The sequence below is a fragment of the Streptomyces sp. NPDC002125 genome, from assembly GCF_053593715.1.
In genome coordinates this window covers 112,978-155,868 of sequence record NZ_JBSFDD010000019.1, presented here as the reverse complement: position 1 = coordinate 155,868, position 42,891 = coordinate 112,978, and the positions used below count along the sequence as shown (strand labels likewise).

Annotated in this window: 47 protein-coding genes and 3 pseudogenes (1 of these 50 only partly in view); 24 read left to right on the top strand and 26 right to left on the bottom strand. The window is 69.8% G+C overall.

Features of this window, described 5'->3' with window-relative positions; genetic code table 11:
• The coding region (locus tag ACWCQM_RS28245) for a MerR family transcriptional regulator (RefSeq protein WP_450917923.1) at positions 1-297 on the top strand (297 nt) is incomplete at its 5' end.
• Between the two features lie 218 nt (positions 298-515).
• Here ACWCQM_RS28245 and ACWCQM_RS28240 read toward each other — a convergent pair.
• The 3 genes from ACWCQM_RS28240 to ACWCQM_RS28230 all read right to left on the bottom strand — a co-directional run bounded on the left by ACWCQM_RS28240 (position 516) and on the right by ACWCQM_RS28230 (position 1,921).
• Positions 516-959: a DUF2267 domain-containing protein gene (locus ACWCQM_RS28240; RefSeq protein WP_450917922.1), complete on the bottom strand. Its 444-nt coding sequence runs from the start codon at positions 957-959 to the stop codon at positions 516-518.
• 29 nt (positions 960-988) lie between these two features.
• Entirely contained in the window at positions 989-1,384 is a 396-nt protein-coding gene (locus ACWCQM_RS28235; protein ID WP_450917921.1) for a DUF2267 domain-containing protein, read from the bottom strand.
• Positions 1,385-1,489: 105 nt separating this feature from the next.
• Entirely contained in the window at positions 1,490-1,921 is a 432-nt protein-coding gene (locus ACWCQM_RS28230; RefSeq protein ID WP_450917920.1) for an Hsp20/alpha crystallin family protein, read from the bottom strand.
• Positions 1,922-2,047: 126 nt separating this feature from the next.
• On the opposite strand from ACWCQM_RS28230, the gene ACWCQM_RS28225 reads away from it, so the two are divergent.
• Positions 2,048-2,671: a type III effector protein gene (locus ACWCQM_RS28225; RefSeq protein WP_450917919.1), complete on the top strand. Its 624-nt coding sequence runs from the start codon at positions 2,048-2,050 to the stop codon at positions 2,669-2,671.
• Between the two features lie 48 nt (positions 2,672-2,719).
• Here ACWCQM_RS28225 and ACWCQM_RS28220 read toward each other — a convergent pair whose 3' ends face one another.
• Both ACWCQM_RS28220 and ACWCQM_RS28215 read right to left on the bottom strand, forming a co-directional pair.
• The gene (locus ACWCQM_RS28220) at positions 2,720-2,899 is read right to left on the bottom strand and encodes a hypothetical protein (protein ID WP_450917918.1); all 180 of its coding nucleotides are present in this window, start codon (positions 2,897-2,899) and stop codon (positions 2,720-2,722) included.
• A gap of 375 nt (positions 2,900-3,274) precedes the next feature.
• Entirely contained in the window at positions 3,275-3,865 is a 591-nt protein-coding gene (locus ACWCQM_RS28215) for a TetR/AcrR family transcriptional regulator (protein ID WP_450917917.1), read from the bottom strand.
• Between the two features lie 162 nt (positions 3,866-4,027).
• Between ACWCQM_RS28215 and ACWCQM_RS28210 the strand changes: the two genes are divergently transcribed.
• Both ACWCQM_RS28210 and ACWCQM_RS28205 read left to right on the top strand, forming a co-directional pair.
• A complete protein-coding gene (locus ACWCQM_RS28210; RefSeq protein WP_450917916.1) occupies positions 4,028-4,480 on the top strand; it encodes an iron chaperone in 453 nt (150 codons plus the stop codon).
• 427 nt (positions 4,481-4,907) lie between these two features.
• Positions 4,908-5,150: a Tn3 family transposase gene (locus ACWCQM_RS28205; RefSeq protein ID WP_450917915.1), complete on the top strand. Its 243-nt coding sequence runs from the start codon at positions 4,908-4,910 to the stop codon at positions 5,148-5,150.
• Positions 5,151-5,159: 9 nt separating this feature from the next.
• On the opposite strand, the gene ACWCQM_RS28200 is transcribed toward ACWCQM_RS28205, so the two are convergent.
• The 3 genes from ACWCQM_RS28200 to ACWCQM_RS28190 form a co-directional block, all read right to left on the bottom strand.
• Positions 5,160-5,546 carry a CPCC family cysteine-rich protein gene (locus tag ACWCQM_RS28200; protein ID WP_450917914.1) on the bottom strand — a complete coding sequence of 129 codons (387 nt, stop codon included), beginning with the start codon at positions 5,544-5,546 and terminating at the stop codon, positions 5,160-5,162.
• A gap of 3 nt (positions 5,547-5,549) precedes the next feature.
• Positions 5,550-6,634 (bottom strand): IS630 family transposase gene (locus ACWCQM_RS28195; protein ID WP_450917913.1). Its coding sequence is split into 2 segments (ribosomal slippage): positions 5,550-6,124 and positions 6,124-6,634, totalling 1,086 coding nucleotides; the frame shifts between segments, so codons are not numbered across the junction.
• A gap of 131 nt (positions 6,635-6,765) precedes the next feature.
• Positions 6,766-7,122, bottom strand: a complete 357-nt coding sequence (locus tag ACWCQM_RS28190; protein WP_450917912.1) for a DUF6223 family protein — start codon at positions 7,120-7,122, stop codon at positions 6,766-6,768.
• 229 nt (positions 7,123-7,351) lie between these two features.
• Between ACWCQM_RS28190 and ACWCQM_RS28185 the strand changes: the two genes are divergently transcribed.
• Both ACWCQM_RS28185 and ACWCQM_RS28180 read left to right on the top strand, forming a co-directional pair.
• The gene (locus tag ACWCQM_RS28185) at positions 7,352-8,479 is read left to right on the top strand and encodes a sensor histidine kinase (protein WP_450917911.1); all 1,128 of its coding nucleotides are present in this window, start codon (positions 7,352-7,354) and stop codon (positions 8,477-8,479) included.
• The gene (locus ACWCQM_RS28180; protein WP_450917910.1) at positions 8,476-9,138 is read left to right on the top strand and encodes a response regulator; all 663 of its coding nucleotides are present in this window, start codon (positions 8,476-8,478) and stop codon (positions 9,136-9,138) included. The genes ACWCQM_RS28185 and ACWCQM_RS28180 overlap by 4 nt, the downstream gene beginning before the upstream one ends.
• Before the next feature lie 25 nt (positions 9,139-9,163).
• Here the strand turns inward: ACWCQM_RS28180 and ACWCQM_RS28175 are convergent, their stop codons facing one another.
• Complete coding sequence (locus ACWCQM_RS28175) at positions 9,164-9,376, bottom strand: PadR family transcriptional regulator (RefSeq protein WP_450917909.1); 213 nt, start codon at positions 9,374-9,376, stop codon at positions 9,164-9,166.
• A 189-nt stretch (positions 9,377-9,565) separates the two neighbouring features.
• Between ACWCQM_RS28175 and ACWCQM_RS28170 the strand changes: the two genes are divergently transcribed.
• Positions 9,566-10,189 (top strand): hypothetical protein, encoded by a 624-nt coding sequence (locus ACWCQM_RS28170; RefSeq protein WP_450917908.1) that lies wholly within the window; start codon positions 9,566-9,568, stop codon positions 10,187-10,189.
• A 30-nt stretch (positions 10,190-10,219) separates the two neighbouring features.
• On the opposite strand, the gene ACWCQM_RS28165 is transcribed toward ACWCQM_RS28170, so the two are convergent.
• The 5 genes from ACWCQM_RS28165 to ACWCQM_RS28145 form a co-directional block, all read right to left on the bottom strand.
• Entirely contained in the window at positions 10,220-11,815 is a 1,596-nt protein-coding gene (locus ACWCQM_RS28165) for an ISL3 family transposase (protein ID WP_450917928.1), read from the bottom strand.
• Positions 11,816-12,146: 331 nt separating this feature from the next.
• On the bottom strand, positions 12,147-13,001 hold the full coding sequence (locus ACWCQM_RS28160; protein WP_450917907.1) for a hypothetical protein: 855 nt from the start codon (positions 12,999-13,001) through the stop codon (positions 12,147-12,149).
• Positions 13,002-13,297: 296 nt separating this feature from the next.
• The gene (locus tag ACWCQM_RS28155; RefSeq protein ID WP_450917906.1) at positions 13,298-14,221 is read right to left on the bottom strand and encodes an RNA polymerase sigma-70 factor; all 924 of its coding nucleotides are present in this window, start codon (positions 14,219-14,221) and stop codon (positions 13,298-13,300) included.
• Positions 14,222-14,382: 161 nt separating this feature from the next.
• Positions 14,383-15,150, bottom strand: a complete 768-nt coding sequence (locus ACWCQM_RS28150; protein WP_450917905.1) for an SDR family NAD(P)-dependent oxidoreductase — start codon at positions 15,148-15,150, stop codon at positions 14,383-14,385.
• A 415-nt stretch (positions 15,151-15,565) separates the two neighbouring features.
• Positions 15,566-15,886 carry a hypothetical protein gene (locus ACWCQM_RS28145; protein WP_450917904.1) on the bottom strand — a complete coding sequence of 107 codons (321 nt, stop codon included), beginning with the start codon at positions 15,884-15,886 and terminating at the stop codon, positions 15,566-15,568.
• Positions 15,887-16,210: 324 nt separating this feature from the next.
• Between ACWCQM_RS28145 and ACWCQM_RS28140 the strand changes: the two genes are divergently transcribed.
• The 5 genes and pseudogenes from ACWCQM_RS28140 to ACWCQM_RS28120 all read left to right on the top strand — a co-directional run bounded on the left by ACWCQM_RS28140 (position 16,211) and on the right by ACWCQM_RS28120 (position 20,656).
• Complete coding sequence (locus ACWCQM_RS28140) at positions 16,211-16,495, top strand: hypothetical protein (protein ID WP_450917903.1); 285 nt, start codon at positions 16,211-16,213, stop codon at positions 16,493-16,495.
• Positions 16,496-16,557: 62 nt separating this feature from the next.
• Positions 16,558-16,719: pseudogene (locus tag ACWCQM_RS28135) on the top strand (DUF4158 domain-containing protein); the annotation flags it as partial.
• A 113-nt stretch (positions 16,720-16,832) separates the two neighbouring features.
• The gene (locus tag ACWCQM_RS28130) at positions 16,833-17,948 is read left to right on the top strand and encodes a tyrosine-type recombinase/integrase (protein WP_450917902.1); all 1,116 of its coding nucleotides are present in this window, start codon (positions 16,833-16,835) and stop codon (positions 17,946-17,948) included.
• A gap of 349 nt (positions 17,949-18,297) precedes the next feature.
• Complete coding sequence (locus tag ACWCQM_RS28125; RefSeq protein WP_450917901.1) at positions 18,298-20,220, top strand: tyrosine-type recombinase/integrase; 1,923 nt, start codon at positions 18,298-18,300, stop codon at positions 20,218-20,220.
• Positions 20,210-20,656, top strand: coding sequence for a DUF6262 family protein (locus ACWCQM_RS28120; protein ID WP_450917900.1), 447 nt, complete (start codon positions 20,210-20,212; stop codon positions 20,654-20,656). Before ACWCQM_RS28125 ends, ACWCQM_RS28120 begins: the two co-directional genes overlap by 11 nt.
• Positions 20,657-20,694: 38 nt before the next feature.
• Here the strand turns inward: ACWCQM_RS28120 and ACWCQM_RS28115 are convergent, their stop codons facing one another.
• Positions 20,695-21,324 carry a hypothetical protein gene (locus ACWCQM_RS28115; RefSeq protein ID WP_450917899.1) on the bottom strand — a complete coding sequence of 210 codons (630 nt, stop codon included), beginning with the start codon at positions 21,322-21,324 and terminating at the stop codon, positions 20,695-20,697.
• Between the two features lie 280 nt (positions 21,325-21,604).
• On the opposite strand from ACWCQM_RS28115, the pseudogene ACWCQM_RS28110 reads away from it, so the two are divergent.
• Together ACWCQM_RS28110 and ACWCQM_RS28105 are read left to right on the top strand one after the other, a co-directional pair.
• Positions 21,605-21,811, top strand: a pseudogene (locus tag ACWCQM_RS28110) (DUF4158 domain-containing protein); the annotation flags it as partial.
• A 20-nt stretch (positions 21,812-21,831) separates the two neighbouring features.
• Positions 21,832-22,380, top strand: coding sequence for a Tn3 family transposase (locus ACWCQM_RS28105; protein WP_450917898.1), 549 nt, complete (start codon positions 21,832-21,834; stop codon positions 22,378-22,380).
• A gap of 71 nt (positions 22,381-22,451) precedes the next feature.
• On the opposite strand, the gene ACWCQM_RS28100 is transcribed toward ACWCQM_RS28105, so the two are convergent.
• Positions 22,452-23,369, bottom strand: a complete 918-nt coding sequence (locus tag ACWCQM_RS28100; RefSeq protein WP_351730962.1) for a recombinase family protein — start codon at positions 23,367-23,369, stop codon at positions 22,452-22,454.
• A 202-nt stretch (positions 23,370-23,571) separates the two neighbouring features.
• Positions 23,572-24,462 carry a helix-turn-helix transcriptional regulator gene (locus ACWCQM_RS28095; RefSeq protein WP_450917897.1) on the bottom strand — a complete coding sequence of 297 codons (891 nt, stop codon included), beginning with the start codon at positions 24,460-24,462 and terminating at the stop codon, positions 23,572-23,574.
• Between the two features lie 213 nt (positions 24,463-24,675).
• On the opposite strand from ACWCQM_RS28095, the gene ACWCQM_RS28090 reads away from it, so the two are divergent.
• From ACWCQM_RS28090 to ACWCQM_RS28075, 4 genes are all read left to right on the top strand, one after another.
• Positions 24,676-25,692 carry a zinc-dependent alcohol dehydrogenase family protein gene (locus ACWCQM_RS28090; RefSeq protein WP_450917896.1) on the top strand — a complete coding sequence of 339 codons (1,017 nt, stop codon included), beginning with the start codon at positions 24,676-24,678 and terminating at the stop codon, positions 25,690-25,692.
• 33 nt (positions 25,693-25,725) lie between these two features.
• Positions 25,726-26,133, top strand: a complete 408-nt coding sequence (locus ACWCQM_RS28085; protein WP_351730953.1) for a (R)-mandelonitrile lyase — start codon at positions 25,726-25,728, stop codon at positions 26,131-26,133.
• Between the two features lie 67 nt (positions 26,134-26,200).
• Positions 26,201-26,719 (top strand): cyclophilin-like fold protein, encoded by a 519-nt coding sequence (locus ACWCQM_RS28080; protein ID WP_351730950.1) that lies wholly within the window; start codon positions 26,201-26,203, stop codon positions 26,717-26,719.
• Between the two features lie 37 nt (positions 26,720-26,756).
• Complete coding sequence (locus ACWCQM_RS28075) at positions 26,757-27,524, top strand: SDR family NAD(P)-dependent oxidoreductase (protein ID WP_351730947.1); 768 nt, start codon at positions 26,757-26,759, stop codon at positions 27,522-27,524.
• A gap of 55 nt (positions 27,525-27,579) precedes the next feature.
• Here ACWCQM_RS28075 and ACWCQM_RS28070 read toward each other — a convergent pair whose 3' ends face one another.
• The 5 genes from ACWCQM_RS28070 to ACWCQM_RS28050 all read right to left on the bottom strand — a co-directional run bounded on the left by ACWCQM_RS28070 (position 27,580) and on the right by ACWCQM_RS28050 (position 32,471).
• A complete protein-coding gene (locus ACWCQM_RS28070; RefSeq protein ID WP_376250057.1) occupies positions 27,580-28,695 on the bottom strand; it encodes an MBL fold metallo-hydrolase in 1,116 nt (371 codons plus the stop codon).
• Between the two features lie 60 nt (positions 28,696-28,755).
• Positions 28,756-29,772 carry an alpha/beta hydrolase gene (locus ACWCQM_RS28065; protein ID WP_450917895.1) on the bottom strand — a complete coding sequence of 339 codons (1,017 nt, stop codon included), beginning with the start codon at positions 29,770-29,772 and terminating at the stop codon, positions 28,756-28,758.
• A gap of 108 nt (positions 29,773-29,880) precedes the next feature.
• Complete coding sequence (locus ACWCQM_RS28060; protein ID WP_376250058.1) at positions 29,881-30,558, bottom strand: NAD-dependent epimerase/dehydratase family protein; 678 nt, start codon at positions 30,556-30,558, stop codon at positions 29,881-29,883.
• A 62-nt stretch (positions 30,559-30,620) separates the two neighbouring features.
• Positions 30,621-31,547 carry an SDR family NAD(P)-dependent oxidoreductase gene (locus ACWCQM_RS28055; RefSeq protein WP_376250059.1) on the bottom strand — a complete coding sequence of 309 codons (927 nt, stop codon included), beginning with the start codon at positions 31,545-31,547 and terminating at the stop codon, positions 30,621-30,623.
• A 108-nt stretch (positions 31,548-31,655) separates the two neighbouring features.
• The gene (locus ACWCQM_RS28050) at positions 31,656-32,471 is read right to left on the bottom strand and encodes an SDR family oxidoreductase (RefSeq protein WP_351730932.1); all 816 of its coding nucleotides are present in this window, start codon (positions 32,469-32,471) and stop codon (positions 31,656-31,658) included.
• Between the two features lie 122 nt (positions 32,472-32,593).
• On the opposite strand from ACWCQM_RS28050, the gene ACWCQM_RS28045 reads away from it, so the two are divergent.
• Entirely contained in the window at positions 32,594-33,172 is a 579-nt protein-coding gene (locus ACWCQM_RS28045; RefSeq protein ID WP_376250061.1) for a TetR/AcrR family transcriptional regulator, read from the top strand.
• Between the two features lie 42 nt (positions 33,173-33,214).
• On the opposite strand, the gene ACWCQM_RS28040 is transcribed toward ACWCQM_RS28045, so the two are convergent.
• The 3 genes from ACWCQM_RS28040 to ACWCQM_RS28030 all read right to left on the bottom strand — a co-directional run bounded on the left by ACWCQM_RS28040 (position 33,215) and on the right by ACWCQM_RS28030 (position 38,059).
• Positions 33,215-36,352, bottom strand: coding sequence for a Tn3 family transposase (locus ACWCQM_RS28040; protein ID WP_450917894.1), 3,138 nt, complete (start codon positions 36,350-36,352; stop codon positions 33,215-33,217).
• 256 nt (positions 36,353-36,608) lie between these two features.
• On the bottom strand, positions 36,609-37,208 hold the full coding sequence (locus tag ACWCQM_RS28035) for a dihydrofolate reductase family protein (RefSeq protein WP_450917893.1): 600 nt from the start codon (positions 37,206-37,208) through the stop codon (positions 36,609-36,611).
• Positions 37,205-38,059 (bottom strand): metalloregulator ArsR/SmtB family transcription factor, encoded by an 855-nt coding sequence (locus tag ACWCQM_RS28030; RefSeq protein ID WP_450917892.1) that lies wholly within the window; start codon positions 38,057-38,059, stop codon positions 37,205-37,207. Before ACWCQM_RS28030 ends, ACWCQM_RS28035 begins: the two co-directional genes overlap by 4 nt.
• A gap of 262 nt (positions 38,060-38,321) precedes the next feature.
• Here ACWCQM_RS28030 and ACWCQM_RS28025 point away from each other — a divergent pair, with 262 nt between their 5' ends.
• The 5 genes and pseudogenes from ACWCQM_RS28025 to ACWCQM_RS28005 form a co-directional block, all read left to right on the top strand.
• A complete protein-coding gene (locus ACWCQM_RS28025) occupies positions 38,322-39,392 on the top strand; it encodes a DNA polymerase III subunit beta family protein (protein ID WP_450917891.1) in 1,071 nt (356 codons plus the stop codon).
• A gap of 21 nt (positions 39,393-39,413) precedes the next feature.
• Positions 39,414-39,923 (top strand): hypothetical protein, encoded by a 510-nt coding sequence (locus ACWCQM_RS28020; protein ID WP_450917890.1) that lies wholly within the window; start codon positions 39,414-39,416, stop codon positions 39,921-39,923.
• A complete protein-coding gene (locus ACWCQM_RS28015) occupies positions 39,920-40,924 on the top strand; it encodes an IS481 family transposase (RefSeq protein WP_450917889.1) in 1,005 nt (334 codons plus the stop codon). Before ACWCQM_RS28020 ends, ACWCQM_RS28015 begins: the two co-directional genes overlap by 4 nt.
• A 140-nt stretch (positions 40,925-41,064) precedes the next feature.
• Positions 41,065-41,934, top strand: a complete 870-nt coding sequence (locus tag ACWCQM_RS28010) for a recombinase family protein (protein ID WP_450917888.1) — start codon at positions 41,065-41,067, stop codon at positions 41,932-41,934.
• A gap of 84 nt (positions 41,935-42,018) precedes the next feature.
• Positions 42,019-42,852 (top strand): annotated as a pseudogene (locus ACWCQM_RS28005) (Tn3 family transposase); the annotation flags it as partial.
• Here ACWCQM_RS28005 and ACWCQM_RS28000 read toward each other — a convergent pair.
• Positions 42,853-42,891: the end of a hypothetical protein gene (locus ACWCQM_RS28000; protein WP_450917887.1), read on the bottom strand. The gene runs 363 nt beyond the window's last position; only the last 39 of its 402 coding nucleotides appear in the window; its start codon lies off the right edge, out of view; its stop codon occupies positions 42,853-42,855.

Sequence of the window (42,891 nt, the reverse complement as noted above, 5' to 3'; positions counted from 1 at the left end):
TACCCCGCCTACACCATGGGCCGGGCCGCCGAGATGCTCGGCACCACCCAGGGCTTCCTCCGCGCCATCGGCGAAGCCCGCCTGATCACCCCGCTGCGCTCCGCGGGCGGGCACCGCCGCTACTCCCGCTACCAACTGCGCATCGCCGCCCGGGCCCGGGAACTCGTCGACCACGGGACCCCGATCGAGGCCGCCTGCCGCATCGTCATCCTCGAAGACCAGCTCGAAGAAGCCCAGCGCATCAACGCCGAATACCGCCGCGCCGCCGAATCATCCGCTCCGCCGGCCTCGGCCTGAGCCGGCGAAGACCTGCACCTGCCAAGGGGCTTCGCGGCCGGCGTCCGCACCTGCTGCCCGGGACGCTTCGGCGTCCCGGGCAAGGTCGTCTTCATCATGGCTCCGGCCCCGCCCGGAGCCCGGCTGTCACGCCGGGGCTGCGGCGGCCTCTCCCTGCGGGGTGCGCGGGCCGTGCACCGTCGTCCAACCCTCCCTGGCGCTGGAAGGGCACCGGCCGTCTACGCGGCCGGGGTGAGTTCGGCGCGGCCGAACAGCAGGGCGTAGCCGGTGGGGAGCTGGTGCAGGATACGGGTGATGAGGTCGGGGCCGGTGTGGGCGGTGACGGCGGCGAAGACGGAGCCGGTGTCCCAGCGGGTGGTGGCCAGGGAGGCGCCGGAGCGGGCGGCGAGGTCCTTGACGAAGGCCCATCCGGTCAGCGGCTGAGGGTCGGGGATCTGCGCGGTCAGCACACGAGCGGCCTCCCGGGGCAGGCAGCGCGCCAGGTCGACGCGTTCGTCGCCGGTCAGCTGGCGTCCCAGCCCCGAAAGGACCAGGCGGACGGCTTCCTCAGCTCGCTCGCGGGTGGGGTAGGCGCCTTCGTAGCGGACCTTCTCCAGCATCTGCTCGTACGCCGTCGAGTACGGCTGCTGGCGCTCAAGCGGTACGCGTACGTCGGTGATCACTGCGGGATGCCTTTCATAGGAGCGGGTGGTCAGGTGGGCTGGGGGCGGCCGAAGAGGAGGTCGTAGCCGGTGGGGAGCTGGAGCAGGATCTCGCCCAGCAGGTCATCGCCGGCAGTGTCGGCGACCGTTGAGAGGACGGCGCTGACGTCCCAGGTCGCGGTGTGCTCGGTGGCGCCCTCGATCCAGGCCGCAGTGGCCCGCAGGAACCGTTCCGGTGGCAGCGGTTCGGCGCTCTGGAGCGGGTTGAGCAGGATCAGGGCGAATTCCTCCGGCAGGCGTGCCGCGAGCTGGGCGCGGACTTCGCCGACCAGGTGCGCGCCGAGCAGGGCGAGGATTACGCGGGCCGCGCGCTCGGCTTCCTCCGCAGTGTCGTATTCGCCGCGTTCCTTGACGTGGTCGAGGAACGTTTCGCGTCGCAGAGTCATTTCGGCCGCCACCCCTTCTTGTTTCATTCGGACGGGCCGCGGGGTGCGGAGGGCGGGGCGAGGGGGAGATCAGGAATTTTTCCCTCCGCACCTGTCCGGCCGGTGTCAGACGGAGATCTCCTTGTGGCCGGATCCGACGCCGATGGAGATCTTGCGGGGCTTGGCGCGCTCGGCGATCGGGATGCGCAGGGTGAGCACGCCCGCGTCGTAGTCGGCCTTGATGTGCTCGGTGTCGAGGGTGTCGGCGAGCACGATCTGGCGGGAGAAGGCGCCCAGCGGCCGCTCGGACAGTTCCATCTGCACGTCGTCGGCCTTCGCCACCGGCCGACGCTCGGCCTTGACGGTGAGCATGTTGCGCTCGACGTCGATATCGATCGCGTCCGCGGTGACACCGGGAAGGTCGAAGGCGACCACGTACTCGTCGCCCTCTCGGTAGGCGTCCATCGGCATCGCCGACGGCTTCGACCAGGTACCCGGCCCCATCAGCTGCTGCGCCAGCCGGTCCAGCTCACGGAAGGGGTCAGTGCGCATCAACATCGTGAAACACCTCCAGCAGGTTCAGGCAGTTGCTGCCAATGCGCTGCACTGACACTGTTGTAACATGTCATCCAATGGATGACAAACATGATGTCGTCTGCCTGATGACAACCTGAGGGAGGTTCCGTGACCCCGGCCGACCAGCCGTCCCCGACCCGCGCCGACGCCCACAGCCCGGTGTCGTTCCTTGCCGCCGCGGCGGCCCTTGACGCCGTGAACGACGCCCTGCGTGAAGCCCGGCACGAGACCGCAGCCGCCCCCGCCCCCGGTCCGGAACAGGCCCTGGCCTCCTTGTCGCTGCTGCGGCAGGTCCGCGAGCAGCTCGCCGGATGGGAGACCGGCCTGATCGAAACCGCCCGCGAGGCGGGCGCCAGCTGGGCCGACCTCGCCCACCCCCTCGGCGTCGCCAGCCGCCAGGCCGCCGAACGCCGCTACCTGCGCGGCCGCCCCGGCCCGGACGGGACCACCGGCGAGCAGCGTGTGACGGCCACCCGCCGGGCCCGGGCCGCCGACCGCACCACCGCCGCCTGGGCCCGCCGCAACGCGGCCGACCTGCGCCGCCTCGCCGGCCAGATCACAGCCCTCACCGACCTGCCTGCCGCCGCCCACCGCCCGCTCGGCGAGCTCCACGCGGCCCTCGCCCACGACGATCCCGCCGACCTCATCGCCCCCCTGACCGCCGCCCGCCCCCACCTGGCCGCCGCCCACCCCGACCTCGCCGCCCGGCTCGACACCCTCACAGCCCCGTAGTACGAGCCAACGCCAGCCGCCCCGCCGACGACGCCGGGCCTGTGGTCTTCAGGTTGCCGACCCGGCCGCACTCGGCGTTCTCCGGGAACCGGGCGTCCACCTCGAAGAACTCAGCAGCAGCGCGAACCCCAACCGGTTCGCCCCCCACTTGTTCCGCAGCCGCTCCTGGTCCTCCTCCAGCAGCGTCCAGGCCTCGATCAGGGCCTCCGGCTCCCACTCCTGCCGCACCCCGGGCTCCTTCCGGTCGTCATGACCGGACCAACGTCGCCGAGCACGGCCCCCCCGATGAACCCAGAAGATCGAAAACGCTGACAAGCGCACCCCAGGGAGCCCTACCCCTCGCACATCGAGCTCGCCGCAACCGCTGATTCCGGAGCGCCGTCTTCATCGTCATGACATTTGATCGAGGGCCACGATCGCTTTCCATGAGTGGCTCCCTCGCCTGGTGATCGCCGCGGTCGACTCGGGTCGACAGCCTCCTGCGGCGACAAGTGGGCCGGACCGCAGATCGGTCGGACAGCCGGGCAACGCTGCAGAAGCCCTGAAGATGAGCCACAAGACGGCAAACCACCTGAACGCGGGAAAACCCAAGGAGGCGGGGCCCTAATTGCTGGTTCCGTAGGCGGCCATGAACATGTCCAGCAGCCCGTCGACCACGCCCTCGTCGATGGGGCGGGTCGACAGCAGGCTGCGGTAGTACAGGGTGCCGCACAGTACCTCGGCGGCGATTTCCAGATTCGCTTCCGCGGTCAGTTCACCTGTGTGCTGGGCGCGGGTGATTCGGTCGAGGGTGCTCTGCTCGACGGTGACCAGGAACCGTTCGTGCAGGGTCGCCCGCAGAGTTGAATCGGCCTGCGCCTCGGCGATGACCGCGCGGTAGACGGGGCCGATCGGCGGGCTGGAGAGGGCGAGGCCCGAGCGTAGGAACTGTTCGCGCAAGTCCGCGCGGACGTCCCCTGTGTCGCGGTAATCCAGGTCGCTGGTCCACACACGGCTGAGCGCGTCCAGCAGCAGTGCCGACATGGACGGCCAGCGCCGGTAGATCGTGTGCTTTCCGACCCCGGCCCTTCGGCCGACCGCTTCGATGCTCAGGCCCGCGTATCCGACTTCCGCGGCCAGATCGAGGGTCACCTGCAGCAGCGCTTCGGTGCGAGCGGCGCCTCGGCGTCTCGGCGTGGCGGGCGTCTGGGTCATGCCGCCATCCTAACGGCACATGGCGTGCCGTTGACAATGTCGAGGCTTGTGCGCAGTATTCAGACTCGATCGGCACGTCGCGTGCCGATGTGGCATGTGGTGGCACGTCGGCACCCACGCGCCCAAGATCCAGCACGTCAGACCCTCAGAGGGAGATCTGCCATGAGCAGCACCGAAAGCAGCACACACGCGGGATTCACGGCCGAGGAGCGGGCCGCGATGAAGGACCACGCCCAAGAGCTGAAGACGGCAGCCCGCCGTACCTCGCGCGCGGACAAGGCGGCGGAGGCAAAGCGAGACGTGCTCGCGAAGATCGCCGAGATGCAGGACTCGGACCGGATCATGGCTGAGCGGGTCCACGCCGTCATCACGGCCAGCGCCCCGGCCCTCGCACCGAAGCTCTGGTACGGGATGCCCGCCTACGCGCTGGACGGCAAGGTCGTCTGCTTCTTCCAGAGCGCGGAGAAGTTCAAGGCGCGCTACGCGACGCTCGGGTTCAGCGACCAGGCGAAGCTGGACGAGGGCACGATGTGGGCGGCCAGTTTCGCCCTGACCGAGGTAACGGACGAGGTGGAGACGCGGATCGGTGCGCTCGTGAAGCAGGCGGTGAGTTAGGGGTTCGACCGCTGGCGCTGGATAACCGACAGGCGCGGGGATTCGATGTCGCCGCTGCTGGCGCGCCCGGAACGTAGGGTCGCTGACCAGTGCAGATGGCCCGCTTCACCGAACCGGAACCAAGATCGGCCCGATGCCGCTACTGGCCGTTCCGATCCTCCTCAGAAGCCCCACTCACAAGCTCGGCATCCAGCCGGACGCGTACGACCCGAAGCTCGACGTCGACTTCACCGCACTGCGAGAGGGGGCCTGAGAGCGAAGGCTTCAGCCAGGACGCCTGAACGGTACGCATACGCCGATCTCCCGCCGGCTGGGGGCACGGTCCTGCGCACCAAGACTCTCCTTCGGATGCAGCGGGTGGAAGTCCGGCCGCATCCGGGCATGAGACGAGACCAACCACCGAGACCAACCACCGGGGCCGGTCGCCGTGGGCGACGTCGTCGCGGTGTACTCCGACATCGTCTTCGGCCTGTTCGCGATCTGCGGCTACCAGTTCTCGCCGAGGATCGCCGACATCTCCGACGCCCGGCTGTGGCGGACGAACACCGCGGCCGGCTACGGGCCGCTCCAGCCGGTTTCCAACCACGAACGCCGCGCCGACCTACACCAGGGCCTCCTGGAACTCGCCTGCAGCATCATCTGCCTCCGACGGCTCCGCACGTCATCCTGAAACGATCAGTCAGCGGTGACGACGGTTCGGGCGTGAACGCCACCTGCCTGGGCCGCCATTGGCTGCCGATCTCGGATCTGTTGCCCTCGTTGTGGCGACGTACTGCGCGTAGCGACGACGTGCGTCGGTCAGGCTATCCGCCCCGTTGGGGCCGCCCCAGACCTCGTCGGCGTTCGGGTCGTCCTGGCCATCGTCTTCCCAGCTGCACTCGTCACAGATCTGGAATTGTCCGCGAGCTTCCAGCGTCAAGAGCTTGCAGCAGGGACAGGCATACGAACCGCCGCTGGGCAGGCTTGCTTCGGACGGTTCTTCGGGTGCTGTCACGCGCCGAGTGTTGCATGATCTGCGAGGACGCTCTGGGCTGGCCGCGTCATTCAAACCCCATTCTGAAACCATCAGTTACTGAGGTTTTCGAGGTGGGGTCGGTGGGTTGATGGCGAGTCTTGTGGCGGTGAGACAGCCGTCGATGAGACGGGGTCGGAGTTGGATCCTGCGTAACTTGATGCGGAGCTTGCGGTCGAGGTCGTCGGGTGTGGTGAAAGCGGTGTTGGCCATTGCTCTGCGCACGAGTGACCAGACGGCTTCGACGGGATTGAGGTCGGGTGCGTACGGCGGAATCCGGACGGTGGTGAGCCAGTCGTGTTCGGCCTCGTACTGCTTCAGTCCTGCGGCCAGGTGGGTGTTGAGGTTGTCCCAGACGACGACGATCGGTCCGTCGAGCTGGATGTGTGCCCGCACCAGGAGGTCGCGATAGTCCTGCCAGGAGAAGCTTTTGCGGGCACCCTTGAGCAGGAGGTGTGTGCGGGGCCGGTGGATGAGACGGCTCTTCTCGCCGGCCTTGTAGCAGCACAGCGCGGCAACCGAGGTCCGGCGGCGGGACCTGCCACGCACACGGATGACGGGGGTGTGCCCGCGCCGGCCCCAGGTGCGGGCACGGGGCGGCGTCATCGAGAAGCCGGCCTCGTCCTCGAAGACGATCCAGGCCCCGGAGGCCGCCGCGAGCCTTTTACCCGGGGCCACACCTCCTTCTTCCACAGCTCCACCGCGTGCTCGTCACGCTCCAGTGCTCTGCGTGCGGGCGCCTGCCAGGACCAGCCGTGTCGTTTCAGCAGCCGCCACACCGTCGCCACCGACAGGGTCACTCGCAGCCGACGGCAGATCACCACCTGGACCCGGACCAGGGTCCAGCGTTCGTCCTCGAAGCCGTGTGTCGCCGGGCCTTTGCCGAGTTCCTCTTCCAGCACGGCGAACTGGGCATCGGTGATGGTCGGTGAGTTCGCTGGACCCGCGGAACGCAGGCCCTCCATGTCGCCCTCGCGCCAGGCACGGCGCCAGCGTTCCACCGACCGCACGCTCACTCGCAAGTCCTTCGCGATCACAGCGGTCTTCTCACCCGCCACGAACCGTCGCCCGGCCTGAAGCCGGATCTCCTCACGTAACGCCCGACGCTCAGCGGTCAGGCCCCCACCCTCCGAATACCTCACCCCACCGGCATACCGCAGGGATCATGAACCGTCACCACCCGACGACAACACGAAAACCTCAGTAGGCGCCGCCGCCTACGCGGTCCGGCGCGCGGTGGCCGCCCGCACGCCATGACCCGGCGGTCAGCCGGTCATCCGACGGGCTGGCCGGCGCGGCGGAAACGGGTCAGCGCCCGGCGGCCGAGGAACACGCCGCCCAGCCCCAGCGGGACGGCCGCGACGGCGCCGACGAGCCCGTTTCCGGTACCGGGGCCCCCGCTGGAAGTGGCCAGGTGCAGCACCGCGAGGACCGTGCCGACCGCCCCTACCGCGACAGCCGACCTACCGCCGGTGCGCGCGTTGCCGGTCCGGTTGCCGGCGCGGGCCAGGGCCAGCCAGCCGATCACCACGCCGAGCAGCCCTACCCCGAGGGCCAGGTTGGCCCCCGTCCGTCCGTCGCCGATGATCCCGCCCTCGGCCGCCGCTATCAGTACTGCCGAAGCACTCATACCGCTCTCCTCCTTCTCCGTCGCTGAATCCGAGCTGTGACGCACCTTGAGAATGCGCCCCGTCCCCCCTGCCGGTCGTCCCGCAGGCGCAGGCACTTTCCCCTGCCGCACGTGCGGCAGCCGGGTACTGCGGATACGGCAGGCGGCACACGAATACCGCGCCCGCAGTAGTCGGCCGCTCGTCCGTGAGCCGGACTCGCCCGCTGCCGCGTCCGGCTACGGTGCCCCCATGAACAAGGGGCGGTTCACTGTTCCGGCCAAGGTCAGCGACTGGTCGATCACTGTGGGGGTGGCGGCACTTCTACTGGGCACCGGGCTGTCCGGGCCCCACCCGTCCGGGGACCGCGAGGTGCTCGGCCTAACGCTGTTGGCGGTCGGCGCGCTGGCGCTGGCCGCGCGCCGCCGGGCACCGCTCGTGGTGCTGGCCGTCGCCGGGCTGTCCGCAGTGGGTTACCAGGCGGCCGGGTTCGAGGTGCTCGCCGTCTCCTACTTGGTCGCGGTCTACAGCGCTGTACGGGCCGGGCACCGCGCCATCACCCTGACCGCGTCCACGGGCCTGCTGGCCGCACTCCTCCTCACCTCCCTGGCTTTCCCGGGCGGTCCTGCGCGCGAGGTCGTGACACAGGCCCGGACCACCCTGGAGATCGCCTGGCTGATCGCCGCCTTCGCGGCGGGGGAGGCCGTACGGCAGGCCGAACGGCGGGCGGACGAAGCCGAACGTACCCGCGAGGAGACCGCCAGGCGCCGGGCCGACGAGGAGCGGCTGCGCATCGCGCGGGAGCTGCACGACTCGCTCACCCACCAGATCTCGGTCATCAAGGTGCAGTCCGAGGTCGCCGTCCACGTGGCCCGGAGGCGGGGTGAGCAGGTGTCGGAGGCCCTGCTGGCGATCCAGGAAGCGGGCCGGGAGGCGAGCCGGGAGCTGCGCGCGACCCTGGAGGCGCTGCGCGACGACGACATCACCCCGCCGCACGGACTCGACCACATACCGGACCTGGTGAAACGGTTCCGGACGACCGGCCTGGAGACGGCGCTGAGAGTCGAAGGGCATCCGTACGCTGTGCCGGCTGCGGTGGGCCGCACCGCTTACCGGATCGTTCAGGAGTCGCTCACCAACGTCTCCCGGCACGCCGCCGCCACCACCGCCTCGGTCCTGATCGACCACCGGCCGGGCGCCCTCGCCATCCGCGTCGACGACGACGGAAAGGCCACGCCGGACACCGCGCCGGCGCCTGGCCTCGGGCTGCTCGGCATGCACGAACGCGTCACCGCCCTGGGCGGCAGCCTGCGCACAGAGCCGCGCAGCAGGGGTGGCTTCACCGTCCAGGCCGAACTCCCCTTGGGCGGAGCGTCGTGATCCGGGTCCTGCTGGTCGACGACCAGCCGCTCCTGCGCAGCGGCTTCCGCGCGCTGCTCAACCTGGAGGACGACATCGAGGTGGTGGCCGAGGCCGCCGACGGAGAAGAGGGCCTGGCGTTCGTCAGGAAGCATGTGCCCGACGTCGCCCTCATCGACATCCAGATGCCCGTCATGGACGGCATCGAAGCAACCCGGCGCATCGCCGCAGACCCGGCCCTGGCCGGCGTACACGTCGTCATGCTCACCAACTACGGCATGGACGAGTACGTCTTCGAGGCGCTGCGCGCCGGTGCCGCAGGGTTCCTCGTCAAGGACATCGTCCCGGAGGACTTCCTGCACGCCGTACGCGTCGCCGCCCGCGGTGATGCCCTGCTCGCGCCCGCGATCACTCGCAAACTCATCGACCGGTACGTCACCCAGTCATGCCCCATCCGCGCCGGCGGCGGCCTGGAAGAGCTGACCGGTCGTGAACGCGAGGCGGTCGCCCTCACCGCACAGGGCCTGTCCAACGACGAGATCGCCTCCCGCATGGTCATCACTCCGCTGACCGCCAAGACCCACATCAACCGGGCCATGACCAAGCTCCACGCCCGGGACCGCGCCCAGCTCGTGGTCCTCGCCTACGAATCCGGCCTGGTGACCCCGCGCACCACCTGACCCCGCGCCGCTGACCGGCCAGGCGCTACGGCACCTCGTCGCCCGGCACCTCGCGGGCCGGCTCCCGGAGTGCCCGACGGTCCTCGGCCAGAGCCTTCTTCCCAGCCTCGGTCGCCCAGTAGACGCGCCGGGCGCGGCCGTCGACCTCCAGCCGGTGCAGCGTCGGGTCCAGGGTGCCGGGGCTGATCCGGTAGCGGCAGGGTCGACCAGGGCCGCCTTCTGCTGGTCGTCGGTGCACCCCCGTGTCAGGGTGGTGACTTCTTGACGGGCGAATTGGCTTTGTTCACGAGAACCGGTTCTGGTCCAACTTTTGTGGAGCGGTGACGCTCAGTGTTGTTGAACAGCTCTGCGATGGTGATGTGCCACCACGACCGACGGAGTTTCGGTGGGACAGTCGATAATGCCGGGCATGGCAGATCGCAGTCCGGTGCTCCGGATCATCACCTCGGCGGCGCGGGAGTCCCTGAAGCCGCTCGGCCTGGCCCAGCGCGGGCGGTCGCGGCTGTGGATTGATGATCACGGGTGGTGGCTCGGGGTTGTGGAATTCACCCCGCCGCGGGTTGCCGGCAGCGGTCTGTACGTCGGCGCGATGTGGCTGTGGCACGACGTGGACCACGTGGCCTTCCATGTAGACGCAGTCCGGGTCGGCTCCGAACTGTTTCGCACGGAGGACCAGTTCACACCGCTGGCACTCGAACTCAGTCGGCAGGCGGCTGCGAACGTGGCCGCGCTGAGGGCGAAGTTCCCGGCTTTGCCGGACGTCGCCCGGTACCTGACGTCCAGGCCCGTGCGGTGGGGATTCTTCTGGGACAGCTTCGACTCCGGGATCGCAGCCGCTCTGGCCGGGGACCCGGACAAGGCCCGCGATCACTTCGAGCGAGTCCTTCGAGAGGACGCGCTGGCCCCGTGGATGGTCGAAGCCCAGGAGAAGGTGCGTGAGCTTCACGCGATCGCGGCAGATCGCGACGCAGTGACCGTCTGGGTCGCGCGGGCCGTCGACTCATGCCGGAGAAAGCTGGGCCTGGATCCCGCGCCGTTTGCGATCAGCTGAGCGGACTCGTTCGTCGTGACAGAGTCGCGGTCAGGCAAGGAGGACTCGCTTCCGCAGCAGGCTGAAGCTGGCCCGGCCGTACATCTGGCGTTTGATCATTTTGATCCGGTTTACGTGTCCTTCGACGATGCCGGAGCTCCACGGCAGTGTCAGGCCGGCGGTGACAGCGGCGAGATCCCGTTCGAGGCCGTTGACGAAGGTGTGAAGGCTGGGCAGGTCGTCGGCGCGAACCTCTTTGATCCATTGCGGGAGCTGGTCGCCCTGGAGTTGGGTGAGTATCTTCCCGAACGCGCGGACGTGCCCGGTGAGGGCATCGAGTTCGGGGCAGCCGGCGAGAACGGATTTGAGCTTCAGACGCTCGCTCTCCGGCAGGGTGTCGGGGTGAGTCAGGATCCAGGCGGTGACCGTGCGTGGGGACGGCGGACGGGCCGCAGGTGCGGTCGGGGATGTGCGGAACGGCTGGAGGTGGGCGCGGACGCCGCCGTAGCCGCCGGTGTAGCCGTGCGTCTTGATCTCTTCCCAGAGGGTCCAGGCGTTCGTGCAGCCCTCGGCCCATCGCCCGTGCAGGAAGGGCTTGAAGTCGTCGAGCTTTGTCCTGCGGTTCTGCCACTGTCCGTGGAACAGGTCTTCCGGCCTGGCGGCGTCGGCCAGCCGTTGGACGGTGCGGTAGGTCATGCCGAGCTGTCGTTGGATCGAGCGTCGGCTGTGGCCGGCGGCCAGCAGCGCGTGGACGGTGGCGTGCTTGGCGCGGGTGCGGTCGGCGAATCGGTGTCCGGTGGGCCATGGCGACCCGTTCTCGGCCCGTTCCGGAGCCGGAGTCTTCTCCGGCGCCGGCTCGGCGGAGGTCGCACGGAGGCACGGACGGTGGAGGGAGACGCACCGCTCGGCCGCTTCGCCGAGGTTGCGCCAGAGGTGGAATCGGTCGGCGACCTGTACCGCGGTGGGTGCCCCGATCCTGGCACCCTCGGCGAAGTACGGCGCGCGGTCGCGGCAGACGACCTCAATGCTCGGGTGCTCGGCCAGCCAGGCCGCGACAGTGCCTGCCTCGCGATCCGGCAGGAGGTCCACCGGTCTGCGGGTCTCGACGTCGACCAGCACGGTCCCGTAGATGCGGCCCTTGCGCATCGCGTATTCGTCGACGCCGACCACACGCGGGACCTGTGGCTGGGGCTCCGGGAGGGCGTTGACCAGCCGCAGGACCGTGTTCCGGCTGACCCTCGCCCCGAAGACATCGGCCAGCCTGGCACCGGCGCGACCGGCCAGCGCGAGGCCGACCTCAGCCAATAGCGACCGCATTCGATCGGTCCTCTGGCTGTACCGCCGGGTCAGGCCGGCAACCTGCTCGACGAAGGTCCGCCGTCCGCAGGAGATGTCTTTGCACGTGAAGCGCCGGACACGAAGCCGCAGAACCACCCGCCGTCCTGCCACAGGCAGGTCAGCGGGAAACCGCAGGTAAGAGCCGTGCACCCGCCTCGACCAGCTTCCGCAGCCTGGGCACCGAGCCCCGGCCGTCCGGCATCTGGCACCGACTCGGATTACCTCGCCATCGTCCTCAACCGACTCCACCCTAACCCCCGGATCCGCCAGGAAGAGCAGCTCTTCCAGCTTGAGCAGTACCTCGCGCACAGTCAGAACCATCAGGCCGAACGCGATCGGCACCGGCAGTTTCTAGACGATCTCGCGAGACCTATCAGCAAGGCCAACGATCACAGTGAGTAGGCAGACCACAGAAGTTGGACCAGAACCAATTTTCGGTTGTAATCGAACATCGGGGTAACGCTGCGCGACGGCTCCCAAAGATCTGTGCCAGAACCCGGTTCTCGTGAACAAAGCCAGCGAATCGAGCTTCCTGTTCGCCGAACAGCGTGTCGCCGTACGGATCCACCCAGCCGAAGGCCGGGCAGCGATCGGCGTCGGTTCTCGTTCCGACGTTCCGCGAGCTCCCTGAGGCGTTCCGTCACGGGCGGGACAGCAGCAGTGCCCCAGGACGCAGCGGCGCGCCGAAGACCTGGAGGACGAGGTTGCGGTGGGCGGAGTGCAGGGTGCGGACGGCGGCCCGGGTCAGTCCGGGCTTGGGGGGTTCCTCGCCGCCGCGGGGGCGGCCGGGTTTCGTGGGGATCCAGAGGTAGCCGGGGTCGCTGCCTTCGAGCTGCTGGGTGATGCCGGCGCGGACGTCGAGCCAGCGGCGCAGGATGCCGGCGGTGTCCTTGTCGAGGGGGTGTGGCCCGGTGTCCAGCAGTACCTGGGGGAACGGGCGGTGCTCCAGGTCGACGTGTGCGACGTCCAGGCGGTGGAGGTCGGGTACGGAGCGGCCGGTGGCGGCGACGAGCGCGGCCACCGCGGCGGTGCGGATCGCTGTGGCCGCGTTGGAGCCGGCTGGGCGCTTCACCGCGAGGGTGCGCAGCAGCTTGTGGGACTCCTCGGGTTCCAGCCAGTCGCCGTGTACGGCAGGAGGCGTTTCCAGGCGCACGGGTAGGCCGAGGTATTCGGCGAACGAGTTCCACGTCTGAATGCGGACGCGCTGGCTGTTGCCGGCGGCGACGGCGTCGGGTCCGGTGAGGGTGTTACGTCTGCGGGTCCGGCCGGCGGCCGCCGCCGCGATCCAGGACTCGGCGCGGGTGAGGTCCATGAGCTCGTCGACGGGGAGCGCGGTGGCCTGCTCCTCGCCCAGCACGTAGTCCAGGTACTCGTTGAGGAAGTGCGCGCGCAGCCGCCGGGTCTCGTACACGTACCCACGGGCTTCGAGCGCGTCGAGGAAGCGGCTGATCGCGCCGGAGGTGTCGGCCGGGAGGGAGCGGCTGGGCTGCGGCATGGCTTCAGCGTACGGATCGAGCCCCGGGAATTCGATATAACAGCAAGAAGCAGGAGGATGAACCACTCCCCTTCTGCTGCGGCTCTCGTTTCGGTCCGTGTCGAACCGATTCGCAACGTCCCGGTTCGGTACGTTCAATGCGCCCCACTCCGCTCCCCGGGACAGACCGGCAGCTGTCGCATGGAAGTCCCGCTTCTTGCTGTTATTCAGCCCGGACAGAACGGATCACCTGCTGTTCTGTTGCTTCGCGCCCGGGGCCCGGCATCCCAGGCCCTGGAGGGCGGCCGGCTCTGCGGTCAGCCTGTGGGCCGGTGTGCCCGGTGCGCCTCGCGGAGGGCCTCCCAGGCGTCCGCCACAGGACCGACGTGCCCGAGCTTGTCGGGGTTGTTCACCGTGCGGATCGTCTGGATCTGCCCGTCGAGCACGTCGAGCGCCCAGGTGCTGAGGACCTGGCCGTTCCGGTCGCGGAAGACCGAGCCCGGCTGGCCGTTCACCTGGCACGGCTCCACAAGGCCACCGCTGCTGATCACCAGAGGGGCGAACGTCGCCAGCGCCCGGAGCACGTTCTCGGCGCCAAGGACGACGGGCTTGAACTGCGGGGCCTTGCCGCCGCTGTCGCCGATCATCTGGACGTCGGCGGCCAGCAGCCCGGCCAGCCCGTCGACGTTTCCTTCCCGGAAGGCGTCGAAGAACCGTTCGGCGAGTTCCTCGCGTTCCTTCCGGTCGGCCTTGAACCGGACCCGGCCCGCTTCCATGTGCCGGCGTGCCCGCACCGCGAGCTGGTGGCACGCGGCCTCCGACCGTCCCACGGCCGACGCGATATCCGCGAAGCCGAAGGCGAACACCTCCCTCAGCACGAAGACCGCGCGCTCGAGCGGGGTGAGCTGCTCCAGCAGGAGCAGAGCCACCATCGACAGCGAGTCCGCCAGCTCCGCCGACCGCGCCGGATCCTCGTACGGGTCGGTCAGCAGCGGTTCGGGGAGCCACGGCCCGACGTACTCCTCCCGCCGGACGCGGGCCGAGCGCAGCACGTCGATCGAGATGCGGGTGACCACGCTCGACAGGAACGCCTTGGCCGACCCGGGCCGAGTGGAGGTGGCCTGGTAGCGCAGCCATGTCTCCTGGACCGCGTCCTCCGCCTCGCTCACACTGCCCAGGATCCGGTAGGCGATCGAGAACAGCAGCGGCCGCAGTTCCTGGAACGCTTCGGTCTTCGTCATTGCCGGATCCTCCTTGAATCCACGCTGCCATGAGGGACCGCAGGGCTCCTGTCTGGAGGAGCCGTGACCTCCGGCGGTTGATTGCCACTGCCTGTCGTCCGACCGGCATCAGGGCCGAGCCATGTCGCCGGCCGGTACGACGCAGTCGTCCAGGGCCGCCGTCACCAGGGCAGCGGGCCCTCCTCACCGAAGAATCCGGCAGTCGGTCCGTCCGCACCGAGCGTGGCCAGGCGCACCACGACCGTGGCGCCCTGCGCGACCGTGAGGAACCCGGTGTGGTTGTTGCTGTCCGTGGCGACGAAGCCGGGGGCGACCGCGTTGACCAGGATGCCGTCCTTCCGCAGCTCCTTGGCGTACTGCACGGTCAGAGCGGTCAGGGCGGTCTTGGACGGCGCGTACGCGGCCGACGGCAGCAGTGCCGCGAAGGGGCCGTCCGGATCGCTGGTGAGCGTCAGCGACGCGGCGTGACTGCTCACGTTGACGACGCGTGGCGCCGGTGACCGCCGCAACAGCGGCAGCATGGCGTTGGTCACCGCGATCACCCCGAGGACGTTGGTGTCGAACACCGCCCGGACCATGTCCAGGTCGACGGAGCTGGGGACCTGGTCGTGGGCGTCTTCGGGCGACACCTGTCCGGAGCCGGTGATGCCGGCGTTGTTGATCAGTACGTCGAGCCGGCCGAAGCGCTCCTCGACCTGCCTCGCGGCCTCTTGGACGGTGGCCCGGTCGGTGACGTCCAAGGTGACCGCGTGCGCGTCGCCGCCGGCCGCGCGCACCGCCGCAGCGGCCTCCTCGCCGCGCAGTGGGTCTCTGGCCCCGATCACGACCGTCATGCCCAGCGCGGCGAGCTGCTCGGCAACGCCACGACCGATCCCCTTGTTCGCCCCTGTCACCAGCGCGACCTTCCGCTGCGTACTCTCCTCGCCCATGATCTGCTCCTCGTCGTCGAGGCGGGTTCCCGTCGGAACTTGCCTTCACAGCCTGAGACGAGACAGCCCGGCCGTCTCTGACATGCAGACACAAGGAACTCTTCCAAGGAGATGGTCCAGCCGAGGTCGGGCAGGGAGGTCTACGCGTTTTCGGGGTTCGCAAAGCGGTGCAACTAACCGGTGTGACCGCTTCACGGTCGGCGCTCTGTCCGGAAGGGGCGGTGACAGCAGGCCTGCCTTGGTGACAACTGTCGCGGGACGGCGGGTGGTGCTGCGGCTTCGTGTCCGGCGCTTCACGTGCGAGGACGTCTCCCGCGGGCGACGGACGTTCGTCGAGCAGGTCGTGGGCCTGACCCGGCGATACAGCCAGCGGACCGAACGCATGCGGTCAGTCCTGGCCGAGGTCGGCCTCGCATCAGCCGGCCGTGCCGGTGCCAGGCTGGCCGACGTCTTCGGGGCGAGGATCAGCCGGAATACGGTCCTGCGGCTGGTCGACGCCCTCCCGGAACCCCAGCCACAGGTCCTGCGGGTGGTCGGTGTCGACGAGTACGCGATGCGCAAGGGCCGTGTCGACGGGACTGTACTGGTCGACGGCGAGACTCGCAGGCCGATTGACCTGCTGCCGGATCGTGAGGCGGGCACTGTCGTGGCCTGGCTGGCCGAACGCCCGGGGATCGAGGTCGTCTGCCGTGACCGTGCTCCGTTCTTCCGAAGGGGCCAGGATCGGGGCGCCCACTGCGGTCCAGGTCGCCGACCGGTTCCACCTGTGGCGCAACCTCGGCGAAGCGGCCGAGCGGTGTGTCTCCCACCACCGCCCGTGCCTGCGTGCGACCTTCGCAGAGTCGGTGCCGGAGAAGACGCCCGCCCCGACCGAGAGCGGGTCGCCATGGCCGACCGGGCACCGTTTCGCCGATCGCACCCGGGCCAAGCACTCCACCGTCCACGCGCTGCTGACTGCCGGCCACAGCCGACGCTCGATCCAGCGCCAGCTCGGCATGACCTACCGAACCGTCCAACGGCTGGCCGACGCCGCCAGGCCGGAAGACCTGTTCCAGGGGCAGTGGCAGAACCGCCCACCAAGCTCGACGACTTCAAGCCCTACCTGCACGAGCGATGGGCCGAAGGCTGCACGAACGCCTGGACCCTCTGGGAAGAGATCAAGACGCACGGCTACACCGGCGGCTACGGAGCCGTCCGCGCCCACCTCCAGCCGTTCCGCACATCCCCGACCGCACCAGCAGCCCGCCCGCCGTCCCCACGCACGGTCACCAGCTGGATCCGGGGCCTGAGGAACATCCGTGTCAGATCGTGCGCTAAGGGTTCGCCGGGCTGGTTGGTGCTTTGACCTGGGATGATTGAGCGTCGGAGCCTTCGTGGGTCGTTGTTGTCGATCTTCGGAGAGCTGTTGTGGCGGTCGAGTTCCTGACGGATGAGCAGGCGGCCCGGTACGGGTCGTTCTACGAGGTGCCCTCGCGAGCGGAGCTGGAGCGGTACTTCTTCCTGGACGACGCGGACCGGGAGGCGGTGCAGGCCAAGCGGCGTGCGCACAACCGGCTTGGGTTCGTTATCTGGAGTCCGTGAGGCTGTGTCCATCACGTCCAGCACGTACGGGTGAAGGCCCCTTCGTCCCGTCCTGGATGGGATTACCTTCCGTCATCCACCACGGATGAACGGGAGGTTCCATGCGGGTACAGCGCGTGCTGATGCCGGACTCGGAGACCGAGTCGTGGACCGTGCTCGGAGACGACCATGTGCCGGTCGCGCCGATCGAGCGGTACCTGGCCTACCTGGCCTGGGGCGAGAAGTCACCGAACACGGTCAAGGCGTACGCCCACGATCTGAAGGACTGGTTCGTCTACCTGGCCGGCCGCGGGCTGGACTGGCGGTCGGTGACGCTGGAGGACGTCGCCGGGTTCGTGGGCTGGCTGCGGCTGCCGCCGCAGGCCCGGGACGGGAAGGTCGCGGTGCTGCCCACGGCGGACCACCACTGCGCGGAGTCCAGCGTGAACCGCAAGCTCGCCGCCCTGTCGTCGTTCTGCGAGTTCCACGCCCGCCACGGGGTGCCTCTCGGCGACCTGATGGTGACGATGCAGCCCGCCGGTCGCCGTGGTCGCGGCAGTTCCTACAAGCCGTTCCTGGAGCACATCGCCAAGGGCCGTCCGCAAAAGACCCGCACGATCCGGCTGCGTCAGCCGCGTCGGCGACCGGTCGTGCTGTCCGCTGGGGACGCCCAGGCGGTGTTGGATGGGTGCGAGCATCTGCGGGACCGGCTGCTGTTCGCGCTGCTGCTGGACACGGGGCTACGGATCGGCGAGGCCCTGGGCCTGCGGCACGAGGACATCGCGCTCGCCGAGCGGCAGGTGAGCGTTATCCCGCGGCCGAACGCGAATCGGGCGCGGGCGAAGGCGGGCCGCTCACGGGAGGTCCCGGCCAGCGCGGAGCTGATGCGGCTGTATGCCGACTACCTCAACCGCGAGTACGGCGTCCTCGACTCGGACTACGTGTTCGTCAACCTCTGGGGCCGCCCGCACGGCCGCCCGCTCACCTACTCCGCGGTCTATGACTTGGTGGAACGGCTGCGCCCCCGCACCCGCATCGACTTCGAGCCGCACCAGTTCCGGCACACCTACGCGACCTGGCTGCTGCGCAAGGGCGCCGGCATGGAGAGCGTGAAGGAACTCCTCGGACGCGCTTCGATCACCACCACAATGGATACGTACGGGCACCTCACCGTCGAAGACGCCCGCCGGACGCTGGAGGCAGCGGGCTGGTTCACAGGCCGGGAGGTGCGGCTGTGACCGTCACACCCATGCCCACGGGCCCGCTCGGCCGGGCCGGGCTGCTGGAGAAACTGCTGGCCGCCGTCCGTCCGGAGTTCCGCGTCGATGTTCTGGTCCCCGACGCCGACGACCCGGTGTTGGGCTGGAAGCGCTGCCCGGTGGTGGGCTGCAACCGCGCCGCGCACGAGCAGGGCATGTGCACCGGCCATGCCCAGCGCTGGCGCCGGGACGGACGCCCTGACCTCGTGGTGTTCCTCGCCGATCCTGGTCCTCCGCTCCGGGGCCTGGGCGAGCTCACGCACTGCACCGTTCCGGGCTGCCGCTTCGGCGCCGCCGGCAAGGGCTTGTGCTCGCGGCACCGCGACAAGTGGTCTCGCTCCGAAGCACCGATCCCGCCGCCTGGGCGGCCTCCGCGCCGCCGCTGCCAGGCACCGACCGCACCGAGTGCGCTTTACCCAACTGCACCCTGTGGGTGGAGAACGCGGCGAACGCGTTCTGCAAGAGCCACCACGTTCGCTGGCGCCAGGACGGTGCCCCGCCGGTCGAGGACTTCATCGTCGAGTGCCAGTCCTTCGGCCTGCCCCGAGTGGACTTCCGCGGCCTGGCACCGCAGCTCAGGCTGGAGTTCCAGTACGCCGTCCAGACCCGCCGCGACGAGCAGACCGTCACCGCCCCGGCCCGCATGATCGCCGCCGCCATCCGCTGGGCCCGCGAGGAGAACGTCGCGTCCCTGCTGGACTACTCCGCCGAGCGGTGGCAGCGGGTCGCCGACCCCTACCAGCGCCGCGGATCCGGCGGCTACGACAAACGGGTCGCGGTGTTCCTGCTCTACGCCCGGGACGCGGTCGAGACCCTGCGCGACGGCACCGGCTGGGAGGTCGAGTACGCCCGGGACGTGTGGCGGCTGGGGAAGCTGACCGGGCTCAACCGCAGCGCCAGCCGACCCCGTCCCCGCAGCGAGCTGCGGTTCGACCGCATCACCCAGCCCTGGCTGCGGGTGTTGGCGAAGCGGTGGATCCGGTTGCGGCTGTCGTCCGGCCTGAACGTCAGCACGGTCACCGGCTACATGCAGGCCCTGACCCGCTTCAGCGAGTTCCTCGACGCCGTTGGCCCCACCGTCGTCCGCGGCCTGGGCGACGTCGACAGGGCCCTCCTGGAGCGCTACCTGACCTGGCTGACCGACCTCCCCGGCGGGCTCAGCTCAAACGAAAGCCGCGTCAACGGCCTGCACCTGTTCTTCCAGGCCATCCGCCAGCACGGCTGGGACAACTCCCTGCCGACCAGCGCCGCGTTCTTCACCGGCGACTGCCCGCGGCGCCGCACCCGGCTCGCCCGCCACCTCGCCGAGCACATCATGACCCAGGTCGAACAGTCGGCGAACCTTGACCGGTGGACCGATCCCGCAGCCCGGCTGATCACGCTCATCCTGATCCGCTGCGGCCTGCGGGTCTCCGACGCCTGCACCATCCAGTTCGACTGCCTGCTCCACGACGGCCAGGGCGCCTCCTACCTGTGCTACTTCAACAACAAAATGAGCCGGGAGGCCGCCGTCCCCATCGACGAGGAGATCGAGGCCGAAGTCCGGGCCCAGCAGCAGCGAGTCCTTCAACGCTGGCCGGACGGCAATCCGCACCTCTTCCCCCGGCTGAAGGGCAACGCCGACGGCACCCGGCACTTCTCCCCGGACACCTACCGGCAGATGCTCAAGCGCTGGCTCGCCCAGTGCGACATCCGCGACGAGAACGAACAGCCGGTCCACCTCACTCCGCACCAGTGGCAGCACACCTTCGCCACCAGGCTGATCAACCGCGACGTCCCGCAGGAAGTCGTCCGCGTCCTCTTCGACCACGACTCCCACCAGATGACGGCCCACTACGCGCGAATCACCGACCAGACCGTCCGGCGCCGCTGGGAAGCCGCCACCAAAGTCAACATCCGGGGCGAGCGCGTCACCCTCGACCCCGAGGGACCGCTGGCCCAAGCCGAGTGGGCCAAAACCCGCTACGGCCTCGCCACCCAGACCCTCCCCAACGGCTACTGCGGGCTCCCCGTCCAGAAGAGCTGCCCGCACGCCAACGCCTGCCTGACCTGCCCGGTCTTCCTCACTGGCCCGGAGTTCCTGCCCGAGCTCAAGGCCCAGCACCGGCGGACGCTGACGCTCATCGACAACGCCAAGGGCTGCAGCCACCAGCGGGAGGCCGAGATGAACGAGCAGGTCGTGGCCAACCTCGACCGAATGATCACCGAACTCGAAGTCGACGGGCCGCAGGAGGCCGCCGATGCGGGCTGACAACTCCCCTCACCTCGTTGCCGCGGCCCGCGAGCGGGCCGCGGCAACGAGGGAACGGGCTATCGCCGCTCTGCGGCGCATGGACGCCGCCGGACAGCCTGTCTCCTTCGACGCCGTCGCCCGCGAGGCCGGCGTCTCGCGGTCCTGGCTCTACACCCAGCCCGACCTGCGGGCCGAGATCAACCGCCTGCGCGAGCGACACAGGCCAGCATCCTCGGCACCACAAGTCCCCGACCAGCAGCGCGCGTCGGAAGCCTCCCTGCTGCGGCGGCTGGAGGTCGCGACGGCCCGAAACCGCCAGTTGGAGGCCGAAGTACGCGAACTAAGGGAGCAACTCGCCCGCGCACTCGGCCAGCAGCGGGCCGCCGCTGTCACATCTTCAGCTGGAACCAGCACCACCGGCCACGGGTCGGCGAGGACGCCTACCACCTACTGAACCGGTCTGCTGGCGGAGAAGAGTCGGCCGGGCAATGCCTACGCCGACGCTCCGGAAAAGGGACGCTGCGCTGGGAGCGGCGGCTTCGCCGGCACTTCGTGGCACTTGCAGTGGCACTTCTCGGTGTTATTGGTGTGCGCCCCGAGACGTGCCTTCCTTTCCGGGTCATCGAAGCTGGCCGCCAGGGACTTGCGGAGCTGATCGAAGGTCTTGAGGTAGGCGCCGTCAAATACTGGGTCATCCTCGTTTGATTTGACCAATTTGTCCTTGATTACGGGGAAAGTGCACACGTATTCGGCTACATGCGTGTACACCTGCTCGTCCAACATCTTGAGGGCGACGTCCCGGCGGTCGTCTGCCTCCTCAAGGAGTACCTTCCGGCCGGTATGCAGCCGCTCGAAGCGCCACAGCATTGCGAAGTACGCAGACATGACCTCGCCGCGCTCTACACCATCAGGATTGATCGCGCGGTTCTGCCAGTGCAGCGATCCCAAGGTGTGCCTGTCTTTGGCCGCCGAGTCGCTGATGAGTTCCGCATGAAGACTGCGAACGATCTCAAACCGGGCGGTCAGGCGTGACTTGCGCCAGACGAGAAGAGTCACGGTCAAAGCCGCAAAAGCTGCGATACAAGACCCGACTGTCGCCGCGATCCGAAGCAGTTCACCCATTCGCTTCTCCCTTCCCGCATCTTGTGTGCTGCATCACACATAACGGTGAGGGGGGGCGGTCGGTTCCGCCCGCACTCAGACCAGTCGGCCCGCCATGAACGCCGCTCACTTCCTCCGCAACCATCAGACAGTTGCGGGCCACCGCCGTCATCTCTTCGGGTGAAAGCGCAGCGCTGGCGACCGGTTAACAACGGCTGTCGGCCCCTGCTGACCCGCTCCGTCACCGACACCACCCAACACGCAACGACCCAGGTCAGAGCCACGTCCAGTTCTGCGGCTGAAGATAAGGTTCGCGGTCCAGTTGACGAGCGTGCGGTTCCTGGGCAGGTTCATGGTGGACCCGCGGCAGGTGCCGGCAGAGGTGGCGGAGTACCTGGCCGGGCAGTTGGACATCGAGGACGCCTCGTGCCTGAAGCTGTACGGCGAGCGGGACGGTACGGCCCGTACGCACGCCGGTGAGATCCAGGAGGCCGGGGGCTGGCGGGACTCGAGCAGCAGTACGACCAGATGGTGAAGTATGCGACCGCGCTCCGGCTCGGGACGGCGGAGACCGAGCAGGTGCTGCGGCGCTTCACCCGTGGTGGCCCCAAGCACCCGACCTACCAGGCACTCGAAGAACTCGGCCGGGCCGTGCGCACGATCTTTGCCTGCGACTACCTGGCCAGCCCCGGCCTGCGCCGCGAGATCCACGGTGGGCTCCAGGTCGTGGAGAACTGGAACAGCGCGAACACCGTGCTCCACTACGGCAAGGACGGTGCCCTGACCGGCCCGGACAAGGAGCACGCCGAGACGTCGATGCTCGCCCTGCACCTGCTGCAGTCCGCGCTCGTCCACGTCAACACCCTGCTGGTTCAACAAGTTCTGGCCGAACCGGCCTGGGCGAAGAAGCTGAGCGACGAGGACCGGCGCGGCCTGACCGCGCTGTTCTGGTCCAACGTCAACCCGTACGGCACCTTCCGCCTGGACATGGACAAGCACCTCGACCTGGGGCTCGCCGCCGTGCCTCGCCGCCGCACTCCGGCGGACGTCGCTGACCGATCGCGTACAGAGACATGATGAAGGACTTCCAGGACATCACCGGCCTCGGGGAACATCGGTACAGCGGTTGGCGCTGAGAACGATCATGGTCAGGGTGTGAGTGCGCTGACCCGGTTCTCGTACTCGCGGCGGGCCTTGCGCTGAGCCGGTACCGCTGGGATGCCCTGGGCGCCGTCGAGCGGCTGACAGCGGGCGAGGAGCTGGTGGTGCACCGCAGGGACGGCGGTCACACGCAGGGTGTAGCCCTGGCCGCGCCGTACGATCGCCCCCTGGTCGAGCGCCGCGCGCTCGGCGGGCTCCAGCTCGGTGGTGCGGAGGTAGTCGGCGACCTTGCCTGGCATGTCGAGGGTGACCGGCAGCTCCGGTGCGGGGGCGTCCTCCTCGATTGCGGTGTGGTCAGGCAGGAGGTCGGCGACGGCGGTGCGGATGGCGCCGCGGCTGACCCGGTGGTCGCGGGCGAGGGCGGCGATCGAGCGGCCTTCCAGATATGCGGTGCGCACGTCGGCGGTCTTCGCGGCCGCCACGGCGGGGCGGCGTCCGCCCTTGCTGCCCTTGGCCTCGGCGGCGCGGAGCCCGTCGTACGTCAGCTCGCGCTGGAGGTCGCGCTGGAGTTCGCCGGCGGCGGCGAGGGTCTGCACCATGAACTTCACGGTGGACAGCAGTTCTCCGGTGCGAGGGTGGCGGGCGGTGAGGTCCATCGCGGAGAACGCGCCGTCGTGGATGCGCAGGGCGACTTGGTCGCGGTGGAGGACGTCGAGCACGTCGAGGATGTGCCCGGTGCCGCGCACGAGGCGAAACATCTCGGAGATGTGCACGGTGTCGCCCGGCCGCGCGTACGTGAGCAGCTCGCTGAACTTCGGCCGCTGAAGGGGGTGGAGGCGGCTGGAGGTGCCCGGGTCCTCTTCGAAGACGACCGGGTCCTCGATCCCGGCCTCGTCCAGGACGAGGTTCTGCCGGGCGGTCGACTGCTGGTCGGTCGAGACCCGCTTGTAGACCAGGTTCGCCACCGTGGGGCCCCTTCCGTACGGAGGATCGGACCCTATCTGTCGTCAAACCCTGTCAGCAATCACCATCGGATCTGATTGGATTCGAGCCGCCGCGGCCCCCCGGATTTCACGGGTTCATTGGGCGCATCGCCTGCCTGTCGTCAAACGATCGTTTGGCGACAGAATCGGCGTGATGACTCCGCCCTCCTTCGCTCGCAAATCCTCAGTCGCTGGTGTGTGGTGCGGGTTCGGGGGGCTGGGGCGTGGCGGCCCAGGAGGCGAGCAGACGCAGGCTCTGTTCGGAGGGGGAGGCGGGTTCGGCGGTGTAGATGGTGAGGGTGAGGCCGGGTTCGGCGGCCATCTCCAGCCCTTCGTAGGCGAGGGTGAGGTCGCCGACGGCCGGGTGGTGGTAGCGCTTGGAGCCGGTGCCGTGGTGACGGACGTCGTGGGCGCCCCAGCGGGTGCGGAAGGCGTCGCTGCGGGTGGACAGCTCGCCGACGAGGTCGTGAAGTTCCTTGTCGTGGGGGTTGCGGCCGGCTTCGGTGCGCAGGATGGCGACGGAGATGTCGGCGGCCTGGTCCCAGTCGGGGTAGAAGCGGCGGGCGTCGGGGCTGAGGAAGGTGAAGCGGGCGAGGTTCTCCTGGTTGTGGGGGTCGGCGTAGACGTCGGCGTAGAAGGCGCGGGCGAGCCGGTTGACGGCCAGGAGATCCATGCGGCCGTTGCGGACGAACGCCGGGCCTTCGGTGACCGCGTCCAGGGTCCACTGCAGGCTGGGGTGCGGCTTCCACCGCCGTGTGGTGGCGCGGCGGCGGGGGCGGGCGAGGGCGTCGGAGCCGTCGGCGGCCTGGGCCAGGTGGAGCAGGTGGGCGCGTTCGGCGTCGTCGAGCCGCAGTGAGCGGGCGACGGCCTCCAGGACGGCCGGTGAGACGCCGGCGAGGTTGCCGCGCTCCAGCTTGGCGTAGTACTCGACGCTCACGTCGGCCAGGGCCGCGACCTCGCTGCGGCGCAGTCCGGGGACCCGGCGCCGCGTGCCTGCGGGGAGCCCGGCCTGCTCGGGGGTGATCTTCGCTCGCCGCGAGGTCAGGAACTCGCGGACCTCTGCCTGGTTGTCCACACCATCGACGGTACGTCCCGCGCACGGCCATAGGGATGTACTGGCAGTACACCTCTCGATGGTGCCTCGCTCCGGGCGTCGGGAGCGGGTTACCTGGATGACGTGGTGCTTTCCGCCCGTCGTCACGACGGGCAGGCACCCGGCCCAGCACATCGCGACGGCCCCCGGGATCCCGGGGGACCGCCTGCCACGGCACGTAAAGGAACCTTTCCCATGCGCGGAGCAGTGATCCACGCCCCCGGCGACGTCCGCTTCGAGACCCTGGACGAGCCGAAGATCCTTCACCCCACCGACGCGATCATCCGCACGGCTGTGACGTGCGTGTGCGGCTCGGACCTGTGGCCCTACCGAGGTGCGGAGCCGATCGGCGACCCGCACCCGATGGGACACGAGTACGTCGGCTTCGTCGAGGAGGTCGGAAGCGAGGTCACCTCGGTCCGGCCCGGACAGTTCGTCGTCGGCTCGTTCGCGACCTCGGACAACACCTGCGCGAACTGCCGCAACGGGTTCCCGTCGAACTGTCTGAACCGCGAGTTCATGTCGACCTGCCAGGCGGAGTACGTCCGCATCCCGAACGCTCAGGGCACCCTGGTCGCGACCGACGAGGTGCCGGGCGAGGAGTTCTGGCCTGGCCTGCTGGCCGTGTCCGACGTGATGGGCACCGGCTGGTGGGCCGCGGACGCCGCCGAGGTGCGCCCCGGCTCCACCGCCGTGGTCGTCGGCGACGGCGCGGTCGGGCTGTGCGGCGTGATCGCTGCGAAGGAGATGGGCGCGGAGCGCATCATCGCCATGTCCCGCCACGAGTCCCGCCAGAAGCTCGCCCTGGCCTTCGGTGCCACCGACATCGTCACCGAGCGCGGCGAGGAAGGTGTCGAACAGATCAAGGAGATGACCGGCGGCATCGGTGCCGACAGCGTGCTGGAGTGCGTCGGCACCGCCCAGGCCATGAGCCAGGCGCTGCACTCGGCCCGCCCCGGCGGGAACGTCGGCTTCGTCGGCGTCCCCCACGACGTCGCGGTCGACGGGCAGGAGCTTTTCTTCTCCCACGTCGGCCTGCGCGGCGGGCCCGCCCCCGTACGCCGCTACCTCCCCGACCTCATCGACCGCGTCCTGACCCGCCGCATCGACCCGGGCAAGGTCTTCGACCTCACCCTGCCCCTGGAGCAGGTCGCCGAGGGCTACAAGGCGATGGACGAGCGCCGCGCCATCAAGACCCTCCTCAAGCCCTGACCCCTCCCGCCACCCCGTATAAGGAGCACCCCCGTGCAGATCACCCGCAGCTCGATCGACACCGCCAAGGGCCCGGCCGACTGGTTCACCGGCGATGTCTACATCGATGCCGTCGCCGCCGCGCCCGCCCCGTCCCGGGTCACCGCGAACCTGGTGCACTTCATGCCCGGCGCCCGCACCCACTGGCACCGCCACCCGCTGGGCCAGACCGTCTTCGTCACCGAAGGTGTCGGCCTGTGCCAGCGCCGTGGCGGGCCGGTGGAGGTCATCCGGCCCGGTGACCGCGTCCTGTTCGAGGCTGGCGAGGAGCACTGGCACGGCGCCGCTGCGAACCGGCTGATGGTGCACCTGGCCATCAACGAGGGCGATGCCGACCACGATGTCGTGCACTGGCTGACTCCCGTCACCGATGACGAGTACGCCGCCGCTCCGGCCGTCTGATCCAGCCCGCAGGACGGCCCCGGAGGTCCTCCCCGTGCACTTCGCACTCTTTCGCCATCCCGTCCGCATGGCTTCCGGGGCTGCTCTGCTGCTGGCCGTGGCCGCCTGCTCCGGCGCCCCGCGGGAGGCCACGCCGGCCGCCACCACGGCTTCCGTCTCGGAGCCCGCCGGACGGCAGCGGACGGCAACCCCCACCGCGCCACCGTCCCCGTCGACCACCACCGGCAGGAACAGCGCCATGGACATCCGCGTCACCCTCGACGGCCGCCCGGTGAGGGCCACCTTGAACGACAGCCGTGCCGCGCGCGACTTCGCCGAGCTGCTGCCGCTCGCCCTAGACCTCACGGACTTCCACGGCATCGAGCGGGTCGCCGACCTGCCCCGCAAACTGGACACCGCCAGCGCCCCCGAACCGACCGCGGCCACGACCGGTGACATCGCCTACTACGCCCCCTGGGGCAACCTGGCGCTTTTCTATCGGGACGGACCTGCCGCCTCCGCCGATCTGCTCATCCTCGGCCATCTCGACGTGAGCGCCGCCCAGCTCGGCCGAGCCGGGCGCATCACCATCGACGCCGCCCCCTGACCTCCCCACCCTCACTTCCCGACGGGACAGCAACGGTATGAACCCCACCTACGACTTCACCGGCCAGGTCGCCTTCGTCACCGGCGCCTCCTCCGGGATGGGCCTCGCCGCCGCCCGCGCCTTCGCCGAAGCCGGCGCGGCCGTCGGCCTTGCCGACATCGACGAGGACGCCGTCACCAAGGCGGTGAACGACCTCACTGACGCCGGCCACCGGGCCCTCGCTCTGGTCTGCGACGTGTCCGACGAGGGCCAGGTCGCCGTGGCCGTCGACCGCACGGTGGAGACCTTCGGACGCCTCGACATGGCGTACAACAACGCCGGCATCATGCCGCCGCCCACAGACGCCGCCGACGAGAGCGCCGAGCAGTTCGACCGCGTCCAGAACATCAACCTGCGCGGCATCTGGGCGAGCATGAAGCACGAACTGCGCCACATGCGCGACCAGGGAGCAGGAGCGATCGTCAACTGCTCCTCCCTCGGCGGTCTCGTCGGCAACCCCGGCCGCGCCGCCTACCACGCCACCAAGCACGGCGTGATCGGCCTGACCAAGAGCGCCGCCCTCGAATACGGCTCGCGCGGCGTACGCATCAACGCCGTCTGCCCCGGCACCATCGCCACCCCCATGGTCGACGCCATGGCCGCCAAGGGCGAACTCGACCGCGACCAGGCCGAAGCCGGACAGGCCATCGACCGGCTGGGTACCGCCGAGGAGATCGCCCAGGCCGTGCTGTGGCTGTGCAGCGACGGCGCGAGCTACGTCACCGGCGTCGCCCTGCCCGTCGACGGCGGCTACACCGCCCAGTAGAGCCACCCGGACCCGTCCAGCGCCGGCACGGCTTCGTGACGGCGCGGGCCCGGTCTCATGCGAGGTGCTGCCACCAGCCGTCCACTTCGGGTGGGGCGTCGGCGTCGACGCGCTGACCGGGCCGGGGGACGGCCAGTGGTGTGCCGGCGGCCCGGGTGGCGTCCCAGATGCGGTCGGCGGGCTCGGCCCAGGGGTGCAGGGCGAGGTCGAAGGTGGCCCAGTGCAGCGGGATGAGGAGGTCGCCGCGGACGTCGTGGTGGGCGGTGAGGGCTTGTTCCGGTGTCATGTGGATGTCTGCCCAGGCGTCGCCGTAGGCGCCGATCTGCATGAGGGTGACGTCGAAGGGGCCGTGGGCGGTTCCGATGTCGGCGTAGCCGGGGAAGTAGCCGGAGTCGCCGCTGTAGAAGACGCGCCGCCTCTCGCCCGTCAGGACCCAGGAGGCCCACAGGGTCTTGTCGGTGGTGAGGCCGCGGCCGGAGTAGTGCCGGGCTTCGGCGGCGGTCAGCCGTACGCCGTTGACGGTGACGCTCTGGTCCCAGTCGAGTTCGATGATGCGGGCGGCGGGGACGTTCCAGCGTTGAAGGTGCGCGCCGACGCCGAGCGGCACCACGAACGGTGCGCTCTGCAGGCGGGTGAGTGCGCGCACGGTGGGTGCGTCGAGGTGGTCGTAGTGGTCGTGCGAGATGACGACGGCGTCCAGGGGCGGCAGTTCCGCCACGGGCAGCGGGCTGGGGTGCAGGCGGCTCGGGCCGGGCAGTGGGGCGGGTGAGCAGCGGTCGCTGAAGACGGGGTCGGTCAGGATCCGGGCGCTTTCGATCTCCACCAGGGCGGTGGAATGGCCGTACCAGGTGATACGCAGACCTCCCGGGGTCAGCTTCTCGATGGCGGGCGGGGTGGTGACGGGGACCGGGCCCGGGGGGCGGCGCCGGCGGCGGCCCGTCGCCCAGGCGCGGGTCGAGGCCAGGGTGGTGCCGGGCTCCAGCGTGCGGGTGGGGATCCGGTTGTGAAATTGCCCGTCGCGGTACTGCGGGGAGCGGCGGACCTGTTCGGCGCGTTCCCCGGTCGGGGTCGCGCTGAGGGCGCGGTGCAGGTCCCTGACGGCCGGGGCGAGGGCGAGGGCGGCGGCCAGTGCCACGGCTGCCCGTATGTGCTGTCGGGTGGGGGGTGTCATCGGCCGCTTCTCGCCTCCGGCGCTGGGGTTGGTTCCTTCAGGTTGTGGTGGCCTGGTGCGTCACCGCTGGGCGGACAGGATCCTGCGCAGCCACGGGCCGCGGGCGGCGCGGGCGTCCTGGGAGACGGCTGCCTGGGGGGCCATGAGGTCGAAGCCGTGGAAGGCGCCGGGCCAGACGTGGAGTTCGGCGTGGCCTCCGGCCTGCCAGATGCGGCCGGCGTAGGTGACGACCTCGTCGCGGAAGGTCTCGGCGGAGCCGACGTCGAGGAAGGCGGGCGGCAGGCCGGACAGGTCGGTGGCGCGGGCGGGCGCGGCGTAGGGCGAGACGGTGTCGGTTCCGCGTGCCTGGCCCAGCAGGGCGTCCCAGCCCGCCTGGTTGGAGGCGCGGTCCCAGACGCCGAGGCCGGCCATCTGGTGGGCGGAGGGGGTGTCGTTGCGGTCGTCGAGCATCGGGTACATCAGCATCTGGGCGAGCAGGGCGGGGCCGCGGCGGTCGCGGGCCATAAGGGCGAGGGCGGCCGCGAGACCGCCGCCGGCGCTGGCTCCGGCGACGATGATCCGGGCCGGGTCGATGCCGAGTTCCACCGCGTGGCCCGCGGTCCGCACCAGACCGGCGTAGCAGTCCTCGACAGGGCCGGGGTGCGGGGTCTCGGGGGCGAGCCGGTACTCGACGGACACCAGGGCTATGCCCATGCCGTCGATCAGCTCCAGAAGTTCGGGCACACCGCCCCGCTTGTCGCCGGTGATCATGCCGCCGCCGTGGGTGTGGTAGATCACCGGGGTGGGGGCGGTGACCCTGGTGGGTCGGCAGATGAGCAGGGAGATGTCCGGTGCACCTTCGGGCCCGGGCACGGTGCGCTCCTCGACGGCGAAGGCGCCGCCGCGGGTGAACGCGTCCCGGGGCGGCTCTTCCCCGCCCCGCATGCCTTCCCGCAGCTGAGACAGGGTGGCGGGGTCGGCGAACGCGTCAGGCGGCAGGACCTCGTTGATCGCGGCCAGGGCAGGAGCCAGCTCCGGATCGAACGGCACGGGAGGCCCGACCGGGGCGGCGGTGGCGGGGACGGGGGTGGCGGTCATGTCGGCTCCTTCGGGTTCGGTCCAGGCCCGGTCCTCCGGGACGGGAGGGCCGGGACGGCACTGCGGCACGACGCCGTACGGGCGACGGGCGTCGGGGGCGGGGCGGGGTCAGGGGGTGGTGTGGGCGGCGGCGAGGTGGTTGATGTCGGCCGTCTCCAGCACACGGCGCGGGGAGCCGTGGCGGGTGGCTTGGAGCATGGCCTGGCCCAGTTGCAGGCTGGTGGTGACGTAGCGGGGGATCAGGCGCCGCAGGAGCGGGTAGAGCGGTGTGACGATGCGGTAGAGCAGGACGTAGGACTTCGTCTTCGCCTTCGTCCCGGGCAGGGGGACGATGAACGCGGGGCGGAACATGTAGGCGCGGGGGCTCAGCTCCAGCAGGGCGTTCTCGGCCTGCCCCTTGACCCGGGCCCACATCATGCGAGTCTTGCCGGTGCCGTCCGTGCCGGCGCCGGTGACGTAGCAGAAGGCGGCGCCGGGGGCGGCGGCCAGCAGGGCGCGGGCGGCGGCGAGCGGGAAGTCGAAGGAGACGACCCGGTAGTCGGCCTCGCTCATGCCGACGGCGGAGGTACCCAGGCAGTAGAAGCAGGCGTCGTAGCCGGCCAACTGGTCCTTCACGGCGGTGAAGTCGGTGAAGTCCTCGTGGTGGAGCTCGCGGAGCTTGGGGTGGGAGCGCCCGGTGGGAGTGCGGCCGACGACGAGGACCTCGGTGACCTCCTCCTCGCGCAGGCAGGCTTCCAGTACTCCCTGGCCCACCATGCCGGTGGCGCCGAAAACGATGATGCGCACGCTGTTCCTGTTCGGTCGGTCGGCCTGACTCCGCCGGATCCCCCGGCCGGAGCGCCAGAGGGTCAGACGGGGAAGGTAACGTCGGTGAGCTGCTCGGACACCGCCCACAGCCGCTGCTGGACCGCGGTGTCGTGGGACTTTCCGCTGGAGGCGACCACCTGGGGGTAGCCGCGGGTTCCGCCCATGCCGGCAGGGCCGTAGTACTGGCCTCCGGTGACCTGCGGGTCGGTGGCCGCGCGCAGGGTCGGCAGCGCGCCCATGGCGGCGTCCTGGGTGACCAGCGGGAGCATCAGGTCGGCCGCCTTGCGCAGCGGGCGCGGCAGGTTCTGCTGCAGCTCGGTGGCCGCCGCCCCAGGATGCGCGGCGGCCGCGATGGTGGTGCCGTGCGCGGCGAGACGGCGCTGGAGCTCGTAGGTGAACATCAGGTTGGCGAGCTTGGCCTGGCCGTAGGCGGCGACACGGTTGTAGGAGCGGTCGAACTGCAGGTCGTCGAAGTGGATGCCGGCCCGGATGCGGTGCCCGAAGCTGCTGACGGTCACCACCCGCGACCCGGCGACCGGCAGCAGCGCCTCCAGCAGCAGACCGGTGAGCGCGAAGTGCCCGAGGTGGTTGACGCCGAACTGCATGTCGAAGCCGTCCCGTGTCTTCTGCCGGGGGGTGTACATCACCCCGGCGTTGTTGATCAGCAGGTCGATCCTCGGGTGCGCCTCGCGCAGCTCACCGGCCGCCGTACGCACCGAAGCCAGGGACGCCAGGTCCAGCTGCTGCAGACCGAGCCGGGCCCCGGGAACGCGGTCAGAGATCTGGGCGGCGGCCCGGCGGCCCTTGTCGAGGTCGCGGACGGCGAGGACGACGTGCGCGCCGCGGGCGGCCAGGGCCCGGGCGGTCTGCAGACCGAGTCCGCTGTTGGCGCCGGTGACGACGGCAACGCGGCCCTCCTGCGACGGGATGTCGTTCTCGGTCCACCGGACGGCGGTCGTGCGGGCCATGATCATGCCTTTCCGTGCTGGCGAGAGGGGCGGTACGGGGATTCTCGGCCCGCCCGGCGGCTCACAGGTCCAGGGACGCGGCGTGAGACGCCGGGCGGTATAACGTGGTCAGCCCTGGGCGGCCTGGGAGACGGGAGCCCATGCGGTCCACGCGTCGATGCGCTGGGCGTAGACGTTCTGGACGTGGTCGACCATGTGGCTGCCGAAGAGCACGCGCAGCGGCGGGTTCTCGGCGTCCACGATCTGCAGCAGCGCCTGGCCGGCGGCCTCGGGGCTGCCGTACTGGGTGTGGGCGAGCTGCTCGGCCAGCGCCTCGCGCAGCGGCTGGTATGCGGGGTTCGGCTCGGCGTGCACGGCCGAGGAGGTGCCCCAGTCGGTGGCGTAGCCGCCGGGCTCCACCAGGGTCACCTTGATCCCGAAGCCCGCGACCTCGGCCGCGAGGGACTCCGACAGGCCCTCGACCGCCCACTTCGAGGCGTGGTAGGCGCCGGTGTGGGGGAAGGCGGTGACGCCGCCGACGCTGGAGACCTGGACGATGTGGCCGGATCCCTGCCCCCGCAAGATCGGCAGGACGGCCTGGGTGACGTGGAAGACACCGAACACGTTGGTCTCGAACTGGTCGCGCAGCTGCTGCTCGCTGACCTCCTCGACCGCGCCGAACTGGCCGTAGCCGGCGTTGTTGACGACTATGTCGAGCCGGCCGAACCTCTCGTGCGCGGCGGACACCGCCTGCCGCACCCCGGCACGGTCGGTGACGTCCAGGGCCAGCGGCAGCACGGCGTCGCCGTACTTCGCCACCAGGTCGTCGAGCGTGCCGACGGTACGGGCGGTCGCCGCGACCCTGTCGCCGCGGCCGAGCGCCGCCTCGGCGAAGGAACGGCCGAAGCCACGCGACGCACCCGTGATGAACCAGACCTTGCTCATGAAAATCCCTTCACGTTCCAAAGGCGGAACGCCGGGGGAAGCGTCCCACCACTGCGACCAGAATACTAGACTCGTCTAAAAATCGACGAGTCCAGCAAGTATGATTCCGGGAGGGAGGATCCATGAGCCTGCGGGAACGCAAAAAACTGGCCGCGTGGCGTGCCATCAGCGAGGCGGCCCTGCGCCTGTTCGAGGTGCAGGGCTTCGAGGCGACCACGATCGAGCAGATCGCAGCCGCCGCCAACGTGTCCCGCGCCACCTTCTTCAACTACTTCGCCAGCAAGGAAGCCGTCGTCTTCGACCAGGACCCCGAAGCCCGCGACCGCTGGCGCACCCTCCTGGAAGCACGGAGCCCCGGCGAACCGCTCTGGGACTCGCTGGCCGCGATCATGATCGAGGTCAACACCGGACTCCGCGACCGCATGCCGCTCATGCGCCGCCTCAAGGCACAGTCCCCGGCCCTCGCCCGGGCCAGCCAGGCATCCGGAGAACAACTGCGCACCGACCTGCAGACCTGGATCCTGGCCCAGACCCCCGGTGAGGACGCGATGATCGGGATCCTCCAGCTCAACATGGCCCTCGCCGCCGCCGGCACCGCCTACCAGAGCTGGAAGACCGACGAGGACTTCGACACCTACATCGAACGCCTGCGCACCTGCCTGGCCGCTGCCGGCACCGGCGCCGCGGCCCCCGCTCCGTGATCAAGCGGAACGGACCGCACCATCACCCCTGGTCGGCCACGGTCAGTCCTGCCCGCTCCCGTCATCGTCCTCGTCCAGCTCTGGCGCCTCCGGGTCTCGCAGCGGACGCAAGGCGCCAGCGGCCGGAGTCGACGGCGTGAAGGTGTAGCGGCCGAGAAGGTTGAGGTTGCGGTGCTTGAGCGGGGACAGCCGGGCGATGTCCTCGTCCCGGATCTCGTGGCCCTCGGCGCGGAGCTGTTGGACGGCGGCGTCGATGTACTTCGTCGTCCACAGCACGATGGCGTTGAGGACCAGGCCGAGCGCGCCGAGCTGGTCCTCCATCCCGTCGCGGTACGCCTGGTGGATGGTGCCGCGCTTGCCATGGCACACGTCCCTCGCCAGCTTGTGGCGGGACTCCTGCACGGTGAGCTGCCGGTTCATCTGCCGCCGGTAAGTGTCGTCCACCGGGTCGACCACCCGCAGCAGATGCTCGGTCTTCGCGATCCGCCCGTACTCCGCGAACGCCGACCCAAGCGGCGTCGGGCGCCCGTCGCGGCCGAACATCCGCAGCAGGTCGTAGGCGCGAACCTGGTTGGTGACCAGGGAACCGGCGACCTTCAGCATGTCCGGCCAGTGCGTGATCACCTTGTTCAGGTTCACGCGGTTGCGGGCCAGATCCTCCACCGCACCGTACGTGCCGGTCTCGACGCCGGGCATCGTGGCCCGCCAGAACCGCTGGTCGTCCAGGTCGCGGAACCGCGGGCTGAAGTTGTAGCCGAGGATCTTGAACAGACCGAACACCATGTCGGAGTACGAGGCGTTGTCGGTCGCCACCATCTCCGGCTTCACCCCGCCGTCCAGATTCAGCAGCGCGTCCAGGGTGTGCAGGGAATCGCGCGGGGTGCCGGGCACGACCATCTGCCCGATGCCCGCGACCTGGTCGTTGACCGCGTTGAGCCAGGTGATCCCCCGCTTGAACCCGAAGTACTTCGGCGACGGCGCGGCGCTGATGGTGCGCACCGGCACCTGGAAGCGCAGCCCGTCCACCGAGGCCAGCAACCCGTCGCCCCAGTAGCGCACGATCGAGATGCCGGCCTGGGCGGCGATCAGCCGTGCGTTCGCCGCGGCGATGGTGTCGGCGCGCAGGTAGTACTGGTCGACGTGCACGAGCCGGGCCCGGGTCAGCGCCTCGTATCCGGGGTTGACCACCGGGGCCAGGCCGATGTTGCACGCCTCGGAGACCAGCAGCGCGACCACCGAGGTGGGCAGGTCCTTCATCCGGGTCGTGCCGTCGCCGAGGTGGACGAAGGCGTCGAGGAACCCTGTCCAGGCGTTCACCTCGAACAGCAGGTCCGGCAGGTCGATCTTCGGGAGCATCTTCTCGACCCGCCGGCGCAGCCAGGTCAGGGACTTCGGCTCGCCGAGCGCGCCGAGCTTGTCGACGTTCAGCTTCACCCGCCCGTCGCCGGCCACCTCGATGGAGACCTTCGCCGCCGGCCCCGCCTCCTCCAGACGTGTCGCGAGCTGCTTCCACCCGGCGTCCAGGCCCCGCACCAGCTCCGCCAGATGCTCCTCCACGGGCATGTCCAGGCTCAGGGCCGCCAGGACATCCTCCTCGACCGCCTCCCAGTCGGGCCCGTCCAGCAGGCGGGCCCGCGGGTTGGACCAGCGGTGCGACGGTGCGGCGAAGACGTCGCGGTTGTTCAGGGCCCGATGCAGCTGCTCCAGCACGCACACCACGTACGCGTCCCGGTCCACCGCGCCCTGCGGCAGATCGGGGTTGGCATACACCGCCTTGCGCCACGCCAGCGGCACCAGCTTGTCGTCCACCTCACGCGGCAGCAGTGGCTTGACCCCCACCTTCCGCCGCGCCAGCGCCGGAAGACCCCGCACCCCCGCCAGGACCCGCTTCCCCGCGCTCGCCGCGTCCAGCGCCTTCGACTCGCCCAGCAACGCGAGGAACGGGCGCACCGTCGCGTAACGGTTCGCGAGCGCGGCCCGCATCGCGACCTCGGCCGAGTTCTCATCCTCGGGCACCAGGGTCACCACAGTGGCCGCCGCGCTCATCACGGCGGCGCGCGGCGCGACCTCCTCCACCGCCGCCCACAGCGCGGCCACGTCCAAGTCCGCCTCCTGCTCCTCGACCAGCTCCAGCTCCTGAAGCAGCACCTTCGCCGCCCGCGCGAGCACCCGTGACGCCTTCTCCAGCTGCGGCAGCGTCGACAGCCGCTCCTTCTCCGTCTTCCGCTTCGCCGTGTTCAGCAGCCGGGTGGCCATCAGGACCTGGAACAAGTCCAGGGCCTCATCGATCGCCTTCGCCTCCAGGTGCCGCATCACCGCGGTCAGCATCGCCGTGCGCTTGGGCTCCGTCGCCCGCTCCAGCAGCGCCGCCTTCGACCCCAGTGCGTACCGGGCCAGCGCCGCCATCCGGTTCGGCGGGATCTGCGACAGCCTCAACCTGCCGAGCCGGTACGCGCCGATCTCGTCCACCCGCTCCAGCGCGCGGGCGAACGCCGTGCCCGTCGTCCGCGTCGGCGGCCGGCGCAGCCGCTCCAGCTCCGAGAACCGGGAACCCTCCGGCGTCTTCAGCGTCGCCACCAGATCCCCGGGCAGCGCCGGGTCCGCGCGGCGGGCCGCGCCCGCGACCGTGGCGTGCAGCCGCTTGTCCGCGACCTTCCGTACCTCCGACACCTGCCGGGCCAGTACCGAGACGCCTGGCAGCAGTACGCGATTGCGGCGCAGCCAGCCCACCGCGTGGTCGAACAGCGCCTTCGGACCCTCGGCGTGCGTCCAGGCCCGGCCGTGGAGGAAGGTACGGAACCGCCGGGACCACTCCGCATCGTCGTACTCGTGGTACTCGTAGGCGTCCCGGATCTCCCACGCGTGCTCGTACGCCGTCTTCGGCCGCTCGGTGTACCGCTTCACCACCGACGCGTCCTCGATGCCAAGCTGCACGGCCAGGTGCTCGACCACCCGCCACGGCGCGTCCAGCGGGTCGTCCGGGAGGAACCGGCCGATATAGCGCACCGTGCACATCTGGAGGGCGAAGCCGAGCTGGTGATGCGCGGAGCGTCGCCGGGCGATCAGATCGCGGTCGACGTCGTCCAGGAAGAAGAACCGCTCCAACTCGGGGCGGGTCGGCTCCTCGGCGAACTTCCCGTACGCCTCGGCCTGCTCATCAGTCAGAAACTCCACCGGCACGAACGGACCGTAGCCAGCCCCGGCACCCGCCCGGCGATCTTTCCACGAACCCCAGCGGAGCCCGCAGCCGGTGTGCTATCCGACCATGATCAATCTCAGCGCCAACCGCTGTACCGATGTTCCCCGAGGCCGATCACCGACCACCAGATGAGCGAGGCGATCGAGGACAGCCGCGCCGGGAAGCGTCGCGTACATGCGTGTGTGTCAATCTGCCCGGGGCGGTCGCCTCGTCGGCTGGGTGTGCTGATCGGCCGGTTCAGCGGGCCCGGTCGTAAACCATGGCGATCTCGCCCAGCTCGCCCGTCTCCTGGTGGGTGAGCTTCCACTTCGAAGCCGGCAGGCCGTCATCGAACAGCCGCTGCCCGTCTCCCGCGATCTCGGGGAAGATCATGAGGTAAAGCCGGTCGAGCAGATCTGCCGCGAGGAGCGGCTTGATGACACTCGGGCAGCTGTTGACGAGGATGTCTCCCTCGCCGGTGGCCTTGAGTTCGGCAACGATGTCGGTGGCTGGGGCGTTCACCACGCGGGTGCGTTCCCACGGCGCTTCGGTCAGGGTGGTCGAGAAGACCACCTTGTCCGTGTCCACCAGCCATTTCGCGTATCCGCGATCACGCGGATCGGCGTTCTCGTCTGCGGCAACCGACGGCCAGTACCCCAGGAATCCCTCGGCGTTGACCCGGCCGAGCAGCGCCGTCGTCGCGCCCTCCCAGATGCGGGTGAGCTGGCTCCGCGCGACCTCGGAGGTCACGTACGGCGCGAACATGCTGAAATCGGTGGGCCCGCCAGGACCGTGGTAACGCCCGTCGAGGGAGAGGGACAGGTTCGCGGTCACCCTGCGGCCGGTCGAGTCAGTCATTTCGTGCTCCTCGCGTCGGTGGTGTCGGTGTCGTGCGGGTCTGCGGCGAAGGTCGCCGCGAGCTTGTCGAGGCTCTGGCCGAAGCCGATCTCGATGCCTGCGATGAAGTCGGCGGAGTCGACCGTGCTGTCGGTGATCCGCCAGTGGACGTCGAGGTCCGTGCCGGTATCGGTGGGGCGCAGCCCCAGGTCGACGTGGGCGGTGAAGGCGAGGCTGCCGTCGGGGAGTACCGGCGAGGTCCGGTAGATGAGGCGCTCCGCGGGCCGTACGTCCTCGACGGTGCCCTCCGTACGCCCGGCGACCACGTCAGAGCCGTCGGTGTCCTCGGCATCGCGGTACTCGTGGACGATCCGGCCACCCGGTCGTGCCTCGAAGACGAGCTCGGAGACGCGGAGATCGTCGGGCGTCCACCACTGGGAGAGCAGGGCGGGATCGGTCAGGTGCCGCCAGACCAGCTCGGGGCGGCCGGCGAGCGGTCGGCGAAACGTGAACGAGCGGCCGTCGGCCCACCCGGGCTGCTCCGCGGTGGCTCGCTCCGCGTTGAGGCTCGCCCCGTAGCGGTCGTAAGTCGCGTGTGGGCCGCCAGCCTGGGTTGCGGTGTCGGCGAGCCCGCTTAGCGTGGCCGCGAGGCCCCGCAGGGGAGCGGGCCGGAGCGCGTAGATGCGGCGCTGGCCGGTGCGCTGGGAGGTGACGACGCCAGCACGTTCGAGCGTCTGCAGGTGTTTGGTCGTCTGCGGCTGGCGTGCCCCGGCGAGCTGGGCGAGGACGCCGACCGGGCGGGGACGCTCGGCCAGCAGACTCACGAGCCGCCAGCGGGCCGGGTCGGCCAGTGCGGTGAGAAGTGCGTCCATGAGTACGAGTATTCCTGGTGACGAATATTCGCGTCAAGGAATGATTCTTGGATCGCGGCTGGACCGAGAACGGTGCACCAGCCGACCCGCGAGGCCGCTCAGTCACTGCCGAACGGCGCCTCCAGTCGTGAGGATCGGCAGACCTGCAGACCATCCGCAGCGCCCCTTCCCTCTGGGGTGACTAGCTGTTGCTGGCCATGAGGTTGGTGCCGCTGCTTGTCGGTGTTGACCTTCGAGTTGGTTGAAGCTCGATGATGGCGCGGTGCCAAATGATGAGCTGATACCGATCGGAACCTTCGCCCGGCGCAGTGGTCTGACCTCCAGCGCGTTGCGGTTCTATGCCGACTCCGGGCTGCTGCAGCCTGCCGAGGTCGACCCGGTCTCGGGCTACCGCTACTACAGCACTGACCAGGTGGCCCGGGCGACCGCGCTGCGTCAGCTTCGCGAGCTCGCCATGCCCCTGGCCGCTGTCGAGGCGGTACTCGGTTCCGGGGTCGACGAGGCTTCCCGGCTGCTCGATGAGCATGTCGCCACGGTGGTGGGGAATGCGGCGACCGTGCAGCAGAAGGCTGCTGTCATCAAGTCCGCGCTCGGCAACGCGTCAGGTCTTCCGATCGTGATCGTGAAGGGCCCCGTGCTGGCGGATGCGGTCGAGCAGGTCCTGACCGCTGCCGCGTATGAGCCCGGGATGCTGGCACTCACCGGTCTGCGCATCGAGGCAGGTCCTGAGGCGGTCACCCTGACCGCGACGGACCGATACCGGCTCTCCACCCGCACCCTGGCGCCGGCCGAACCATCGAGCCAGACGTGGGCCGGCACGATCCATGGTGACGAACTGCGGGCCGCGGTCGCGGCGAGCCGCCGCAGCCCGCTGGTACGACTGGAAGCGGTCTCGAACGGGATCTGGTTGCGCGTGGCCGACCGGGCGGACCGGCACTGCCGGTTGCTGCCCGAGGAGTTTCCCGACTATCGGCTGATGCTCGCGTCACTGGGCGAGGTCACGACCCGCGCGACCGTCTCGAAGGATCTGTTCCTGCGAGCCCTGGAAGAACACTCCGGCGAGCGCATCGGGCTGCACGTCACCGACCACGGGGTGAACGTCATGTCAGCAGACGACGGGCATCCCGACATCCCACTCCCGGCCACCGCGACGGGCCAGGCCCTCCGGATCTGGTTCGAGCTGACCACGCTCTACCCCGCCGTGAGCACGGCGATCGGCCCGGACGTACTGCTCGACCTACGGGGACACAACCAACCCGTGACGATCCGCTCCGCCGACCGCGGCGATCTCACCACCCTGGCCATGCCCGTCAAGTCCGACCACTCCGCCTGAGAAGACAACGAGGAACAGTCCATGACCACCACCCCCGCCAGCCCCGACCCGACCATGGAAGCGATAGGCCACGCCGTCGCCGAGGGCCGAGCCGGTAACAGCGCCGCCGCCCGCCAGAAACTGCTGAACCTGTGGTCTGCGATCGGTGTCACCGGTGACCCGCTACACCGCTGCTCGCTTGCCCACTACCTGGCAGATCTCCACGAAGACGCCGCCCAGGCCCTCGCCTGGGACATCCGGGCACTGGACGCTGCCGACGCCGTGACCGAGCAGCGCGTCCAGGAGCACCACGCCGGCCTCCACATCGCCGGCTTCTACCCCTCCCTGCACCTCAACCTCGCCGACAACTACCGCCGACTCGGCTCCTTCGAAGCCGCCACCGAGCACATCAACGCGGCCAAGACGCACGCCCCCAGCCTTCCCCAGGACCCCTACGGTGACCTTCTTCGCGGCGCCATCCAAGAGGTCGCCGAGGCCATCGCCGGGCGGGACCGGTCACGGCGAGCCTCCGCGCCCGGTTCCGCCGCGTGACGCACAAGAATGCACCCCTCACCGTGGAGGGGCGGCGTCGCCTCGTCGAGCGATGCCGTACGCGGCCCATCGCCCACGTTGCAGCCGAGATGGGGATCTCCCGGGCATGTGCGTCGAAGTGGGTCAACCGATACCGGCGACACGGCGAACTCGGGCTTGAGGACCGCTCCTCCGCACCTCACCACGAGCCCGCCGCGACACCGTCGGAGACCCTCAGCCGCACAGAAGAACTGCGCCGCACCCACAAGTGGTCCGCGGCCAGGATCGCCTTCGAGCTGTCCCGGGCCGGCACGCCGATCGGCCGGAGGACTGTGAGCAGGCACCTGGCCGAGATCGGCCTCAACCGACGCCGATTCATCGACCCCGACGGTGAGGCCAACCGACAACCGCGGAAGATCCACGCCCGACGGCCCGGCCACATGATCCACATTGATGTGAAGAAGGTAGGCCGCATCCCCGACGGCGGAGGCTGGCGCGCGCACGGACGCGGCAGCGAACAGGCGAAAGCCGTGGACCGGCGGAAGAAGAAGACCGGGCGCGGTGGCTACGTCTACCTGCACTCGGCCGTCGACGGGTACAGCCGGCTCGCCTACAGCGAAGCGCTGCCCGACGAGAAGGCCACCACCGCGATCGCCTTTCTCCATCGCGCCCGGGCCTGGCTCGCAGCACATGGGATCACCCGCATCGACCGCATCGTGACAGACAACGGAGCCTGCTACCGCGCCGAGAGCTTCTCCCGAGCTCTCCTTGGCGCCAGACACCAACGCATCGCCCCCTGCACCCCACGGCACAACGGCAAGGTCGAGCGATACAACCGCATCCTGGCCGAGGAGTTCCTCTACGCCCGGACGTGGACATCGGAGGCCCAACGCGCCCAACTCCTGGGCCGCTGGAATGTCCACTACAACTACCACCGGCCCCACACCGCGATCGGAAGCCAACCTCCGGCAGCACAACTACCAGGCAGCGGCGTCACCAACGTCATGACCTCCTACAACTAGCGGCGATGAAGCAAGACGTTTCATAGGTGGTCGCTCGTGAAACACGGCGTCGCCCGGCGGCCCACCTGCGGCGATCATGTTTCATGAGTTGTTGCAAACGACTGGACATCTGAAACACCCTCATGAAACAGTCCAGGGCTGTGAGCGACGACTTCAAGCGCGCGGAATCGCACGACTGCCCGATGTCCACCTGCGCCGCCCCCGCGGGCTCCCCGTGCCGGACCGGCAAGGGCAGGGTGGCGATCCAGTACCACACTGCCCGCTTCCGCCTCGTGCCCCAACTCGCCAAGGCCCTGAGCGTGCCGACTCCCGCCGTACGCAAGCCGGGCTCGGCGTGGACCGAGCTGCCCCGGCCCGTACGCGCCGGCGCCGAACCGGTCGGACATGTCCGCCTCGGATACGCCCGCGCCTCGACCGCCCGGCAGTCCCTCGACGCACAACTCGACTCCCTCGCCGAGGCCGGGGTCACCCGAGTCTTCTCGGAGAAGATCTCCACCCGCGCGATCAAACGCCCCGAGCTGGAAGCCGCCGTGACGCTCGCCGGGGAGATCCGCTCTTCCGGCGTCGCCGTCACCCTCGTCGTCCACGAACACAAACGACTCGGCCGCGGCATCGAACTCGCCATGCTCGCCGAGGAACTGAAGGCCAGCGACGTCGGCCTGGAGTTCCTCACCGGAGAACTCAAGGGCTCGCACGACCCGTCCGGCATCGTGTTCACCGTGCTCGCGGCCATGTCCGGCATGGAACGCGAGTACATCCGCGACCGCACCCTCGAAGGCCACGAGGCCGCCCGCAAGCGCGGCAAGACCATCGGCGGCGCCGGGGTCACCGACGACGACATGCTGTCCATGGCCCTCCACCTGCGCGACCAGAAGATGAGCCTGCGCGACATCGCCAAGCGCCTCGTCATCACCGCCGGCGCGAAGAAGGGCCAGCACCCCTCGCCCGCCACCGTCATGAGGATGCTGCGGGAACACGACGAACAGGACGCCACAGCGGCGAGCGCATGATCATCCGGCTAGTTTGCGGCTGGTGTCTGAGCTAGGACTCCAGGGCCAATACCGCAGCTTTGGAATACGTACCCGGTACCAGCTAACGACCAGGCCGCCGGGCTCGGCGGGAAGGTCGTGGCCGGGACCCCGCGCGCCTCCCTGTACGTGCTGGACGTCCTCTACGACCGCGACGGCGGCAAGCGCCCGGAGATGATCGTCACCGACACCGCGAGCTACAGCGACATCGTCTTCGGCCTGCTCACCCTGGCCGGGTTCGCCTACGCCCCGCAGCTCGCCGACCTGCCCGACCAGAAGATGTGGCGCATTGACTGCACGGCCGACTACGGCGCCTTCCAGGGCGCCGCTCGCGGCAGGATCGACCTCGCCCGGATCGAGCGGCACTGGGAAGACATCCTGCGGATCATCGGCTCCATCCACACCGGAGCCGTCCGCGCCTACGACGTCATCCGGATGCTCTCCCGGGACGGCCGGCCCACCCCGCTCGGCGACGCGATCGCGCACTATGGGCGGATCGCGAAGACCCTGCACATCCTGCGCCTGGCCGACGAACCCGGCTACCGGCGGCAGATCAAGGTGCAGGCCAACCTCCAGGAAGGCCGCCACGCCCTCGCGCGGAAGATCTTCCACGGCCGGGCCGGGCAGCTCTACCAGCGCTACCAGGACGGCATGGAGGACCAGATCGGCGCGCTCGGCCTGGTCCTCAACGCCCTCGTGCTGTTCAACACCCGTTACATGGACGCAGCGGTGAACCAGCTCCGCGCCGACGGCTTCGAGGTCCGCGACGAGGACGTCGCCCGCCTCTCCCCGTTCGTCCGCCACCACATCAACGTGTTGGGCCGGTACTCCTTCCAGCTCCCCGACCTGCCCGGCGGGCTGAGGCCCCTGCGCGACAAGCACGCCACCGACGACGAGTGACTACGCGTCCTCGCCGTACTCGGCGACGTAGGCCGCGTA

Bases quoted from the DNA above. Each gene is read 5' to 3' on its own strand.
- ACWCQM_RS28235 (WP_450917921.1), bottom strand. From the start codon at position 1,384: ATGACTCTGCGACGCGAAACGTTCCTCGACCACGTCAAGGAACGCGGC.
- ACWCQM_RS28230 (WP_450917920.1), bottom strand. From the start codon at position 1,921: ATGTTGATGCGCACTGACCCCTTCCGTGAGCTGGACCGGCTGGCGCAG.
- ACWCQM_RS28215 (WP_450917917.1), bottom strand. From the start codon at position 3,865: ATGACCCAGACGCCCGCCACGCCGAGACGCCGAGGCGCCGCTCGCACC.
- ACWCQM_RS28210 (WP_450917916.1), top strand. From the start codon at position 4,028: ATGAGCAGCACCGAAAGCAGCACACACGCGGGATTCACGGCCGAGGAG.
- ACWCQM_RS28200 (WP_450917914.1), bottom strand. From the start codon at position 5,546: ATGGTTTCAGAATGGGGTTTGAATGACGCGGCCAGCCCAGAGCGTCCT.
- ACWCQM_RS28190 (WP_450917912.1), bottom strand. From the start codon at position 7,122: ATGAGTGCTTCGGCAGTACTGATAGCGGCGGCCGAGGGCGGGATCATC.
- ACWCQM_RS28185 (WP_450917911.1), top strand. From the start codon at position 7,352: ATGAACAAGGGGCGGTTCACTGTTCCGGCCAAGGTCAGCGACTGGTCG.
- ACWCQM_RS28160 (WP_450917907.1), bottom strand. From the start codon at position 13,001: ATGCCGCAGCCCAGCCGCTCCCTCCCGGCCGACACCTCCGGCGCGATC.
- ACWCQM_RS28155 (WP_450917906.1), bottom strand. From the start codon at position 14,221: ATGACGAAGACCGAAGCGTTCCAGGAACTGCGGCCGCTGCTGTTCTCG.
- ACWCQM_RS28150 (WP_450917905.1), bottom strand. From the start codon at position 15,150: ATGGGCGAGGAGAGTACGCAGCGGAAGGTCGCGCTGGTGACAGGGGCG.
- ACWCQM_RS28130 (WP_450917902.1), top strand. From the start codon at position 16,833: ATGCGGGTACAGCGCGTGCTGATGCCGGACTCGGAGACCGAGTCGTGG.
- ACWCQM_RS28120 (WP_450917900.1), top strand. From the start codon at position 20,210: ATGCGGGCTGACAACTCCCCTCACCTCGTTGCCGCGGCCCGCGAGCGG.
- ACWCQM_RS28115 (WP_450917899.1), bottom strand. From the start codon at position 21,324: ATGGGTGAACTGCTTCGGATCGCGGCGACAGTCGGGTCTTGTATCGCA.
- ACWCQM_RS28105 (WP_450917898.1), top strand. From the start codon at position 21,832: ATGGTGAAGTATGCGACCGCGCTCCGGCTCGGGACGGCGGAGACCGAG.
- ACWCQM_RS28090 (WP_450917896.1), top strand. From the start codon at position 24,676: ATGCGCGGAGCAGTGATCCACGCCCCCGGCGACGTCCGCTTCGAGACC.
- ACWCQM_RS28080 (WP_351730950.1), top strand. From the start codon at position 26,201: ATGGCTTCCGGGGCTGCTCTGCTGCTGGCCGTGGCCGCCTGCTCCGGC.
- ACWCQM_RS28075 (WP_351730947.1), top strand. From the start codon at position 26,757: ATGAACCCCACCTACGACTTCACCGGCCAGGTCGCCTTCGTCACCGGC.
- ACWCQM_RS28070 (WP_376250057.1), bottom strand. From the start codon at position 28,695: ATGACACCCCCCACCCGACAGCACATACGGGCAGCCGTGGCACTGGCC.
- ACWCQM_RS28065 (WP_450917895.1), bottom strand. From the start codon at position 29,772: ATGACCGCCACCCCCGTCCCCGCCACCGCCGCCCCGGTCGGGCCTCCC.
- ACWCQM_RS28055 (WP_376250059.1), bottom strand. From the start codon at position 31,547: ATGGCCCGCACGACCGCCGTCCGGTGGACCGAGAACGACATCCCGTCG.
- ACWCQM_RS28050 (WP_351730932.1), bottom strand. From the start codon at position 32,471: ATGAGCAAGGTCTGGTTCATCACGGGTGCGTCGCGTGGCTTCGGCCGT.
- ACWCQM_RS28045 (WP_376250061.1), top strand. From the start codon at position 32,594: ATGAGCCTGCGGGAACGCAAAAAACTGGCCGCGTGGCGTGCCATCAGC.
- ACWCQM_RS28035 (WP_450917893.1), bottom strand. From the start codon at position 37,208: ATGACTGACTCGACCGGCCGCAGGGTGACCGCGAACCTGTCCCTCTCC.
- ACWCQM_RS28030 (WP_450917892.1), bottom strand. From the start codon at position 38,059: ATGGACGCACTTCTCACCGCACTGGCCGACCCGGCCCGCTGGCGGCTC.
- ACWCQM_RS28020 (WP_450917890.1), top strand. From the start codon at position 39,414: ATGACCACCACCCCCGCCAGCCCCGACCCGACCATGGAAGCGATAGGC.